The organism is Candidatus Enterococcus murrayae, assembly GCF_017315985.1.
GTDB lineage: Bacteria > Bacillota > Bacilli > Lactobacillales > Enterococcaceae > Enterococcus_A > Enterococcus_A murrayae.
This window is the reverse complement of the sequence record NZ_JAFLVR010000063.1, coordinates 1-47356: the sequence shown is the minus strand read 5'-3', so window position 1 is coordinate 47356 and position 47356 is coordinate 1. Positions and strand designations below refer to the sequence as shown.

General features: G+C 38.4%; 48 protein-coding genes. 33 read left to right on the top strand and 15 right to left on the bottom strand.

Annotation, left to right across the window (positions count from 1 at the left end):
- The first annotated feature begins 27 nt into the window (after window positions 1-27).
- The 15 genes from rnpM (at window position 28) to JZO85_RS19820 (ending at window position 14566) form a co-directional block, all read left to right on the top strand.
- Window positions 28-324 (top strand): RNase P modulator RnpM, encoded by a 297-nt coding sequence (rnpM, locus tag JZO85_RS19890; RefSeq protein WP_207110257.1) that lies wholly within the window; start codon window positions 28-30, stop codon window positions 322-324.
- Window positions 317-619 (top strand): L7Ae/L30e/S12e/Gadd45 family ribosomal protein, encoded by a 303-nt coding sequence (locus tag JZO85_RS19885; protein ID WP_207110256.1) that lies wholly within the window; start codon window positions 317-319, stop codon window positions 617-619. Before rnpM ends, JZO85_RS19885 begins: the two co-directional genes overlap by 8 nt.
- 12 nt (window positions 620-631) lie before the next feature.
- Window positions 632-3325 (top strand): translation initiation factor IF-2, encoded by a 2694-nt coding sequence (infB, locus tag JZO85_RS19880; RefSeq protein WP_207110255.1) that lies wholly within the window; start codon window positions 632-634, stop codon window positions 3323-3325.
- 76 nt (window positions 3326-3401) lie between these two features.
- Window positions 3402-3749, top strand: coding sequence for a 30S ribosome-binding factor RbfA (gene rbfA / locus JZO85_RS19875; protein WP_207110254.1), 348 nt, complete (start codon window positions 3402-3404; stop codon window positions 3747-3749).
- Window positions 3750-3871: 122 nt separating this feature from the next.
- A complete protein-coding gene (locus JZO85_RS19870) occupies window positions 3872-4162 on the top strand; it encodes a hypothetical protein (protein ID WP_010746074.1) in 291 nt (96 codons plus the stop codon).
- Window positions 4163-4166: 4 nt separating this feature from the next.
- On the top strand, window positions 4167-6248 hold the full coding sequence (locus JZO85_RS19865; RefSeq protein ID WP_207110253.1) for a cation:proton antiporter: 2082 nt from the start codon (window positions 4167-4169) through the stop codon (window positions 6246-6248).
- Between the two features lie 159 nt (window positions 6249-6407).
- Window positions 6408-7346, top strand: coding sequence for a tRNA pseudouridine(55) synthase TruB (gene truB, locus JZO85_RS19860; RefSeq protein WP_207110252.1), 939 nt, complete (start codon window positions 6408-6410; stop codon window positions 7344-7346).
- A gap of 31 nt (window positions 7347-7377) precedes the next feature.
- Window positions 7378-8325, top strand: a complete 948-nt coding sequence (gene ribF / locus JZO85_RS19855) for a riboflavin biosynthesis protein RibF (protein ID WP_207110251.1) — start codon at window positions 7378-7380, stop codon at window positions 8323-8325.
- 101 nt (window positions 8326-8426) lie between these two features.
- A complete protein-coding gene (locus JZO85_RS19850; protein WP_207110250.1) occupies window positions 8427-8825 on the top strand; it encodes a GNAT family N-acetyltransferase in 399 nt (132 codons plus the stop codon).
- Between the two features lie 63 nt (window positions 8826-8888).
- Window positions 8889-9611 carry an ATP-binding cassette domain-containing protein gene (locus JZO85_RS19845; RefSeq protein ID WP_207110249.1) on the top strand — a complete coding sequence of 241 codons (723 nt, stop codon included), beginning with the start codon at window positions 8889-8891 and terminating at the stop codon, window positions 9609-9611.
- Window positions 9604-10344: an ABC transporter permease gene (locus tag JZO85_RS19840; protein WP_207110248.1), complete on the top strand. Its 741-nt coding sequence runs from the start codon at window positions 9604-9606 to the stop codon at window positions 10342-10344. Before JZO85_RS19845 ends, JZO85_RS19840 begins: the two co-directional genes overlap by 8 nt.
- A 16-nt stretch (window positions 10345-10360) precedes the next feature.
- Window positions 10361-11188: a MerR family transcriptional regulator gene (locus tag JZO85_RS19835; protein WP_207110247.1), complete on the top strand. Its 828-nt coding sequence runs from the start codon at window positions 10361-10363 to the stop codon at window positions 11186-11188.
- Between the two features lie 153 nt (window positions 11189-11341).
- Window positions 11342-11530 carry a DUF6440 family protein gene (locus JZO85_RS19830; protein WP_207110246.1) on the top strand — a complete coding sequence of 63 codons (189 nt, stop codon included), beginning with the start codon at window positions 11342-11344 and terminating at the stop codon, window positions 11528-11530.
- A 184-nt stretch (window positions 11531-11714) separates the two neighbouring features.
- Window positions 11715-12611: a helix-turn-helix domain-containing protein gene (locus JZO85_RS19825; RefSeq protein WP_207110245.1), complete on the top strand. Its 897-nt coding sequence runs from the start codon at window positions 11715-11717 to the stop codon at window positions 12609-12611.
- A 788-nt stretch (window positions 12612-13399) separates the two neighbouring features.
- Window positions 13400-14566 carry a pyridoxal phosphate-dependent aminotransferase gene (locus JZO85_RS19820; protein WP_207110244.1) on the top strand — a complete coding sequence of 389 codons (1167 nt, stop codon included), beginning with the start codon at window positions 13400-13402 and terminating at the stop codon, window positions 14564-14566.
- A gap of 41 nt (window positions 14567-14607) precedes the next feature.
- Here the strand turns inward: JZO85_RS19820 and JZO85_RS19815 are convergent, their stop codons facing one another.
- Complete coding sequence (locus JZO85_RS19815) at window positions 14608-14808, bottom strand: DUF4649 family protein (RefSeq protein WP_207110243.1); 201 nt, start codon at window positions 14806-14808, stop codon at window positions 14608-14610.
- A gap of 246 nt (window positions 14809-15054) precedes the next feature.
- On the opposite strand from JZO85_RS19815, the gene JZO85_RS19810 reads away from it, so the two are divergent.
- On the top strand, window positions 15055-15927 hold the full coding sequence (locus tag JZO85_RS19810; RefSeq protein WP_207110242.1) for a phosphate ABC transporter substrate-binding protein PstS family protein: 873 nt from the start codon (window positions 15055-15057) through the stop codon (window positions 15925-15927).
- A gap of 80 nt (window positions 15928-16007) precedes the next feature.
- Here the strand turns inward: JZO85_RS19810 and JZO85_RS19805 are convergent, their stop codons facing one another.
- Window positions 16008-17744 (bottom strand): sensor histidine kinase, encoded by a 1737-nt coding sequence (locus JZO85_RS19805; protein ID WP_207110241.1) that lies wholly within the window; start codon window positions 17742-17744, stop codon window positions 16008-16010.
- Window positions 17741-18436 (bottom strand): response regulator transcription factor, encoded by a 696-nt coding sequence (locus JZO85_RS19800; protein ID WP_207110240.1) that lies wholly within the window; start codon window positions 18434-18436, stop codon window positions 17741-17743. Before JZO85_RS19800 ends, JZO85_RS19805 begins: the two co-directional genes overlap by 4 nt.
- 121 nt (window positions 18437-18557) lie before the next feature.
- Between JZO85_RS19800 and JZO85_RS19795 the strand changes: the two genes are divergently transcribed.
- From JZO85_RS19795 to ffh, 3 genes are read left to right on the top strand one after another with little or no spacing between them, the layout of a single operon-like run.
- Window positions 18558-19019, top strand: a complete 462-nt coding sequence (locus JZO85_RS19795) for a 2-thiouracil desulfurase family protein (RefSeq protein ID WP_207110258.1) — start codon at window positions 18558-18560, stop codon at window positions 19017-19019.
- Window positions 19019-19357: a putative DNA-binding protein gene (locus JZO85_RS19790; RefSeq protein ID WP_016180731.1), complete on the top strand. Its 339-nt coding sequence runs from the start codon at window positions 19019-19021 to the stop codon at window positions 19355-19357. Before JZO85_RS19795 ends, JZO85_RS19790 begins: the two co-directional genes overlap by 1 nt.
- A gap of 15 nt (window positions 19358-19372) precedes the next feature.
- On the top strand, window positions 19373-20788 hold the full coding sequence (gene ffh / locus JZO85_RS19785; RefSeq protein ID WP_207110239.1) for a signal recognition particle protein: 1416 nt from the start codon (window positions 19373-19375) through the stop codon (window positions 20786-20788).
- 176 nt (window positions 20789-20964) lie between these two features.
- On the opposite strand, the gene JZO85_RS19780 is transcribed toward ffh, so the two are convergent.
- From JZO85_RS19780 to JZO85_RS19765, 4 genes are all read right to left on the bottom strand, one after another.
- Window positions 20965-21579, bottom strand: coding sequence for a VanZ family protein (locus JZO85_RS19780; protein WP_242550459.1), 615 nt, complete (start codon window positions 21577-21579; stop codon window positions 20965-20967).
- Window positions 21580-21863: 284 nt separating this feature from the next.
- Window positions 21864-22811, bottom strand: a complete 948-nt coding sequence (locus JZO85_RS19775) for an ABC-2 family transporter permease (RefSeq protein WP_242550455.1) — start codon at window positions 22809-22811, stop codon at window positions 21864-21866.
- Window positions 22808-23692 (bottom strand): ATP-binding cassette domain-containing protein, encoded by an 885-nt coding sequence (locus JZO85_RS19770; RefSeq protein ID WP_207110237.1) that lies wholly within the window; start codon window positions 23690-23692, stop codon window positions 22808-22810. The genes JZO85_RS19775 and JZO85_RS19770 overlap by 4 nt, the downstream gene beginning before the upstream one ends.
- Window positions 23689-24075, bottom strand: coding sequence for a GntR family transcriptional regulator (locus tag JZO85_RS19765; RefSeq protein WP_207110236.1), 387 nt, complete (start codon window positions 24073-24075; stop codon window positions 23689-23691). The genes JZO85_RS19770 and JZO85_RS19765 overlap by 4 nt, the downstream gene beginning before the upstream one ends.
- A 141-nt stretch (window positions 24076-24216) precedes the next feature.
- On the opposite strand from JZO85_RS19765, the gene JZO85_RS19760 reads away from it, so the two are divergent.
- Both JZO85_RS19760 and JZO85_RS19755 read left to right on the top strand, forming a co-directional pair.
- Entirely contained in the window at window positions 24217-24798 is a 582-nt protein-coding gene (locus JZO85_RS19760; RefSeq protein WP_207110235.1) for a DNA-3-methyladenine glycosylase I, read from the top strand.
- A gap of 52 nt (window positions 24799-24850) precedes the next feature.
- Window positions 24851-25363, top strand: coding sequence for a dihydrofolate reductase family protein (locus JZO85_RS19755; RefSeq protein WP_207110234.1), 513 nt, complete (start codon window positions 24851-24853; stop codon window positions 25361-25363).
- 23 nt (window positions 25364-25386) lie between these two features.
- Here JZO85_RS19755 and JZO85_RS19750 read toward each other — a convergent pair whose 3' ends face one another.
- On the bottom strand, window positions 25387-26034 hold the full coding sequence (locus JZO85_RS19750; protein WP_207110233.1) for a GNAT family N-acetyltransferase: 648 nt from the start codon (window positions 26032-26034) through the stop codon (window positions 25387-25389).
- Window positions 26035-26257: 223 nt separating this feature from the next.
- On the bottom strand, window positions 26258-26812 hold the full coding sequence (locus JZO85_RS19745) for an NADPH-dependent FMN reductase (protein WP_207110232.1): 555 nt from the start codon (window positions 26810-26812) through the stop codon (window positions 26258-26260).
- Between the two features lie 191 nt (window positions 26813-27003).
- Here JZO85_RS19745 and rpsP point away from each other — a divergent pair, with 191 nt between their 5' ends.
- The 5 genes from rpsP (at window position 27004) to trmD (ending at window position 29741) form a co-directional block, all read left to right on the top strand.
- Window positions 27004-27279: a 30S ribosomal protein S16 gene (gene rpsP / locus JZO85_RS19740; protein WP_088932887.1), complete on the top strand. Its 276-nt coding sequence runs from the start codon at window positions 27004-27006 to the stop codon at window positions 27277-27279.
- Window positions 27280-27290: 11 nt separating this feature from the next.
- A complete protein-coding gene (locus tag JZO85_RS19735; RefSeq protein ID WP_207110231.1) occupies window positions 27291-27536 on the top strand; it encodes a KH domain-containing protein in 246 nt (81 codons plus the stop codon).
- Between the two features lie 78 nt (window positions 27537-27614).
- On the top strand, window positions 27615-28466 hold the full coding sequence (locus JZO85_RS19730; RefSeq protein WP_207110230.1) for a lipoprotein: 852 nt from the start codon (window positions 27615-27617) through the stop codon (window positions 28464-28466).
- Window positions 28467-28489: 23 nt separating this feature from the next.
- Complete coding sequence (gene rimM / locus JZO85_RS19725; RefSeq protein WP_207110229.1) at window positions 28490-29014, top strand: ribosome maturation factor RimM; 525 nt, start codon at window positions 28490-28492, stop codon at window positions 29012-29014.
- Complete coding sequence (gene trmD, locus JZO85_RS19720; RefSeq protein WP_207110228.1) at window positions 29004-29741, top strand: tRNA (guanosine(37)-N1)-methyltransferase TrmD; 738 nt, start codon at window positions 29004-29006, stop codon at window positions 29739-29741. Before rimM ends, trmD begins: the two co-directional genes overlap by 11 nt.
- A 318-nt stretch (window positions 29742-30059) precedes the next feature.
- Here trmD and rplS read toward each other — a convergent pair whose 3' ends face one another.
- A complete protein-coding gene (gene rplS / locus JZO85_RS19715; RefSeq protein ID WP_010746105.1) occupies window positions 30060-30407 on the bottom strand; it encodes a 50S ribosomal protein L19 in 348 nt (115 codons plus the stop codon).
- A 209-nt stretch (window positions 30408-30616) separates the two neighbouring features.
- Window positions 30617-31219, bottom strand: a complete 603-nt coding sequence (locus JZO85_RS19710; protein WP_207110227.1) for a DUF1349 domain-containing protein — start codon at window positions 31217-31219, stop codon at window positions 30617-30619.
- 332 nt (window positions 31220-31551) lie between these two features.
- On the opposite strand from JZO85_RS19710, the gene JZO85_RS19705 reads away from it, so the two are divergent.
- The gene (locus JZO85_RS19705) at window positions 31552-32097 is read left to right on the top strand and encodes an ECF transporter S component (RefSeq protein ID WP_207110226.1); all 546 of its coding nucleotides are present in this window, start codon (window positions 31552-31554) and stop codon (window positions 32095-32097) included.
- Between the two features lie 105 nt (window positions 32098-32202).
- Here JZO85_RS19705 and JZO85_RS19700 read toward each other — a convergent pair whose 3' ends face one another.
- Complete coding sequence (locus tag JZO85_RS19700; RefSeq protein ID WP_207110225.1) at window positions 32203-33738, bottom strand: helix-turn-helix domain-containing protein; 1536 nt, start codon at window positions 33736-33738, stop codon at window positions 32203-32205.
- A gap of 578 nt (window positions 33739-34316) precedes the next feature.
- Between JZO85_RS19700 and JZO85_RS19695 the strand changes: the two genes are divergently transcribed.
- The 6 genes from JZO85_RS19695 to JZO85_RS19670 all read left to right on the top strand — a co-directional run bounded on the left by JZO85_RS19695 (window position 34317) and on the right by JZO85_RS19670 (window position 42941).
- Window positions 34317-35849, top strand: coding sequence for a helix-turn-helix domain-containing protein (locus JZO85_RS19695; protein WP_207110224.1), 1533 nt, complete (start codon window positions 34317-34319; stop codon window positions 35847-35849).
- 18 nt (window positions 35850-35867) lie between these two features.
- A complete protein-coding gene (locus JZO85_RS19690; RefSeq protein WP_207110223.1) occupies window positions 35868-36413 on the top strand; it encodes a signal peptidase I in 546 nt (181 codons plus the stop codon).
- A gap of 53 nt (window positions 36414-36466) precedes the next feature.
- The gene (locus tag JZO85_RS19685) at window positions 36467-37426 is read left to right on the top strand and encodes a BsaA family SipW-dependent biofilm matrix protein (RefSeq protein WP_207110222.1); all 960 of its coding nucleotides are present in this window, start codon (window positions 36467-36469) and stop codon (window positions 37424-37426) included.
- Window positions 37427-37497: 71 nt separating this feature from the next.
- On the top strand, window positions 37498-38208 hold the full coding sequence (locus JZO85_RS19680) for a hypothetical protein (protein ID WP_207110221.1): 711 nt from the start codon (window positions 37498-37500) through the stop codon (window positions 38206-38208).
- Window positions 38209-38484: 276 nt separating this feature from the next.
- Complete coding sequence (locus tag JZO85_RS19675; RefSeq protein ID WP_207110220.1) at window positions 38485-38967, top strand: hypothetical protein; 483 nt, start codon at window positions 38485-38487, stop codon at window positions 38965-38967.
- 14 nt (window positions 38968-38981) lie between these two features.
- Window positions 38982-42941: an RCC1 domain-containing protein gene (locus JZO85_RS19670; RefSeq protein WP_207110219.1), complete on the top strand. Its 3960-nt coding sequence runs from the start codon at window positions 38982-38984 to the stop codon at window positions 42939-42941.
- A gap of 65 nt (window positions 42942-43006) precedes the next feature.
- Here JZO85_RS19670 and JZO85_RS19665 read toward each other — a convergent pair whose 3' ends face one another.
- From JZO85_RS19665 to JZO85_RS19655, 3 genes are all read right to left on the bottom strand, one after another.
- On the bottom strand, window positions 43007-44755 hold the full coding sequence (locus JZO85_RS19665; RefSeq protein ID WP_207110218.1) for an NADH-dependent [FeFe] hydrogenase, group A6: 1749 nt from the start codon (window positions 44753-44755) through the stop codon (window positions 43007-43009).
- 12 nt (window positions 44756-44767) lie between these two features.
- A complete protein-coding gene (locus JZO85_RS19660) occupies window positions 44768-46645 on the bottom strand; it encodes an NADH-quinone oxidoreductase subunit NuoF (RefSeq protein WP_207110217.1) in 1878 nt (625 codons plus the stop codon).
- 113 nt (window positions 46646-46758) lie between these two features.
- Entirely contained in the window at window positions 46759-47259 is a 501-nt protein-coding gene (locus JZO85_RS19655) for an NADH-quinone oxidoreductase subunit NuoE family protein (protein WP_207110216.1), read from the bottom strand.
- Between the last annotated feature and the right edge of the window lie 97 nt (window positions 47260-47356).

Genomic DNA, 47356 nt, shown 5'->3' with positions numbered 1-47356 from the left:
AATAATATTTTACGAGGAGGACTGCAAATGAAAAAGAGAAAAGTTCCTTTGCGCAAATCGGTTGTTTCCGGTGAAATGTTCCCTAAAAAAGAGTTAATTCGCATTGCTAAATCAAAAGAAGGCGAAGTTTCAATTGACCCTTCAGGAAAGAAGCCAGGACGCGGTGCATATGTTGCGTTGGAGCCGGCGGAAGTTGAAGAAGCGTGGAAAAAACGTATTTTAGACCGTACGTTGGACATTGAATTAACGGATGATTTTTATCAAGAACTACTTGATTATGTGAAGCACCAAAAAGCCAGAAAAGAGCTCTTTGGCAATGAATAAACAGAAGGCCTTGAACATGTTGGGCCTTGCAATGCGTGCAGGCAAACTGATCACAGGGGAAGAAATGACGATTAACGAGATTCGCAGGAATAAAGTGAAACTTGTAATTGTTACTACTGATGCGAGTGAAAATACACAGAAAAAAGTATCAGATAAAAGTAAGTACTATCAGACGACATATTTTATCGAATTTACTCAAGGAGAGATTTTAGGCGCAATTGGCAAACCTCGGAAAGTTATCGGGGTATTAGACCAAGGCTTCGCCAACAAAATTATGACGTTAATAAAAGGTTAGGAAGGTGATTGCATGGGAAATAAACGAGTGTACGAATTTGCCAAAGAAGTGAATCAATCGAGTAAGGATGTTGTAGAGAAAGCACATGCTTTAGGGATTGATGTAAAAAATCATATGGGTTCATTATCAGGAGACGATGAATCAAAATTGAAACAAGCTTTTTCTAGCAAGCCGCAAATGAATACTCAAGCAAAACCATCAGCTAACCAGCACGAAAAACCAAAATTCCATGGAAAGAGCTCGAAGAACAACCCAAATTTCCAGAATAGAAAAGGAAATAAAGACTTGACACAAAACAATAGACAGAACAACTCAGCGAACGCAAACCGTTCAAATCAAGGACAACGTCCAACACAAGGAAATACTAGTAATACACAACGCCCAGCACAAGGCGGAGCAAATAATGCGCAACGCCAAAACCAGGGTCAACGCCCGGCACAAGGCGGAGCAAATAATGCACAGCGCCAAAATCAAGGACAACGCCCGGCACAAGGTGCTGCAAATAATGCACAACGCCAGAACCAGGGACAACGCCCAGCACAAGGCGGAGCAAATAATACACAACGCCAAAATCAGGGTCAACGCCCGGCACAAGGTGCTGCAAATAATGCGCAACGCCAGAACCAGGGTCAACGCCCAGCACAAGGCGGAACAAATAATACGCAACGCCAAAACCAGGGTCAACGCCCGGCACAAGGTGCTGCAAATAGCGCACAGCGTCCAGCACAAAGCGGTACGAACAATGCGCAACGCTCGAACCAAAGCGGCTCAACAAATCAAAGTGGTAACCAAAGTCGCAATAAAAATAATTATGGTAATCAAAACCGCAACAATAGTTACGGTGGTAACCAAAATCGCAATAAAAATCGTTTTAACAAAAAAGGTAAAAAAGGGAAGCAACAACAGAGCAATAAACCAGCAGTGCCACCACGTAAGTTCCGTGAGTTGCCAGAAATTTTGGAATATACAGAAGGCATGAATGTGGCAGATATTGCAAAGAAAATCTATCGTGAACCAGCTGAAATCATCAAAAAGCTGTTTATGATGGGGGTTATGGTCAATCAAAACCAACCATTAGATAAAGATACGATTGAGCTATTGGCAACTGATTATGGTATTGAACCGCAAGAGAAAGTTACAATTGACATTGCTGATATTGATCGGTTCTTCGATGGCGAAGACGTAAACGAAGAAAAGTTGGTGTCTCGTCCTCCAGTAGTAACGATCATGGGTCACGTAGACCATGGTAAAACAACTTTATTAGACACCTTGCGTCATTCGCGTGTGACGAGTGGTGAAGCAGGCGGAATTACACAGCATATTGGTGCATATCAAATTGATATTGATGGCAAGCCAATTACGTTCTTAGATACACCCGGACATGCGGCTTTCACAAGTATGCGTGCGCGTGGCGCAAGTATCACGGATATCACAATCTTAGTCGTAGCGGCTGATGATGGTGTAATGCCTCAAACAATTGAAGCAATCAATCATGCGAAAGCGGCGAAAGTACCAATTATCGTAGCGGTTAATAAAATCGACAAACCAGGTGCTAACCCGCAACATGTAATGCAAGAGTTAAGTGAATATGAATTAATCCCTGAAGCATGGGGCGGAGACACAATCTTTGTAGAGATTTCAGCCAAATTCAATCAAAATATTGATGAATTATTAGAAATGATTCTATTGGTAGCTGAAGTGGAGGATTTGAAAGCAGATCCGACTCAACGCGCGATTGGTACTGTAATCGAAGCTCGTTTAGACAAAGGGAAAGGTCCAGTTGCTACATTGCTAGTTCAACAAGGAACAATGAATGTAGGAGACCCAATTGTTGTTGGGAACACATATGGTCGTGTTCGTGTAATGACGAATGATATTGGTCGTCGTGATAAAACAGCTGGTCCAGCAACTCCAGTAGAAATCACAGGATTAAATGATGTACCTCAAGCGGGTGATCGTTTTGCGACATTCGAAGACGAAAAGACCGCTCGTGCTGCTGGTGAAGAGCGCGCGAAACGCGCAGTGCTTGAGCATCGTAGTGCCAGTGCCCGTGTAACATTAGACAACTTATTTGAATCTCTTAAAGAGGGCGAATTAAAGGAAGTTAATGTCATTATCAAGGCAGACGTGCAAGGTTCTGCTGAAGCATTAGCTGCATCATTGAAAAAAATCGATGTTGAAGGCGTTCGTGTGAAGATCGTCCATTCAGCTGTAGGTGCTATCAATGAAAGTGATGTTACTCTAGCCGCAGCAAGTAATGCGATCATTATTGGCTTTAATGTTCGACCTACACCACAAGCAAAACAACAGGCTGCAAACGAAGAAGTTGATATTCGTTTACATCGTATTATTTATAAAGCTATCGAAGAAATCGAAACAGCAATGAAAGGTATGCTTGATCCTGAGTACGAAGAAAAAATCACAGGTCAAATGACTGTACGTGAAACATATAAAGTTTCTAAAGTTGGTACAATCGCTGGATGTTATGTTAATGAAGGCTCTATCCAACGTGATAGCGGAGTACGGATCATTCGTGATGGCATCGTTATTCTTGAAGGAAAGCTTGCCAGCTTGAAACGCTTTAAAGATGATGTAAAAGAAGTTAAAATGGGCTACGAATGTGGAGCAATGATCGAAAACTTTAATGATATCAAAGTTGACGATGTAATCGAAGGCTTCATTATGCAAGAAATCAAACAAAAATAATTGTTGGTTCCGCTATGACTTATATAGTGCGTAGCGGGACTAACAAATGAATGATATGAACAAGGAGGCAGTCGTTATGCCAAATTATCGCGATCGTCGTCTCGCTCAAGAGATTTTAAAAGAAGTCAATGACATCTTGCGAAGAAAAGTTCGTGATCCGCGGGTACAGGACGTAAACATCACTGATGTTCATGTTACAGGCGACTTGCAGCAAGCGACGATTTATTACAGCTTATTATCTGATAAAGCTTCAGAAAAAGAAAAAGCACAAGAAGGATTGAACAAGGCAAGTGGCTTAGTTCGTCGTGAGTTAGGACAGGCCTTATCAATCTACAAAACTCCGGAATTGTTTTTTGAATTAGATGAATCAGTTGAATATGGTTCTAAGATTGATCAAATGATCCGGGACTTAAATAAAGAATAAATTTGTTAGAACCTGATTTTTTTTCGGGTTCTTTTTTGCATTATTGGACAAATCCTGTTAAAGTGTATGCAGTTTGTAATTAATCCTTTTGCTGGATATTTTTCAAGGAGGCAAAGTCTAAAATGACTACGGAATTTGAGGAACGGATGAAGGCTCTCCATAAAGAGTTTGAGAACTTGAGCCCAGAAGAGCGTAAAGCCGTTAAACAAAAAATAAAGAGAATCAATGTCTTAACTTCTCGTAAATTAGAACGAATGAAACATGATTTGCTGCGCATGGAAACAAAGCGTGCCCAGCTTTCGTTAGATGGTGAATCAAAAGAACTATCTGAATTGGAAGATCGGATTATCAGTAAAAAAAGAGAGTTCTTAAAATTATTATTTAAAGCAAAAGAGAATTGTTCCAAGAGGTGAGTGAATGGGCTTAATTGAGATTATTATCATTTTAGCCATTGCCATTACCTTATCGAATGTTTTAGCAAAAGTTTTCCCATCATTTCCAATATTTATGATCCAAATCATTCTCGGAATTGTTCTTGGTTTTACTGAAGTTGGAAGTTCGATCCATTTTGAGCCAGAAGTATTTCTTGTAATGATTATTGCGCCCTTATTATTTCGTGAGGGTGAGACCGCAGATATACCATCGATTCTGAAGCATTTTGGTTTAATCTTGCTTCTAGCCTTTGGTGGTGTGATTTTTACGCTATTTGGCCTGGGTTTTGTTTTGCATAGTATTTTACCAGCGATTCCAATTGCAGCTTGTTTAGCGTTTGGTGCTTCTTTAGGGCCAACGGATGCTGTAGCAGTCAGTTCATTGGCAAAACGGTTAAATATTCCTGAATCAGTGATGCACGTCTTAGAAGGTGAAGGACTCATCAATGATGCAACTGGTGTCACGGCCTTCCAGTTTGCTGTAGCTGCTCTATTGACAGGACAATTTTCTGCCGCGGATGCCTCAATTTCCTTATTGGAATCAAGTATTGTAGGCGTATTGGTTGGTCTAGTAATTATATGGATCAAAAATGAGATCATAAAGATTATTGAACGAATTTCTGCCCAAGATGTATCTGCTTATTTGCTGATCGAGCTGATATTGCCGTTTGTGGCGTATTTTATTGCTGAATTGTTTCATGCTTCAGGGATTATTGCAGCGGTGGTAACTGGTGTTTTACAAGCTACTGGCTTTCGTCGAGTGAATTTGTTTGAAGCACAGCTTTCCAATGTAACTGAAAGCTCTTGGAGCACGATTAGCTTTATGCTGAATGCATTGGTGTTCATCTTTTTAGGAATTGAGCTATCTCAAGTCTTTTCACCTGTTTGGAATAGTCGAAATTATTCTAATACTCATCTATTAGGCATTGTATTATTACTCACGGCTCTTTTATTTGTTTTACGTTTTATGTTTGTCAGTGGTTTTTACATTGTTACCCAAGGATGGAAGCGAAGTCATGAGCAGCTGAGAGATCGACTATTGTTGACCTTCGGCGGTGTTAAAGGAACCGTCAGTATTGCAACCATTTTTATCTTACCAACAACGATTAACGGACTGGAGTTTCCTGAACGATCCCTGTTGCTGTTTATCACAGCCTGTGTAACCTTTTTGACACTGATTATCGGGATGATCCTCTTGCCGATACTATCTGAAGGAGAGGTTGTTCCACCAACTGATCCGAAGCTAATGTTGATTCTGCGTGAAGTAATTAGTGAGCTTTATGAAGATTTGGATAATAAAAAACTTAGCGAAAAAGAGCGGTTTGCGCTGCTTGCTGTTATTGCGAATTATCAAGGGCGTGTCCAGCTGATCTTCAATAATTCTATGCCAGAAAGTGCACAACAGGAATTTCAAGAAATTCAAGCATTAATAATCTCGGTTGAACGTGATGGATTAGATGAAAGCTTTAGACGTCATCAAATTGACTCAGGTGCTTATCGTTTGTATTCGCGTTTTATTTCAAATGTATCTGAATCCGTGACGAAACAAATGTTGTCGTTACTTAGTTTTTGGTTGATTTTTGTTCGCCGTATTATCCGTGTTATTATGCATCCAAAAATGTTTTGGCAACGCCGGCAGAAGCGCAAAGAGACTGTAGACAATGAAGATATTTCGTCACTTAGAAAGATATTTATTCGTAACAGTGAAGCGATACTAGATAGTTTGGAAAATCTGCGTGATGTTTATGATGAAGATTTGATTGATTTCTTTATTGATGAACGAAAAAATTTGATGCACCAGGTTAGTGGACACGGGCTATTTGGAACGTATTTGATTCAGCAAGATCCAATCTATGCCAAAGAATTGATTCGTGGATTTTATTTGGAAAGAAAAATCATAGATAAGTATGAAGTGAATGAAGAAGTTTCTAACTTCGCGGCCAATAATTATCGCCATCAAGTGAATCAATTAGAATCGTATGCAATGCGACAGCCATCAGATCCAAGTATTTCCTTTGTGATTAGTCGGCAACGTCAAAAGAAAAAAGCGAAAGAAAAGAATTACTAAAATCGCCATTTACAATTGGCGGTTTTTTTTACGCTCTTTTTTTGGTTCCAAGAATTTTTATAAAAAGTATCATTGAGTCCTCAGCGTTGACTTGCCATTTCTCAGAAGAGCTATGCTATAATGGGAACGTTGATTATAAAATGAAATGAGGAAACAGCGATGGACGGTATTTTACCGTTATGGAAAGAGCGCGGTATGACGAGTCATGACTGTGTATTCAAATTAAGAAAAATTTTACAAACTAAAAAAGTTGGTCATGGTGGAACGCTAGACCCTGATGTGGATGGTGTATTGCCGATCTGTATTGGAAAAGGCACTAAAGTGATCGAATACTTACAGGACAGCGGAAAAATTTACGAGGGTGAAATCACGTTAGGTTTTTCTACAACAACAGAGGACCGTAGCGGCGAAGTTGTAGAGCATAAGGCGGTAGATTCACCATTAACAATAGAAGAAATTGATCAGATGATGGCGGCATTTATTGGGACTATCAAACAAGTGCCTCCAATGTATTCAGCTGTCAAAGTAAATGGTAAACGTCTATATGAGTATGCGCGAGCGGGTCAAACGGTTGACCGACCAGAGCGTGAAGCAGTGATTGAAAGCTTTCAGCGAACAACTGCTCCTGTTTATAGCAAAGAGAATAGAACACAGAGTTGGCGTTTTCAAGTTACCTGTGGAAAAGGGACTTATGTTCGAACTTTGGCAGTGGATCTAGGAGAGAAACTCGGATATCCTGCTCATATGTCGGATTTGACGCGCCTAGCAAGCGGCGGATTTTCGGTTGGTCAAGCTGTTACTTTAGCTCAGATCAGTGAGCTGATGGAAAAAAATCAGATTGATCAGGCGTTACAGCCAATTGAAGAAGCGATGAAGGAATTTCCACGGATCGATTTAACAGATAGTGATTGGCAAAAAGTCAAGAATGGACAGCTTTTGCCATTGAAGACTTTTGGGATCAAGAAAATGCCGGGAGAATTGATTGCTTTCTTCTACAAAAATCAATTAGTTAGTCTCTATGGATTACATCCCGAAAAAAATTGGCTCTTGAAGCCTAGTAAAGTCATTCGAAATGAACTCAGTTGCGAAGGAAAATAAGTTCATTAATAGGAATCAGGAGGTATAGCAGATGGAAATTATAAAATTACGTCATCCTTATAAACCAGAAGAAATTCCTGTAGGAGATTGTGTTTTAGTTTTAGGCTTTTTTGATGGTGTTCATCGCGGACACCAAGAAGTTATCAATACTGGTAAAAAGATAGCGCAAGAAAAAAATTTGAAATTGGCCGTTATGACTTTTAATCAGCATCCTGCAGTAGTATTTCAACAAGTACAAAGTAAGCCAATTAAATATCTTTCAACCTTGAGACAAAAGGAAGAACGAATGGCAGAATTGGGTGTTGAACTTTTATATGAAGTTGCCTTCACATCGTCATTTGCTGCACTGAATCCGCAAGATTTTGTTGATCAGTATATCGTCGGCCTGCATGCCAAGGTTGCGGTCTCAGGTTTCGATTATAATTTTGGAAAGGATCAGGCAGCAGATGCTAAATATCTTCCTAAATATGGGAAGGATCGTTTTGAAGTGGTAATCGTTGCTAAAAAGACGGAAGAATTTGAAACTGAAAAAATCAGTTCTTCACGAATCCGCCGTTTATTATCAGAGGGCCGATTAGAGGAAGCAAACCATTTGTTGGGGTATATTTATGAGATTAGCGGTACCGTTATTCATGGTGAGGCTCGTGGAAGAAGTTTAGGCTATCCCACTGCAAATATTCAGGTACCTGATGACATGAAGTTACCAAAAGAAGGGGTATATGTTAATCAAATCAAGGTTGGTGATGAGTGGTATCCAGCAATGGGGTCGATTGGACATAATGATACGTTTGGCTCAAATCGGATGCTGACAGTTGAGATCAATATTCTAGATTTCAATCAACAGATTTATGGTGAGAAGGTCAGTGTACGTTGGTATCATATGTTGCGTGGACAAGTAGCATTTGAATCGGTGGAGGGCTTAATTAAACAGCTTGAAGCGGATGAGCAGGCTACGAGAGCTTATTTTGATCATTTGTAGGACATTCAGAAATGGATGTCTTTTTTTAGCTTTGTTTTAAACCATCGACAAAGCAGAGAGCCCAGCTCTTTGTTATCATAAAATTAAAAGGAGTTTTTAGCATGGAAGACAGTTGGTATATTCGGCCTTATGAAAAAACAGATGAAGAGACACTATTTGCAATGATGGAAAAAGAAGCCGATTGGAGCGGGTATTGCTTTGGTGAGGGAAGAAGAAAGTATGAGCTCGCCTTGGAAACATCCCTAACATATTTGCTTTTTGAGGACAAAAAAATATGTGGATATGCTCGTTGTCGAGAAGACGATGGCTTTGGTATTTATATTTATGATCTTTTGGTGGATGCAAATTGTCGCGGGAAAAATTATGGTCGCTATTTGATGGAACAAGTCTGTAAGGATTTTCCTAAGCAGATTGTTTATGTAATGAGTGATGTTGATCCTTATTATGAAAAGCAAGGGTATCAAAAAGAAGGAACAATTTTTATTGTGCAGCCGCAATAATTTTTATCGTTGACTCTCCCTTAACAGGAGACAGTATTCTGTTAATGAAAGGGGAGAAACAAAGTGAAGACAGCTATCGAAGCAAAACAATTAACAAAAGAAATTGGCGGAAATAAGATCGTCAATCAACTATCCTTCACCGTTAATAAAGGTGAAGTTTTTGGTCTGTTGGGACCAAATGGTGCGGGGAAAACAACGACAATTGAAACACTTTTAGGTGTCAAACGACCTGATCAAGGTTCTGCTGAGATCCTTGGAATGAATCCACGGAAACAGCGACGAGAGATTTTTGAACGTGTCGGAGTCCAGCTGCAATCATCTAGTTATCAGAATAATATTCGTGTGGGAGAATTGTGTCGAGAACTGTCTAGTTTATACCAACAGCCTCGAGACTATCGAGAATTATTGAGTTTATTCAAGTTAGAAAGGTTTGAAACACAGTTTGTTGAGAAACTTTCCGGTGGTGAGAAGCAAAAGCTTTCTATTGTACTAGCATTGATTCCAGATCCGGAAATCATTTTTTTGGACGAATTGACGACTGGATTGGATACTGAGGCACGTAGAAATGTTTGGCAAACATTGCTCGAATTGAAGGAGACAAAAATAACAATCTTTTTAACAACTCATTTCATGGAAGAAGCAGAAATTCTTTGCGATCGCCTCCTTCTCATTAAGCGCGGAAATCTTGTAGTTGAAGGAACAGTTCCAGAACTGCTGGCAGAGAGTTCACAGAATAATTTGGAGGATGCTTATCTTTGGTATGTTGGAGGGGCTGAGAATGAATAAAGTACTTAATTTAGCAAAAGTTGAAGGGAAATTAGCGATTCGTTCTATTGATGGTATTCTTTTTGGGATCGGAATGCCGCTGGGTGTTCTATTATTGACTACTATGATTGCTGGAAATAAACAAGCTGGCAGTGCGGCTTACACATTTTTAGACAGCAGTTTCAGTTCTCTGCTTGTCGTTGGAATCTGTGCAACAGCATTCATGGGTATTCCGCTGACAATTTGTGATTATCGCGATAAAAAAATACTCAAACACTTTTTCGTGACACCAGCTTCACCTGGACATTTGATCGCTACTCAGGTATTGGTTGCTATGGTCACAGCAATAATTTCTGCAGGGCTGGTAGTATTCGTTTCGGTAGTATTTCTTGATTATCGGATGCAGGGAAGCTGGGGCTTATTGATTGCGAGTTATTTTTTGGTTATGATTGCAATGTATAGTTTAGGTCTATTGATCGCCAGTCTATGTAAGAATATCAAGATTGCCAATTTAGTTTGTAGTTTGGTCTATTTTCCAATGCTCTTTCTATCGGGGGCCGTGATTCCGTTTGAACTTTTTCCTGAAGGAATGCAAAAAGTTGCCGGCATTCTTCCATTGACGCAGGGTGTTCAATTATTAAAAAGTGTTAGTCTAAACCAGCCAGTAGGGAATCCGCAATTTGTGCTAGTTCTTTTGAGCGTAATCACGCTTTTAGGATTCGGCCTAGCTGCGAAGCTATTTCGTTGGGAATAGAAAAGAGGAGGATTTAATGGAACAGGAGTGTGAAAAAATCGAAGAAAAACTTTATCGGATCGGTATGTTTTCTAAGATGAATCAAGTAACAATCAAAACGTTACGTTATTATGATGAAGTGGGGCTGCTGCGCCCCCGCTTCATCGATCCTGACAATGGCTATCGCTATTACAGTTCAAGTCAATTGGAGCCGTTGCATCGTCTCTTAGCTCTTCGAGGTATTGGCTATAGTATTGAAGAAATCAAACAGGTGCAAGACGGTGTGAGCGAGCAACGCATCCTGCAGCGGAAGAAACAACAATTAATGAAAGAAATTTCTGAACGCATGTCGATGCTATCGCAAATTGAAGGATACTTGCAACAGGAGGAAGAAAATTATCACATGGTAGTTAAGAAATTGCCAGGTGCAATCGTAGCCTCGATGCGAAAAACGGTTCCAAATTTTGATGCACTATTCTCAACGATTCCAGAGATGGGAGCGCTGATGGAAAGAGCAGGATGTGTTTGTGCTGTGCCGGAATACTGTTTCAATATTTATCATGACAATGAATACAAGGAAGAAAATATCGATATTGAAGTTTGCGAAGCTGTGACTGAATTAAAAGAGAATATTGGGGATCTCAAATTCAAACATATCGCCGAAGTTCCAGAGGCGGTTTGTACGATGCATAAGGGGCCTTATAAGGGAATTCCTAAAGCTTACGCAGCAGCAATTAGATTTGTTGAAAACAATGGTTACGAGATCATTGATTCCGCTCGTGAAAACTATATTGATGGAATTTGGAATAAAGAGCATCAAGATGATTGGTTAACAGAAATTCAAATTCCAGTTAAAAAAATATAAGATCAAAAGAAATCTTTGGGAAAAAGATTTCTTTTTTTGTGATTAATTGAAGAATAATGACAAAAAGTAATTGTTTGGTTGATTTGGTTGTGATACGCTAGACGCAGTATTAATGAAAACGCTCTATCATTATAATAGAAAGAAGGAAAGAAAATGGCAAAAGAACGTTTCGTTCGAGTATATTCTCAAGGAAAATTGGACGCAATCATGATATTTGTGGATCGTGAAACAGGTGTGAATTACGTGTTCAACAAGGTTGGCTATGCTGGAGGTTTAACACCATTATTGGACAAGGACGGCAAACCAGTGATTACATCAATCGAGGAATTGGATAAAAAATAAAGAGCATTAGCCAACAAGTGCGCACGACACTCTTATGCTAAACTTTTAGTATGTAGACAAAGGATATCAGTTCGACAATAATCAAGAAATAGGATGCTTAGAACAATGATAGGCTTTCTCTAAAAGTCGATCTGATACCAAGTCTACATGGAGTTTTTTGAATTTTGAACAGGGAGTGAAAAAAATGCATGCTTGGGAAGCTATTCAAAAATCGGTAGACTATGTTGAAGAGCACATTAAAGAAGAATTAGCGATTGAAGAATTGGCGCAGGTATCCTATCTGTCGCTTTATTATTTTCAAAAATTATTTAGCCGCTTGGTTGGGAAAACGGTGAATGAGTACATTAAGGCTAGACGAGTGGCGAACGCGAAGCCATTATTGCGCTCGACTGATCAAAGAATCGCCGATATCGCTTTTGAATATGGCTTTAATAGTCATGAGACCTTCACTAAGGCCTTTAAGGAAATTTATGGAGTTACTCCTGAAGCCTATCGGAAAAGTAAACTACTGTTAACAGATTTTTTAAAACCAGACTTATCGATTTACTACACGTTGGTAGATGAGGGCGTGCCTCTGATGGTGGACGATATGGTGTTAGAAGTCAATCAGCTCACGATCAAGGAAACAGAATACTATACAGGTGTGTCGAAGCAAATTGATTCTAGTGAGATGAATGGAGTTGGTGTTAATACTCTAATTGACTTATGGGATGAATTTCATGAAAAGAAAGAGACCATTCCCAATTTGTTAAAAGATGGGGTAGCAATTGATTATTTTACAACCGCTGAGACACCTGGAAAAGTCCTCTACTTTGTAGGAGGCTCATCTGATGATAGTCAGGTGGAGGGCTTCAAACAAATTAAGCTAGATCCAGGAGCGTTCTATGTCTGCACCTTTGAAGCAGAGAATTTCACTTATTTAGTAGAAGACGCTCTGTATAAAGCGAATAATTATTTCTTTGAAACGTGGCTTAAAAGACATGGAGTCGAAATGGAGAATATGGCCCCTTTTTTGATTCAAAAATATGTGAATGTAACTGATGACCCTAAAATAGAAATATGGATCAAGCCGATCAAATAATTGTAAACTATAAGTGAAAAACTTCGGATCAATGAGCTGATCCGAAGTTTTTTGTTAATCCCTTTATTCATCTTTATCAATAGAGATGTCCGCCTCTTTATGCAGTGCATAGCCCCAAAAAATCCCCGTCAGTTGTGTGATCAGAAAAAGCGCGATCAACGGGATAGCAGCCGTAAAGGGGGATGAAGAATGATACAGATTTATCAAAGGACTTTTAATAATGATTAAAAAGCAACTTAACACTATATTAAGGATGTTTCCAATGATTAGTAAGGAAATCTGTCGTGTCATCTTGGCATAAAAACCGATAATTACCGTAAGAATTAAAAAAAGAAAAATTCCTATGATTGAATCGAAGAGGTAGTCAATCGCTAAAGAAAGATGGACATAGGGAATCAGATAAAAAATAAAAGGTAATTGCAGGATTCGTTTCTTACTCAGCGCAGTGACCTCCTTAAAATTTTTCTATGGTTATTTTATGACTGATAAATGGTCAAATCAATACAAAAGTAAAAAATATGTTGGATAATGAAAGTTCTTTTATACTGCTATCAACAAAACATTAACTGTTTAGAACTAAATTTTTTCTTATTGACGCCAATTTTACTAATTTAAAAAAGAAAAAGTAAAAGCCGATTTTTTATGGATTTTAGGATAAAAGAGGAAAACAAATGTAAAACATTAGAGATATTCTGAAAAAAATGCGATAGCAAAGCAAATATGAACAGAATATTTTTTCTTTACTATCTGAGAGATTGTGATAATATGATTAGAAATGGAGGGGTTATATGAATAAATTGCAAGATCGTTTTAACAAAAATGTGTATGAAATCGCCGTCTCACTGATTCGTCAATTTGACGAAAAGGTCTCTGGGATTCCTAATATGCTGAAGCTGACATTAGGCGAGCCGGATTTTAATACCCCTGAGCACGTCAAGGAAGCAGGTCAGCAGGCGATAAAAGATAATTTCAGTCATTATACTGGTATGTCTGGTTTGATGGATGTTCGAGAAGCAGCGAGCCGTTTTTTATCTGAAAAATATACAGTGAACTATGAACCGACAAACGAGGTTTTGGTAACTGTAGGCGCAACTGAAGCATTGTCAGCCAGCTTGTTGTCTATCTTAGAAGCTGGGGACAAGGTATTGCTTCCAGCACCAACTTATCCAGGATACGAACCATTGATTCTACTTGCAGGTGCTGAGCCTGTTTACATCGATACACGGGAAACTGGCTTTGTTTTAACACCAGAGCAAATCGATCAGGCGATGGCAGAGCATGGGGAGAAGGTCAAGGCAATCATTATCACCTCGCCTTCAAATCCAACGGGTGTGGCGTACAATGAGAAAGAGGTTTCCGCGTTAAGCCAGACACTGAAAAAGTATCCGATTTTTGTGATCAGCGACGAAATTTATAGTGAACTGAATTATGAGACAAAGCACGTTTCATTTGGAAAATATTTACGTGAACAGACCATTTTAATTAATGGACTGTCTAAATCTCATGCGATGACTGGCTGGCGTATTGGCTTTATTTTTGCACCAGCGGAATTGACTCAGCAGATTATCAAGGTTCACCAATATTTGGTAACAGCGGCCTCAACTATTTCACAAAAGGCTGCGGTTCGAGCGTTGGTACAAGGGATTTCTGATGCTGAAATAATGCGAGAAGAGTATCGTGAACGGCGCGATTTTGTTTATCAAGCGATGACCAAATTGGGATTTGAAGTGGCTCGTCCGTCAGGCGCATTTTATATCTTTGCTAAAATTCCAGCAGATCAAATACAGGATTCAATGGCCTTTTGTATTGAGTTAGCTGAAAAAAATCAATTAGCAATTATTCCAGGGATTGCCTTTGGTCCTGAAGGTGAAGGGTATGTTCGAATAAGTTATGCGGCTTCGATGGAAAATTTAGTTGAAGCCATGAATCGTCTAGCAGCATATATAAAAAAATAAATAGAAACGATCAAATCCTTTTCGATTTGATCGTTTCTATTTTACTTATTTAAATAGTTGAACAGACCGCTGATCGTTTTGTCAGTTAAGCTGATTTCTTTACCATCGACAATAGCTTTTACTACATGATAATAATCAGGCAGATCTGGGACTTCCTTTAATTGCGCTGCTATAAAATCGTTAGCACTAGCATACTCTTTTTCTTTTTCAGAATTGTTCAATTCATAGGTAATCTCTAGCATCTCTATTCGCTTCTCTCACTTAAAATTTTCATTGCATAGGTATTATACAATAAAACTAATAAAAAGTAAGTTATTTCGTCTTTACCAAACATTTACAGTTCTTTACCGATCATTTACATGCATTCAACAAGATATTTACGTTCCATTGTTAAAGTAACGATGTACTAAAAATAAGAGATGTGACATGAAGCATTGAGTCGATTTCTTAAAAAGGAATGCATTATCTATTATAAGGAGTGTACATGAATGAAGAAAATTATTTTAGCATTAGCATTTTCAGGGATTATACTAGCGGGCTGCAGCGATGGGGGCGCAACAAAGGACTCCAGCTCAGCTAAAGAGGATACAGCAAAAATTACTGCCGTTGGTTCAACAGCCTTACAGCCGTTAGTCGATGCTGCTCAAGAAAGCTATACACAAGAGCATCCCAACGTTCAGATCTCTGTTCAAGGCGGCGGTAGTGGAACAGGGTTGAGTCAAGTTGAGAGCGGCTCGGTAGAAATCGGTAATTCAGATGTTTTCGCTGAAGAAAAGGATGGCGTGGATGCTGACAAATTAGTTGATCACAAAGTTGCAGTAGTCGGTTTTGTTCCAGTCGTTAATAAGGATGTTGGCGTGAAAGATGTTACTAAACAGCAATTAATCGATATCTTTACAGGAAAGATTAAAAATTGGAATGAGCTTGATGGAAAAGACGAAGCCATTCAAGTTGTAAACCGTGCTTCAGGTAGTGGAACTCGTGCAACTTTTGAGAAATGGGGACTAGACGGAAAAGAACCAATTCAGTCACAGGAACAGGATTCATCAGGTACGGTGAAAAAAATCGTGGCGCAAACTCCAGGAGCGATCAGCTACCTTGCTTTATCTTATGTGGATGACAGTCTGCAAGCATTGCAATTAGATGGTGTAACAGCTAACGACAAAAATATTACTACGAATAAATGGCCAATCTGGTCCTATGAACATATGTATACGAACGGTAAGCCAGAAAAAGCGCTAGCAGACTTCTTGAAATATATGACAAGTGATGAAATACAATCAGGACCGGTAAAAGAATTGGGCTACTTGCCAATTACTTCAATGAAGGTAGAACGATCTGTTGACGGTACAGTGAAATAACCATTTTTGCAAAAGTGAGCAAAATGACGTAACAGCTTCCCCAAAAATAAAAAAGGATCGCGGAAAAATCTCCGCGGTCCTTATTTGTTTGGTAATTTAAGAGTAAAAGTCGAGCCGAGTTTCGGATGACTTTCCACTATAACTGTTCCTCCAAGAATCTCGCTGTACTCCTTGACGATAGCAAGTCCTAGTCCAGTACCGCCCGAGTGTCGAGCACGAGCCTTGTCTACGCGATAGAAGCGTTCGAAGATACGTTTTTGATCGTCTTTTGACATCCCGATTCCGTGATCAGTGACAGTGAATTCTAATTGGTCATTTAGTCGATAGCTTAATTCAATCAAACTATTCTCAGGAGAATATTGAATCGCATTCTCTAAAAGATTTTTAACGATTGGTTGGAAAAAGGTCAAACGGGTTTGATAGAAACAATTCTCCGCACCATCGATTGTAACTGTGATTTGTTTACTCTTTAGTAAATGCTCATACAACTCTATTTGCTGATGGAGAAAATAGTTCAGTTCGATCGTTTGCCGGTCCTCAGCTAAATCATTACTATCCTTTGAAAGTTCAATAATGTCTTGAATCAATCGCTGCAACCGTTTGGCATCATTTTGCATGATAGTCAAAAATTCTTCAGTCAAGTCAGGATCATCTTTAGCACCATCTAACAAAGTTTCAGTAAATCCTAATAAGGACGTTACCGGTGTTTTTAATTCATGAGAGACATTTCCAACAAAATCACGTTGAATTTTTTCTAATCGGCGAACGTGGGTCAGATCATAGACAGTCCCCATAATTTGATCACCTTTGATTTCATTCTCGAGATAACGTAAACGAATATCCAAATTCATCGAACTAGGGAGTTTTGTTGAAATTTCTTGATGTACCTGATTTTTATCCACCAATACTTGTTGAATTAATTGAATAAACTTGTTATCCTCAATAACCTGCCAATAGTAGTGTTGACTGGCACCGCCAATTTGCAATAATTCTTCCATTGCCGGATTGATCATAGTAAATCGTCCTTCGGTATCGATAATGAAGACGCCGATTGTCAACTCGTGAAAAAGCGTTGAAAATTGTTCTTCTGTCGATGTGTAAGCAGCATAGGTTTCATTCAACTGTTCGCTGATTTGATTGACTGCGACATAGAGCTCTTGCCATTGCGGCGAATTTTGCATGACATAGTTACTTTTTTCAGGCTCTTTCAACATTCGTTGTAAGACGGGAAGGACTGTTTCAATTGGGCGATTTCGTTGATAGATCAAATAACAGATAATTAAATAAATGAAGACATAAAATAAAAATAAGATAATAAAAATCGTTCGTTGAAAGTTTCGTGTTTTTGGTTGAAAAGCCGAGGTCCTTTTTGCCACGCGTAAGATACCTACTGTAGCATCTTTCGTTCGGATCGGTTGTGCCGTATAAAGCAACTCGGCTTTTAGCGTTGTGCTATGGCGAACAGACGAGCCAACATCGTTGCTGTTTAAAACAATTTTTACCTCCGGGCGATTCTCCCGACTACCTGAAAGATTCGGTTCTGTACTATCAAAAATAATTTTGCCTTTCGCATCTAACAGTGTGATCCGATCATTCGCCTCTTTAGAAAAACTCTCAATTACCTCTCGATTACTGGTTGAATCCAGCTGATTCAAATCTAGTCGATGGATTATAAGCTCGCCATTACTGGTCAAGAATTCTTCCTGCTGTTCCAATAATTCCTTAGTGTAGAAATGGTTTGCTAATTTCCAACTGCCTAAAAAGAGCAGGCAGATAAAGAGAAAGGGAATAAGGTAGTCTAAGTGTTTACGTTTCATTGGGCGGGCACCTGAAATTTATAGCCAAAGCCTCGAACAGTCTGTAAATATTGTGGATGCTTTGGATCAACTTCAATTTTTTCTCGTAAATGTGAAACGTGCACATCTACGATTCGACTTTGACCAGAAAAATCGTATTGCCAAATGCGATCAAGCAGGGTATCACGATCGATTACACGTTCTTTACGTTTCATGAAGTAAACGAGTAATTCAAATTCTTTCGGTGTCAATTCGATTTTTTCTCCTCGAACGGTCACTTGATAATTAGAAAGATCTGCCTTGATTTCACCTGCGGTCAGAAATTCGTGTTCAATAACTTCCTGACGTGGTTCCACTCTTCGGAAGATTGCCTTCATTCTGGCTAATACTTCCCGAGGTGAAAATGGTTTAGTTAAGTAATCATCAGCACCAATCTCTAACCCTAAAATACGATCGATAGCATCGTCCTTAGCTGTGAGCATTAGAATAGGTGTGTCGACTTTTTCTTGCCGTAATTTTTTGGCGATTTCTAAACCGTCCATCGATGGCAGCATTACATCTAAAATAATGAAATCAAATTTTTCATTCAAGGCCAGCTCATAGCCTTCTTTACCATCTTCAGCAGTAGTGACAGCGTAACCTTCTTTTTCTAAATTAAAACTTAGCAACTTTACGATCGAAAGCTCATCGTCAACGACTAATACACGTTTCATAAGGGTCTCCTTTTTTAAGAACTTTTCATTTGTGAAAGACTATTTCCATACCTGAATAAATGGTATAATGGGAAAGCAGTTTTGTCACCTATTTTCTATTAATTTGATGGGAGAAATAATGATGCTGGGAATTAGTGCTTGTCTAGGCGGTGTGTTTTGTCGCTATGATGGCGGATCGAATGAGATCACGGCGCTGAAAAAGTTAGTTGAAGCGGGTCAAGCAATCATGATTTGTCCAGAAGTCTTAGGTGGTTTGTCAACACCTCGGCATCCTGCAGAGATACAAGGCGGCGATGGCTTTGATGTGTGGCAGGGACAGGCACGGGTTTTGGATAATGAGGGAAATGATTTAACTGAAGCTTTTAAACAAGGTGCGATCAAAGCATACGAAGAATTACAGAAATTGCAGATCACAGGCTTGATTCTAAAAGAAAAAAGTCCATCCTGCGGCAGCAGCTTGGTCTATGATGGCAGCTTCTCAGGTATGCGAATTAAAGGAGTAGGGGTAGCAACAGCCTATTTTATTCAGCAAGGTCTACTTGTTTATTCTGAGGAAAATTGGCTAGAAATGAGGATGACGTAATGGAAATCGAAAAGACAAATCGTATGAATGCGTTGTTTGAATTTTATGCAACGCTGTTAACGGAAAAGCAAATGAACTATATGGAGCTGTACTATGCTGATGATTTTTCTTTAGGGGAAATTGCCGAGGAATATCAGGTGAGTCGTCAGGCAGTTTATGATAATATCAAAAGAACAGAAAAAATCTTGGAAGATTATGAGCGTAAGCTGCATCTGTTCTCTGATTATATTGTGCGAGAAGAGCAGCTGGATAAATTGGCACTTTATGTGACCGAGCATTATCCTAAAGATGAGTTTTTAGCCGAAACAATTACTGGCTTACAAGATTTAGATGAATAGAAAGGAAAATAAGCAATGGCATTTGAAAGTTTAACGCAGCGCCTGCAAGCTGCGATGGGAAAATTACGGAAAAAGGGAAAAGTTACTGAATCAGATATTACCGAAATGATGCGAGAGATTCGTCTGGCATTGTTAGAAGCCGATGTTAACTTGCAAGTTGTGAAGCAGTTTACCAAAGAAGTGCGTACGCGTGCATTGGGTGTGGAAGTTTTAGAAAGCTTGACGCCCGCACAACAAATTGTAAAAATTGTTGATGAAGAATTAACCAAAACGTTAGGATCAGAAGCGGTAGGTATCGAAAAATCACCAAAAATCCCAACGGTTATCATGATGGCTGGTTTGCAAGGGGCAGGTAAGACAACCTTTGCTGGGAAGCTTGCGAATCAATTAATCAAAAATGAAAAAGCTCGTCCATTAATGATCGCAGGTGACGTATATCGTCCGGCAGCTATTGATCAATTAAAAGTTTTAGGTCAACAACTGAATGTTCCAGTCTTTGATATGGGGACGGATGTTAGTCCGGTAGAGATTGTCCGCCAAGGGATGGAACAAGCCCGCGAAAATAAAAACGACTATGTCTTGATTGATACGGCTGGTCGCTTGCATATTGATGAAGCTTTGATGGATGAGTTAAAACAAATCAAAGAAATTGCGCAACCAAATGAAATTCTTTTAGTCGTTGACGCGATGACTGGTCAGGATGCTGTCAATGTTGCACAAAGTTTCAACGAACAGCTGGGAATTACTGGGGTGGTCATCACTAAATTAGATGGTGATACTCGTGGTGGTGCGGCGCTATCGATTCGTGCTGTAACAGGTGCACCAATCAAATTTATCGGTTCAGGTGAGAAGTTAACGGACCTTGAAGTTTTCCATCCAGATCGAATGTCCAGCCGAATCCTAGGTATGGGAGATATGCTGACTCTGATCGAGAAGGCTCAGCAAGATTACGATGAGAAAAAGGCTGAAGAGCTTGCTCGTAAGATGAAGGAAAACAGCTTTGACTTCAATGACTTCATTGAGCAATTGGATCAAGTAATGGGCATGGGGCCAATCGAAGACCTACTGAAAATGATTCCTGGTATGAGTCAAATGCCTGGTATTGAAAATGTCAAGGTTGATCCAAAGGACGTCGAGCGTAAGAAAGCAATGGTTTTTTCAATGACGCCAGCTGAACGAGAAAACCCAGATTTGTTAAATCCAAGTCGTCGTCGTCGTATTGCGGCAGGTTCTGGAAACTCTGTGGTTGAAGTTAATCGTATGATTAAGCAATTTAAAGAATCCCGCAAAATGATGCAGCAAATGAGCAAAGGCAGCATGCCTGCCGGAATGGATCAAATGTTTGGTTCTGGTATCAAAGGGAAAATGGGCAAGATGGCTATGAATCGTATGGTCAAGAAGAGTAAGAAAAAGAAGAAGAAACGGAAATAAGAGAATAGCAATAGCGTCTGTCTCAAAAACTGAGACGGACGCTATTTTTGTCAGTTGCATTTTTGCCGTTTGTTTAAACGAGAGATGAATCGGTCATTTTATACTAAATCACTGATATGTGTAGAATGCATTATTATACGAACGATGATTGCTCTCTTTAAAAAAAGGGCTCCTTATTAAGATACTAGCCGTAGGAAGTATCGCCAGTGATAAAGGAAGAAAACACCAGTGAGACTTAAAAATAGATAGATTTGTGGTTCTTGTCTAGGAAAAACTTGAATTTCTTTAGGAGCTCTGTGAATGATTTTCTTACTGAGCTTCCAAAGGAAAAAACCAATAAACGCACCAAGCGTATTCATAAGCAAATCATCAATATCAGTTGCTCGCCGATTAAAAAGCTGAAGAAACTCAATCATCAATGAAAATTCACAGCCTAGCAACACTACAAAGCCTAACCTACGACACTGCTTCCAGATCAACGGCAATAAAAATCCTAATGGAGTGAACATGATAATATTAAGAACATTCAGCATTCCAACACCAGTTTGGAAGGAGGAAAGATTAATTTCTTCAGGGCGAGTCAAATCTGGGTAGCTGAGAATATCTTCAAGGGTTCCAACGCCAGTAACATTTATAACTAAATAAAGATAGAGTAAAAAGACCCAGCGCCAAACCATCGAAGAAATAAAAATGGTTTCTTCTTTTCTTTTTAATATGAAGGCTTGATAGATCAAACAAGGTAAAAAGATACAAGCGATAAGATAAAGTCGGAATAGAATATCTAGGATCATCAAAGAATTACCCCAATTTTTGGTTTAGTTTATTGAATGCACCCGAAAGAACTTTGAAAAATTTTCGGGAAAAGATTAAGATTGCGCAGACACAACCGACTATTAAAGTGATAACAACGTTTGTCAGGATAGGATCGCTGATAGACACGTCAACCTGTTCATAATTCTTCTTGCTAAAAAAGTAAAGCCAAGGATCAAAGAAACTAGTATTAAGAATAAATGAGGTAAAAATTGTCATTATCCCCCAAATCGGCCAACGGGATTCTTTGTGCAGTAGATAGGCATTATCGTTTTCCAGCGAGATGGTCTGATATTTTTTGAATATCCAAAATATAAGCAGTGAACTGAGTAAAATAAATAGTACATTCATCCACCAATGTCCCCCCCATTTTCCCTACTGAGTAAACAAACAAAGTTTCAGAGAATTGTTTATGCGAGATTTGTTTTGCTGCATAGATGATATTTCCCATACTGTAAACACTATTTGGAAAAGAAAGCATCATCCACCAATATACTGCCCAAGTTAAAGGACCGAAAACAGTATTTCCAACCATTGCTCCAATAAAGGCGCTGCTGGAAAACATGAAGAATAGCAAACAAAAGTTGCTAACGACGGAAGTTATTAGTTGTCCTAGAGTTGCATTCATATATGGCGCAGGAATTATTGTATGAATCAAAATGGCATAAAGTGATTGTCCAACTAGGAGCGAAATCAGAAGTGGTAACGCGATATATAAAATTTTTTTCTTAAACAAATCTTTTCTTGAAATTCCTAATGAGAATAAAAATTGATTGAATCCAGTTTTTTGATCAATAAAAAAGAGCAAAAAACCAGTTAAGGGAATAAAGAATAATAGAAATGCTTCAGACCTATAAGAGAAATTTGAAGCATAAGGAAACTTGTTTGAATAGTTGGATGCTTTTGAAAGTATTTCAAAAGTGACTCCTTCCTGTGTATAGAAAGAACCAGGTGAGCCAATACCATAAAATGTAAGTTTTCTTTGACGATAATCCCTATAAGAAGTAAATGGCATTTCTTTCATTTTTTCGTTATCCCATGAGGTCAGACTTTCTTTGTGCACTTCATAGAATTCCTTATCATTCGGATCACTATAAGCATTTTCCCACTGATTATTTTGGATTATAACATTGAAGAGGCATGATCCAATTATTAGAATACATGCAGCAATCAAAACTTTCTTATAGCGTTCTAAATAAATTGATCGGATCATTTCAAATGCCCCTTTCTGGATGACTTCAAATTTGCCTCGAAAATATCTTCCAAGGTTAAAGGTAGTTCTTCATAAACAAGCGGTTCAAATCCTTTAATTGCCGTTTCAAGTTCTTCTGAAAAGTGCTCAAAAACGACAGTAACGACACGCCCTTGAAAATCGAGCATTTTAGAATTTTCTTTTACTATAGCTGGAACCTTTTTTGTTTTGAATACAAGCTGAAGCTTTTTGGCCTTTTCACGCATTTCTTCTAAACGATAATCTTTGATGATTGTTTGATTTTTTAAAAGCAGGACACGATCTACCAAACTCTCTAATTCGGCTAAATTATGTGAGGCGATCATAGCGGTTCTTGAATATTCGACAAGATGTTCCATTAGTAAACCGATCACTTCCTTTTTAATAATGACATCTAATCCATCGAAAGGCTCATCCAATAATAAATATTGTGCATTCGAACAGATTGCTAGAATGATTTGAAATAGAGCTTGTTCTCCCTTTGATAATTGTCGATAATTTTGAATTAATGAAAAATTATGCTTTTTCACTAATTCAACAAACAGTGATTGATCAAACTTTGAATAAGCTAATTGATAAAATTTGCCGATTTTTTGAATAGAATATGTCCGTAAAAAATTTTCTTTTTCATCAATAAAAAAGATTTCTTGTTTAACAGCTGGATGTTCAAATACCGATTCTTGATCAATTAGAATATCGCCCTCATCAGGCAAATAGTGCCCAGCAAGTATTCGGAATAAGGTAGTTTTCCCTGAACCGTTTCGACCAACAAGACCAACAATTTCATTATCATTTAATGTGAACTCAATATCTTTCAGGACAGAGAGCTGATCGATTGTTTTTGCTAAATTTTTGACAATCAAGATGACTGACCTCCTAATTTTTTTTCTGCCTCTTGTATCCATTGCAGTAATTCTTCTTGCGTGACTTGTAAATGATGTGCTTCAATAACTAATTCATTTAGCGTATTTTTCAGTTCTTGAACACGAATTTCGTCTCGAGGTAATTCCTCAATTGCACGAACAAAGGTACCTTTCCCTTTGACAGTGACTAAAACTTTCTCTGCTTCAAGTACTTTATAGGCCTTACTTATGGTATTTGGGTTCATCAATAACTGCTTGGCCATCTCTCTGACTGATGGGATTTTGTCTCCCGGCTGCAGAATCCCATGTAAAATATCCTCTTTGATTCCTAATACTAGCTGCTCGTAGTAAGCTCGACTACTATTTTTATCGATTCGAACCATATCGTCACCACCTTATTAGGTTGTTCGTGTGTACTAGTATACATAGTACACTTAGTTTAAGCAATGACTTTTTTTCGATTTCTGATATACTGGAGGGGAGCGTATGTTCGTTTTTTGAAACTGAGATTAGGAGTGATGAAGATGTATCGTTGTCAATGGTCAGGGAGTAATGAGAATATGCAAGTCTATCATGATACGGTGTGGGGTGTTCCGGAATATGATGATCAACGCCTGTTTAGAAAGCTAGTTTTAGATATGAATCAAGCAGGATTAAGTTGGCAAACTATTTTGAATAAGATGGATAATTTTGATCAGGCGTATGAACAATTTGAGATTGAGAAGGTTGCCAGTTTTGATGAAGCAAAAATAGAAGAGTTAATGCTGGATGCTGGAATCATTCGCAATCGTCGCAAAATCGAAGCTGCAATCATCAATGCACAGAAAATTCTAGAGATGCAGGCAGCGGGGTTAAGTTTTTCTGATTATTTATGGGGCTTCACCAATCATCAAGTCATTGATAATAAAATAGGCGCCATTTCAGAGGTGCCTGCTAAAACTGAACTATCAGACAAAATTGCTAAAGATTTAAAGAAACGTGGGTTTAAGTTTGTTGGTAGTACAACGATCTATGCTTTTTTACAAGCTGTTGGAATCGTTAACGATCATGAAATGGCGTGCTTTCGTCACGAAGAAGTGAAAACGTACTTTAAGCAATCTTCTTGAATACTTTTCTACACTTGATAAAATTAAGCAATAAAGGAAAGAGGTGGACTCAGTGGCAAGAGCCGTTTTTTATGGAGCAATCAGCTTAGATGGTTATTTGGCGGATAAAGAGGATCGATTAGAATGGTTATATCGTCAAGAAGGTGGAGAACTTGTTCCTTATGATGAGTTTTATCAAATGATTGATTATACGATGATGGGCAGACGAACCTATGAAGCCGTTAAGCGGGATGCAGAGCTTGAAGACATTTATCCAGAAAAAGAAAACTATGTATTCAGCCGTTCGGGTATTGAGGTTGATGAGAACCTTCATGTTGTTGCGAAAGATCCAGTTGAGTTTATTAAAGAGCTTCCTGCAAATAAAACTGTTTGGGTAGTCGGCGGAGGAGCCCTTTTGAAGCCAGTGATTGAAGCAGGGCTGATTGAAGAATGGTGGATACAAATTGTACCAATTTTATTAGGAGAGGGCGTTCCTTTATTTTTACCTCAAGCCAATCAACAAAAATTACAGCTGTTAGAAACAGAACAGTTTGGGCAGTTTGCTCAGTTGCATTTAAAAAAATAAAAAAGCCAGATTTCTGGCTTTTTTTAATACTCATTAATATCTATTTCGCTAGCTGCGGCTTCAAATTTTGCTTGACAGGGTAGTAACTGTTTTTTCTTATTCGGAAAAGTTTGATCAAAATCTTCTAAACCTTCAAGATTCGGGTACATTCCTTCAGAAAAATAGATTTTACCATGAATCTTATCAAGAGCTCCAGCCTTCAATGGCAAAGCCATAATTCCTGTATAAAATTTCCCATCAGGCATAGAAATATTATATTTTTTGGTACCGACAAATCCATAAGAATGATAGTGATAAGTAAAGCCGCCAATCACGATTGCTTCATAGTCTAGACGTTTCGCCTCAGCAATAGAATGCTGGATCAACATTCGTCCATAGCCTTGTCGATGATAGTTGGGGTGAATGCTAACGGGACCAAAGGAAATAATAGGATATTCGGTTCCATTGTAATCGATAATCTTTGCTTTACTGTAAAAGATACTACCGATGATTTTTCCATCCAATTCGATGACGAATGTTAATTCTGGAATAAAATCAGGGTGTTTGCGGAGAGTGTGTGCGAGGTAATGTTCTTCAGCACCAGGCACATATAAATTCCAGAAAGCCTCTCTTGTAATTTCCTCAACTTGGCGATAATCTTGTTCTTCTTCAAGTCTAATAGTAATGGACAAATAATCCCTCCCAGATAGTTTATTAACAAGTATATCACAGTTTTTTTCTTAAAAGAGGGGCTGATCCAACAAGAAACATTCGTTAGAACCACCAATTTCTTATCAAATAAAAAAGGCAGACGAACATTTACTATCGAAATCAATAGCTATATGTTCGTTTGCTCTCGTTTTGTTAAGTATTTTTCAAAAGACTTTTGAATCAGTTAATTCAAAGCTTATTAGACTATTTCACTAATTTGTTGAAGAATTCAACGTATTTATCAGTAATCATCTTAAAGAAGTCCACTGTGCCGTCGGCAATGTGTCCATCATTGTCGATTAAGTTCATGATGCCGCCAATATAAGCTTCAGGTTGTTGTAAAGTTGGAACGTCTAAGAATACTAATGATTGACGCAAAGCATGGTTTGCACCAAAGCCACCAGGGCCGCCAGGTGATACGGTTACTACTAAACCTGGTTTTCCACCCCAAACACTGCTTCCCATAGGACGAGAACCAACGTCTAATGCATTTTTCAATGCAGCTGGAACAGAACGATTATACTCAGGCGTTACGAAGAATAAGCCGTCGACTTCGCTAACGTCCTTACGAAAACGAGACCAAGCTTCAGGAACGGAGCCCTCAACTTCAAGGTCTTCATTGTAAAATGGAAGATCTCCGATTTCGATAAATTTTGCTTCGAATCCTTCAGGTAATAATTCTGCAAATTTTTTTGCAACGATTTTGTTGTAAGAGTCTTTTCTTAAGCTTCCCACTAAGATACCAATTGTCTTTGTCATAATAATTCCTCCTAATCTGAAATAACATTACGTTTGTTATTCGATGTATTAATCTTACAAAAAATAAGTAAAAGGTGCAAAAGATATGCTTACGAAGAAAAATCAAGCTGTAAAGAAAAAACTCTTTACAGCTAACTCAAAGCGTGTTAGACTACATCTTGTGATTAATTATATGGAGGTGTAGTTATACAATGGCAGTTAAAATTCGCTTGAAACGTATGGGTTCTAAAAAGAAACCTTTCTACCGTATCGTTGTTGCTGATTCTCGTTCTCCTCGTGATGGACGTTTTATCGAAACTGTGGGTACTTACAATCCTTTGAAAGACCCTGCAGAAGTCGTATTAAAAGAAGAAGATGTTTTAAACTGGTTACAAAAAGGTGCACAACCTTCTGATACAGTTCGTAACATTCTTTCTAAAGAAGGCATCATGCAAAAACACCACGACGCTAAATTCGCTAAGAAATAAGGTGATCAATTATGCAAGATTTAACTAACCTTGTGTTGACCATTGTCCACCCTTTGGTGACAAAACCTGAAGAAGTGAAATTAGAGATCGAAGAGTCTAACGATTTCTTAGAGTACAACTTAACTGTTGCACCTGAAGATATCGGTAGAATTATCGGAAAACAAGGCCGAGTGGCAAAGGCGATCCGTACGATCGTTTATAGTGTTCGGACAAATGGACCGAAAAAAGTTCGTCTTAACATCGTGGATGGTAAATAAAGTAAAGCACTCGAGTCAGTTTGATTCGGGTGTTTTTTCGTTAAAAATACGGTAAACTATGGTTGGAGGTGTTTCATCATGAAAAAATATTTGTTGCTGTTTAGTGCATTGTTTGTTTTGACGGCCTGCAATACGGGAAATAATGATTCAAAAGATAGCACCACGAAGTCGACCGCAGCAGCTACTGAGAAAACCGGCTCGAAAACAAGCGTGTCTGCTTCAGATAAAAGCTCAACCAAGTCGAATTCAGATAAGCAATCGCCAAATACTTCAGATTCGAAGACACAAGCGAGTTCCACAAAGACAGATTCGACTCACGGCAACCATGCTATGTCAGCAATGGATGAATTGAAAGCCAACTATCCAAATGACAAGTTTCCTGATCCTGCAACTATCAGCGGAGGGAAACAAATTGGTATCACTGCTTCTGAGGAGCAAGGGGTATTGAAGGTCAATTATTATGTTGTGAATGAAGATACACCTTATAATGATCCAGTGCTAACTAATCAAACGCCCGTGGCTCAATTTCAACGCCAAGTGTTTGACTCAAAGGAAACAGCTCAAAATAAAGTCGGACAAACTTATGATCCAAATGGTCAGCAAGTTGATCTAGGACACAGTATTACTGGTTATCGCAGTGCTGGGGCTGGCTCTAGCTTCATCATGTGGAAAGAAGGCAATTGGAGTTTAGCTGTACAGGCTAACAATCTTGAACAAGAAGATCCTATTCCATTAGCAAAACAAGCTGTTGAGTATCTGGAAACAGCTTTCTTACCAGCACCTAGAGACGCAGGACAAATTTCTTTACGTGTAGCGACAGGTGATCTTCAATCAAATAGCGTAGTTTGGCAAGAAAACAAAACCGTCTATACCATTATGAATGGTGATTCGATGAGCAGCTTAAAAATGGCTGTTTCAATGGCAAAATAGAAGAAATAGAAAGAGGAAAATTCGTGACTAATTACTATAAAGTTGGAAAGATCGTCAATACTCACGGGATTCGTGGTGAAGTACGCGTGATTTCTACTACTGATTTTACGGAAGAACGCTATCGAGTTGGAGAAGGACTTTTCTTGTTTCGGGATAAACAAGATGTTCTTCCTTTGACGATTGCGAGTTATCGCAGACATAAAAACTTTGATTTGTTGAGTTTTGAAGGTTATGAAAATATTAATTTAGTCGAACCTTTTCGCGATGGTATTCTAAAGATTTCTGAAAAGCAATTAGGTGAGTTAGATGAGCATGAATATTATTACCATGAAATCATCGGTTTAACAGTTGTTGATGAGGAAGAGAAGGAAATCGGCAAGATCACTGAAATTCTATCTCCTGGAGCTAATGATGTTTGGGTCGTGAAGCGTAAAGGGAAAAAAGACGCGTTAATACCTTACATTGAATCTGTAGTGAAGGCGATCGACTTGACTGAGGACGTTGTTCACGTGGAAATTCCGGAAGGGTTGTTGGACGATGCGGATTGATGTATTAACAATTTTTCCTAATATGATTGAAGGGCCATTAGGTGAGTCAATCATCGGAAAAGCCGTTGAGAAGGATATCCTGGAGATTAACGTTCATGATTTCCGTGAATATTCGGACAACAAACATAAACAAGTAGATGATTATCCATATGGCGGCGGTGCAGGCATGCTGCTAAAAGTCCAACCGATTTATGATAATTTGAAAGCAATCGAAGCAGAAACCGATATTCAGAAGAAGCGTGTGATTCTGCTCGATCCAGCTGGAAAACCTTTCAACCAAAAAATGGCGGAGGAATTTTCGCAAGAAGAGCAGCTAGTGTTCATTTGTGGGCATTACGAAGGCTACGATGAGCGGATTCGCTCCTTAGTGACTGATGAAGTGTCCTTAGGAGATTATGTGTTAACTGGTGGTGAGCTTGGCGCAATGGTCATGATCGATGCAACAGTGCGCTTATTGCCGGATGTCTTAGGCAACCAAACTTCAGCAAAAACAGATTCCCATTCGACCGGTTTGTTAGAACATCCGCAATACACACGTCCAGCAGAATTTGAAGGCATGAGTGTTCCGGAAGTTTTGATGAACGGAAATCATCGTTTGATTGAGGAATGGCAATTGAAAGAATCTTTGCGTCGTACGTATTTACGCCGACCAGATATGCTGGATAATATAAAATTAACACCAGAAATGGAAAAATTCTTAAAAGAGATCAAACAAGAAGAACAATAATTTTTTAGAAGCCCTTGGTTTTAAGGGCTTTTTTGTATGCATACTGTTAAATTCAGTTTGCCAGGATTGTAATAGCTTTATTGCGCAGAAGCAGTTTGACCAAGTAAGAAAAGTCGTTCAGCCATGGGGATACGGAGTAGAGAGGATAATTAGTGTGTATTAGTTATTCAGAGAAAAAGCCTTTTGCCAATAATTCTAAGACAGAGTTTCTTACTAGTCGCTCAACATTTGATTTATTTAGTTAGACTATATTTTAGATCTCTTATTTTTACAAAAAAAACCCTTGATTTCTCAAGGGTTCGAAAGACATCTTTAGAATTAACGACGAATTTCTTTGATACGAGCTGCTTTTCCGTGTAATGCACGTAGATAGTAAAGTTTTGCACGACGCACTTTACCGTAACGAACAACTTCGATTTTTGCAACACGTGGAGTGTGAAGTGGGAAAGTACGTTCCACACCAACACCATTAGAGATTTTACGTACAGTATAAGTTTCGCTGATGCCAGCTCCACGGCGTTTGATTACAACACCTTCGAATAACTGGATACGTTCACGAGTTCCTTCGACAACTTTCGCGTGAACACGAACAGTGTCCCCAGGGCGGAATGCTGGGATGTCAGTACGTAATTGTTCTTGAGTTAGTTCTTGAATCAATGGATTCATCTTTATCATTCTCCTTATTCCAAATATTCTTAAGACAGCTGTCCCAGCGGAATATCGTATAATAGATGAGTTTTACACTCACCTGAACATTTTAACAGAGGAATAACTATCTGTAAAGATAAAATTCTTGTCAGATAGACTCTATTTCAATTTTTAACGTAAGTTGCTAGATGCATTATCTGAAAGGTCATTTTGGCTATCATTCTTATTTACATATCCGGTTGCTGACCGTCATGAGCAGGCCATTGACAATCTGTCAGCTGCATATCAGTAAAGACGGCCTTAAAAGAAGAGGCTTCGGGGGAACAAGCGTAGACACCAAATTGAACTTTAGCATCTCCATTCAACATGTGGCAAATCCTCATTTGCTGGAACTTTTTGCCATCGAGTGAACACTCGATGCAGTAATCATCTTCACGTCTGCTAAGTCGATACCACATGGATTTGATGGACGCGTCAATTTCAGTTGTTGCCCAGTCGGAGTAACCGTGATTTGTCACAACACTGCCTAAATGCTGAAAGTTTTCATTCTCATATTCAATCGAACCCTTCAACCAATTTTCGCTATCTAAATACATTACGATGCCGCACTGATCAAATCGATGATGACTTTCGGCAAATTCTGTTTTTACTATAAAGCTGAAATACTGTTCATCTGTCTCCATTTGAAAAACCGGGGCATTGTCATTTTGAAAATGATAATAAGTATTTTGCCAAAGATCTGTGTGGGGTTTAGTAATAACCTCCAAGCTATTTTTTGATAGCTGATAGCTTTCTGGTAAACGTGTCCATTCGAAATCCAATAAATTCATACCATTATCTCCTTAAAAATTTTATTAATAAGATCGTAGCAAAAATATCGCTGGTTAGCTATGGAAATTTTTTTATGAAGTACAGAGGTTCTTTCAAGTGCGGTAAATGTTTTTGAACATTGAAAACAATACTATATGCAAAATAATAATAAAAGACGTTTTAAAATGGTTTTCTATCCAAACCTTAAATCTGTTACAATAAATATATTAAGAAAAAGGCTAATTATCTTTGATTTACTCATCCTCATATTACAGGCAATAAATCGATATTAGAAGGGAAGTGAAGAGATGACTACTTGTGATTTTTTACACAATTAGTTTTTCTCGAAGATATGGATCGAAAAGCATTATGGATTACTCAAACGGGTGTATTATTGGCATTATTGATCGTTGTCCAAGCAGTAACATCAGGTCTGGGAAATACCTTAGTAACAGGATCTTTGGTTAATTTGATCTTGATTGTTGCCGTAACTACAGGCGGCTTAGCAAGCGGCCTAACAATCGCATTGCTCTCTCCGATTTTTGCTTTTATGTTCGGTATCGGCCCAGCCTTTCCGCAAATAGTATTTTGTATTGCGATAGGGAACGCCGCCTTAATGATTATTTGGCATTTGTTAGCTGGCTTCAACAAGAGGCAGAATATTGTGAATTTCGTCATGGCAACAATTGTTGGCGCCGTGATTAAGTTCGGTGTACTCTATTTGTCAGTTGTTCAATTTGTTATTCCGATTTTGTTGAAAATGCCTGCGCCAAAGGCAGCGATGGTTTCAGGTGCTTTTTCTTTTCCACAATTGATCACGGCTTTGATTGGCGGCGGATTATCGATTTTAGTGGTTCCTGTACTATCGAAAGCATTAAATCGACAAAGGATGAGTTAGTAGAAGGAAGGCAAGCAGTTAGAGTTATTTTGGTTAAAAAAAATCTATAGATTCTCCGCGTCTCAAAAAAACTATTTGTTTTTTTGAGACGCGGAGATTTTTTTGCTAAATTTGGGGATATTTGAATTTCTTTTTAGCGATTTGTGCGAGTGCCGTAGCTATTTTGTCATAATCGGAGGAAACGATTTTCTGATGACAATGGATGATCGGCTGATGTAAACGTAAATTAGAAACGGCATCTGCTGAAATAGGGACTTCACTAATAATAATATCTACACGCTGATCAAGTTTGTTCGCTACCTTTAAGTTGAAATAGGAAGAAAAGTATTGGCAAATAGTATTCTGCAAATTCTGATTTGAAATAAGTGAGATAAATGCAACTGTAATCGGAGCCGTATGCTTCTCGAACTCAAGATGTTTATCATAGATCAGACAGTATTGAGGTAAGAGATATTTATGGTAATCTCTAGACCAATCAAATTCAGCTGTCTTCATCTCTGATTCAACCAGATATTGAATGTGTTGGATTTTATGCTTCTTTCGGAGATCATTGGTTTCATGAGAATAATAGGGAAGAAGAGTTTCGAGATAGTTCAAAGCATCGCCGATAAAAGCAATCCGATAGTGCAGACATAAGACAGAATATAAAATTTTTTCTCGCTCTTCATAAGTTAATGGAACAGACAGGTGATAATTGACTCGATCAATAATATAGAAGGCCTTGTGAGAAAACTTCTGTTCATTAAGTGTTTGGTTCAAAAGAAAAAAGTCAGGAATCGTCTCGACAGAGGAATAGCCTCCAAGTGCTACTAGGCTGCTGCAAATCAGTTGTGTATTTTCAATCCTCTTTGCCTCAGACTTTTGAGGTAAATACTTACCAATTGCCGTAGAAAAGGACTCAAAAGCTGCTTGATTCGATCCACAACATGCTTCGTACAAAGGAACTCTGATTTCATGCAGATCAATCTCGAAACCTTGCCGTTCTCTTAAGAGATGAACTGCCAAGTAGTAATGAGTCAAAACATTTTTGTCTAAGGATATTGATTTAAAAACCTCATTGGGGCATTCATCTAAAAGTAAAGAGATATCTAAAAAGCTAAAAGAAGAGAACGGCCAATAGCCAATGCCATAGATGGAGACGTATAAGACTGTATAGAAAAATCTAAGGTTGATTTCATTTCCAGCAATGTAAACATTACGTCTCGAATATATCTCTAATCCAACTTTTTTTAGTGAGTCATTAAGTTCGATGATAATTCTACGTACTTGTGTATAAGATACATGGAGACTATCTGCAACATCTTGAAGTGTTTCAAACTTTGTCATCAATAATGAATTCAGAAGTTGGAACTTTGATGATCTTAAAATATAGAAGTTTAGGATCGTCTGAATATTAAAAGATTGAGAAATCTGCAGTTCAAATATTTGATTTGTTGGAGAATAGTTCAAATGGATCCGATCGGAAAAATCTGATAATCGAATATCGTCTAAAATAGAATGAAAAAGTGAATTCGCTGTTTGGTGATTAATATCCACTACCTGTAGTAACTCATCTAAGGTACAAATATGGTGCTCTGAATCAAAGATTGTTTGAATGAAAAAAATTTTATTTCTATCTAGTTTATTAACGAGAAAGTTCATTTATACCTCCTATAAAACGTTATTTATTTGAAGAATACCATAGATGATTTTTCTTTAATAGAGAAATAGTCGGAAATAATTCAGTTTTATATCGACTTAAATTGAATGGTCATTCAACAAAGTTATTAAAATGTTATTTATAAATAAATGTTTGCGATTTATAGTTTTAAATAATAAATGTTCATTTTTTAGTGGATTCTATGAAATGAAGAACAAATCAAGGCTAAATATTCTTATATACTAAATTTAGAAGGTAATCAAAAAAATTTAACTCAAAATAGCCTATTTGCTTTTTGATAAGGATAAATCAATTGACTTAAACCTAGTTTTTTCGTCCAGACACTGTCGTTAGTGGTCTGGACTTTTTTGTCCCTTTATACAATGAATAATCCTCTTATTGATATAAAAGGTAAAATGAATTTTTTGAGTTAAAAATAAATTAGAAATAGACCGAAGTTCATTTATTTTCCTAATATTAAGAAAAACATGTAAAAATTATAGTCTCTCTATTCTGTATTATGAAGATATAAATCAGTTGAAAGGAAAATAATGGTTTTGGTCTGGAAGGAGTGAGCATAGTGATTCTGGATTTAATGGACACTCGCTACTTAAGACGGTATTTAATACTCAATCATCTTCACATGAATCAAAATCAGTCAATTGAATTAATGGAGCTGGTAAAACTCTTAAATGTTTCATATCCCACAGTGAAAAAAATTGTGTCGGATATTAAGCTGGACATCCAAGAACTCAACTACGAAGAATACGTTGAACTGATCGATCTCTTTGAACAGAACAAAGTTATGTGGTACGTAAAGAAGAATTTTTCAGCCACAGTTTTTCGCCTTCATTATTTAGAACAATCCTATCGTTTTCAACTATTTTCTCTTTTCATAGAGCCTAAGGAATGGACACTTTCTGAAATCATCAAAAAATTAAATATCTCCTATGCAGTGGTAAAAAAAGAACTTTCTTATTTAAAAAAGGTGATTTATTCACATGCGAATACACTTACATTGAAAAATGATCGTAAGCCTATTCTTTTGGGAGAGGAGATTACTATTCGCTGCATGTATACAGGCGTATTTCAACAAGTATACGGCGCATACAAGTGGCCATTTTTATTTATCAGTACACATGAAGTAGTAGAAATTTTGAGTGTGCTGGAAGGGCTGATTTATCGGAAATTTTGTCCAAGATTTTTAACTATACATTATGGATTAGCTATCTCCTTATTACGGGCAAAAAGAAGATCGGTGCCTGACAATGAGTACTATTGGAAACCATACACTATTGAAGAAAAGCAAGCTTATGACGCTTTTACTCTCATGTTAAGGAAAAAAGGAGCAATGATTAACGCTGACTGGTTAAAGGTGGAGGCTGATTTCATTATCAGCGGAATCATTGCAATGAGTATCGGCCATGATGATGGAAGGTTGCCGGCTTTTTTTACAGAGTCTTCAAAGTTGAAGGAGTTAAATTTTTTACGAAGAGTAGATGCGAAATTGGAAACAATTGAAAAATATGGACTAAGGAAAATGACTGATGAAGAACGGGAAACGACGTTTGCTCGGTTAGTCGGTGTCTTTTATCAAATAGCTATTTATAAGAAGACTTTACAGCAAAGAATCATTGATCTCTATGTTCATCATCCATTTGAGTTTCCTAGTAATAAAGAGCGAGAGAGAACTTTTTATCAAGTCTTCATGAGTAATTCTAGTGTTAATTTGAGTTCAGAAGCAGCTGAATATATCGAGTACTTATGCGTGGCCTATTATAAAATTCTTTTCTTCGAACTGAATCGGCAGCTATTTCATCCAAAAATTCGAATTTATGTCATCAGTAATCGAACACCTGAAATGTTAGTAAGCACGAAGCTGCAAATGATAGGAAATTATTTCAATATTGAAATAGAAAAATGCTTTTGTGAAGAGATAGATTTGATTGTTACAGACATGGCTTTGTCTAGCAATTTTAAGTCTTTTCTATCAAGACGGATACCCGTTATTCATATGAGTGAAGGGTATTGTGCGAGAGACAATGAACTTCTGCAAGAAATGCTGGTGAAGATCGCTGACAGTAAATATCGAAAAATAAAAAATCGAAAATAAAAATGAGGATGTTTTGAAATGAGGAAAAGAATACTTTGGATTCTAAACAGTCTTTTCTGGGTACTTTTGCTGCTGATAGTTGCATCCGCAGCATGGTTTAGATTTGATGATAAAACCGATAAGTCGATTTTTGGCTATCGCTTTTACACAGTTAAAACCAACTCCATGAAGACAGATAAATCAATTAAAAAAAGGTTCGAAGGTGAGACCTTTGAAAAAGGAGATTTACTGATTGTTAAAATCATAACTCCTTCTAAAGTTGAAGTAGACGATGTAGTCACCTTCGTGCCAAGCGGAATAGAGGATGGTTCAATCTATCTGACGCACCGAGTTGTCAGTATGAACAAGGAGAAAAAGACGCTTGTAACAAGAGGGGATGCAAACAATATGGATGATCCAGAAATATCTGCTCAGCAAATAATTGGAATCGTTAATTTCGCTATCCCTTTTATTGGAACGCTCCTAGCGATTATACAAGGCAGTCCTTATTTGTCTATAGGAATTGCGATTGCCGTCATTCTACTATTTAGTCTCATCTCAAAGTATTTTTTTAGCAAGGCTTGACAAAAAGTGTGCATCACTTTTTGATAGCAAAATAAATTTTAAGGGGGATTCTTATGAATTCGAGAAAGAAAAAAGCAGTAGGGTTATCACTTATTATGGTGATTGTCTTGGTATTGATTGGGACCTTTGCCTGGTTTACATCTACAGATAATGTGACCAACAAATTCAAGACAGGGGCGTTACCGGATGGCTCAGTTAAAATCGTCGAGGACTTCGAAGAGCCAGATGGTTGGACACCAGGAGAAGAAGTGAAGAAGGAAGTTGGTGTCCTTAGTAATAGTGATACTGATGTCGTTGTACGTTTGTCATTTAAAGAAGCATTGCAAAAAATGGAAGCAGACGGAAACAAATTAAAGCAATATGCTTTTGATACAGAGCAGAATGATACTGATTTGGTTCCAGTACCATCAATTGATTTTTCCAATAATGGCTATGATGATCCTGCAAATTTAGGGCTAACAGTTTCTGGGCTCCCTGCAGATGTAACAATCGTCGGAAAGCAAGTGTTCACTAATAAGTATGAATTTGCTTTATATCGTGATGTAAGCGGCACACTGTACAAAATGGATGGAGATTTTTCTTATGATTTACAGACAAAAACAGTGACCGTTTCAAATGTGAAATATCTCTACTATAAACTTGGCATATCAAGTGATAAAGATTGGGCAGTCGCTTCACATCCAGCAGATATTACTAAGTCAGCTTTGGATACGAAAATTTTATTGGGGTATTCTGGTGATGTGGACAGTGGAACAGTTACTACTGGAAAATGGGCTTATGATGCTAACGGTGGTTGGTTCTACTACATTGGTACATTGGCTCCTGGTCAAACGTCTCCATTGATTTTAACATCTGTTACATTGGATGGCAGTGCTGACAATACGTATCAATTGATGGATTACTCGTTAGACGTAAGAATTGAAGCACTACAGGCAACGGAAGAAGCTATCGATGGTGGCGGATTCCCAGGAATTCCAACTAATATTGCTAATGCGATTAAGGCGACGTTATAAAAAAACAGCAAGTGCAAGTTCATTTTGCAAAAATGTTCATTTAATAAGCTGTATTGAATGGGAGTGAGGCGGTGAAACGACTAAGCAAAATAATTTTCTTACTATTGGTCATGATCTTGTCTATGATCTCTTTTCAAAACGTCTCAGCTGCTGCAAAAAATTTACCAGATGGATTTTTAGTTGGTGATGAAGATGGAATAAATATCACAAAAGATGGCGGCTACTTCTTTAACTTAGACGATTTAAAGCCAGGAGATATGGTTAAGCGAAAATTGATCATTAAGAATCTCCGAGACGAAGCGTATGACCTGAAATTAGTTATTAGACCAAAATCAAAAACGGGAAAAATTGATTTGATTGAAAACATATCTATGCAGATTCTTTTTGAGGATCAAGAAGTCTACCAAGGAAACTTAGGTACGAATAATGATGGAAGCAAAGAAGTTTCCTTTGGATCTATTGCTGCAAGATCGGAAAAGGCGGCAGTCATTGATTTAGTGGTGAATGACGTAAAAAAATGGAATCAATTATATTATTCTGGACCAAGCGAAGCCGAGGTTGAATGGCAGTTTATAGCGATCAGTTCAGAAAAAGGAAAAGATCAAAAAGAATCTGTCCCACCCAAAAGTGCTGGAAATAAGCAATCCTTTGAGTCAGGTGGTAAAGGATTGTTTCCCCGTGCTGGAGAAATTTTAAAGAGTAGGTTCATTTGGATAGGACTTATCTTCGTTGCTATCGTTTGTTTGATAGCGGTTAAAAGAAATCGATCAAAAAATATTTAACATTGTCGCAGTGCATATGACTTGAGCACACAAATGAAGCTGGTGCGCTTCAAGTTTTGTTGAAGGCACCAGTTCATTTTATTGAAACGAGGTGATGCTGTTTTGAAGGATCAGCTTCAGAATATTTTTCGTAGGCTTCGATCAAAGATTTCAAAGAGGAGGACACTAACAAGAAGAACGCTTATTGTTTTTACTGTTAGTCTTCTTTCACTTTCAACATTCGCTTGGTTTATAACGAATGACTCTGTACAAAATCATTTCAAATCGGGAAATCCATTGTTCAATGTCGCTTTAGTGGATGATTTCGTACAGTTGGATGAAGTTTCTACTGATACGGAGATCAATAAAGTTGTTGCGGCGAAAAATACAGAAAGCTTGGATGCATTTGTACGTTTGATGGTTTTTCCAGCAGCTATAAGAGATGGAGAGCCTTTCGAAGTCCAGCTAGATAATCAAGTGCAATTGATTGGTCTAGATACAACTAAATGGAAGGATGGGAAAGACGGATATTATTATTATCTGGATAAGCTTGCCCCAGGCGAAACATCTACTAACTTATTCGAAAAAGTGAAACTCGTCATTCCTGATGATCAAAAAGAAAATTATAAAGATGTGAGTTTTGATATCGTTGCAAAAACAGAAGCAATCCATACGAAGAAGTTTGATTATCGTCTTTCTTGGTGGGGCAGTGATGATCCACAGACCGCAGAGCCGCTAAGAACAGTCGATGAAATATTAGCAGAAAAACGTGAGGAATAGGAGGGAGTAATTCATTGAACAAAAGAATAGTGAAGTTCTTATTATTAGCCGTTTTACTCCTTTCTATTGAGGGGAATTCTGGCATTTATGCAGAATCAACTTCTTTAGCTGAAAGGAGTCCCATTGATTCAACAATTGCAACCACTTCAACAGAAGAGAACTCCGAAATAATTAGTAGAAAAGCTAAGGAGGCTAGCAGTTCTGCAAGTTCTTCAGTTGAAAAATCAGCCGCAACATCTGAGAAAAAAAGTTCGGAAACAGTTAATGAAAAAACAATAGAATCAAGTCATTCATTCGATGAAAAAAGCTCAGAAAGTGATGACGAAAACGAAATCATTCCATTGATCAAACAGCAGCCGTTTTCTTATGATCTTGCCGCTTCTGATGCTCCCGCAAGAAATGTCTCTCAGCAGTCAGCAGTTAAATTTGTATCGACTGCAAATTTTCAATTGGGAGGTTCGGCAATTGATAGTCATGGGGCCCTTTGGACTTGGGGATACAATCATTATGGAGTTCAAGGATTAGGCTTACCGGAGACCGACTATTTAGGTGGAATGAGACGTGTCAACTTTTTCATTGATAACAATATTAAACTGGATAGTATTACAGCTGGATATGTAAACCAATATGCAATCACTACCGATGGAGAACTTTATGCGTGGGGTGATGGTAGGAATGGAAAAGTGGGCATAGGTTCTACCACAAACCAATGGATTCCCCAAAAAGTGAATTTACCTGAGAAAGTTTCGTTTGTTGCTACTGGGCAAGCGCATTTGACTGCTGTATATGCAGTAACAGAATCCGGCAAAGTCTATGCATGGGGATATGGCTCTAGAACGCTTATTCCATGGTTGGGAGAAACGAATACAACACCAAAAGAGATTGACGATCTTACCAATTTAAGTCAGTCTGAAGGAATAAAAAAAATTGCCGTAGGGTATCAACACGTGATGGTTCTGACAAATGAAGGTAATCTTTATGTATGGGGACTGAATGCTGAAGGACAACTAGGCCTAGGAAATACAACGACACGAAATCGACCTACCAAAGTAACTTTTTTTGATGACAAAGAAATTCTAGATATTGATGCAAGATTTTATCATTCGATGGTTCAGACAAATGATAATAAAATCTATGAGTTTGGTAAGCTGTATGGAAAAGGAATGAACGGGCCTAGAGATTTTTCCACGCCCAGATTATTGGAAATAGATACTTCATCGGCTTCATATTCTCCTGTAATACAAAAAATTTACGCCAATGATTATAACGGCTATTTCATTGATCAAAATGGACGTACATGGGTCTGGGGAGGAAATTTGTACTATAACTTTCTGACGGACGGTCCACTATATGGAACGACACCAACAGCATATCCATATGATTTTAGAGATCCATTAAAAGGAAAACTGGACAAATATCTGGAAAAGGCCACACAGCTTCCCAAAACGCTGGGAGATGGCGATACAGAATTCTACGCATACCCCAGCTCTAAAGCACTGAAGGCACCGGTGTTCCATGATATCCCATTTTCACAAATTGACCGTTTGACTGCAACGATCGACAATTATCGTGATACAGGTATGTGGTCGAATGTTGCCGATGGAGACGCAAAGCATCCAACAATATACGATAAAAAATATTACAAAACTGTTGGAGAGATGGGAAATATTACCAGTACAAATCCGTCAAGAGCACAAATGAGAGCGGCGCACAGAAATGTTTGCTTTATAGATAATCAAGATAGGAAACTAGTTTATGTAATTCGACGAACAAATAATAGTCCTGTTCGATATAGCGGCAATTACTACGTTGCAAGTAGTGAGTATAGCGGAGAGTGGTTCGTGGACAATCGTTCAACTACTAATCTGCCACAACATGTCACTGAAACGACGAGTGTTCCAGAAGTTCAAGAAGATGAAAAAAGTTGGATTGAGATCGCTACAGGCGGAGAGCCGAATGATTTTACGGGGACTCAGAATGCAGAGTTTCCCTATACTGTTGAAATGAGTTTTTTTGAATCGTCAGTGACAATTTTGGATTCCACAGGAAATATTTATAAACAGTCTTATAATGGTTCTGGGAACATAGCTTGGGGATGGGATTATGATAAATCCTATGACCTTCCGATTACTGCGACTGGAGCTGCGGATCGATTTGGCTTGTATGATTATTATAACTATGAAATCATGTTTATGCGCGGTTCGCCAAGGGTAATCCCTGGAAATATTGAGATTGAAGCGCCAAGAAAAAAACATTACAAATCACAACAAGTAAAAGAGAAGGTAAAAATTGAGATTGGATTGGGCAGCGCCTATCATAGTGCGCAGTTAAATTTGACTGTGGAGCCTGAATTAAAGGAAACGAAGTATTTAATCATGCCTTATGATACAGATGATCCCAATATAGAAATCAGCAGTCCTTCAGAGGAAGAATTCAATACAGCATATAATCAGGCTGCTTCTTTAGGATATACTGCACTTGATTTAGCCGAAAAAAATAGCTGGAAGGGAATCAAGCAAGGAGTAGATCAACCAGAAGTCAAATTGGAAGATGAAAGTATCGAAGTAACGGACAATTGTATTATTTGGGTTTTAGTCAAAACCAATTACTATGGCGCAGAACCAGCCGTAGTAAGTCGTAAAATATTTGACAATTATTATACTGAAATGACTATTGAACATAACGGAATTGACCATGCGGATACAAGTAATATTCTATACAAACCCACGAGCAAAAATGTGTCTAAGGTGACAAATGATGGGATTGAAAAATTGGTTGGGTTTCCTTTAGATAAGAATGGAAAAGTTATTGGTACAAAAACTAAACCGCCAACTTTTGGCTATGATAAAGCAAAAGTAGCCAAGCTGAGTGATGAGCAATGGAATAGCTTATTTGATTCAGAAGAAGTCAAAGATAATCAAGTCGAACAACAGCGGGCGGCTGTTCTTACAAAAACAAAAAGTGATTTTGAAGCTTCTGGAATGACTTGGTTGCAAGCAATTGAGAGCAAAGTGAAAGCATGGATTGATAGCTGGATCGAAGAATGGGTAGAGGAGGAGTGGCTACCTCTGTTTAAAGAAGCATGGCAATTTTACACGCCACAATCATCAGAAAAGACTTATACACTTAACGGCGTAGCTGCTGCTAATAACGATAACCTTGAAGCTGATGAGGGTGAGTTAGCGGTAAGCGAAAAGTATCTTCATTCTTTCCACTATGAGAAAAATGCGCAAGCTTTCGCTAAAGTTCATTATTTAGGTGTCGATAGTGAAGGAGAAAAACTTAACTCTTTTACTATGGAAACAGAGGAGGTTTTAAAAAAGGTTACGTATAGACGAATGGTTCCAGAGCTATTGATAGATGATATTGAATATCTGCCCATCGAGTACAAGATGACTAACGGCGTACCAGTAACAACTTTTCCAATCAATGTGAGTAACATGACAGAAATTGGTGACAATAATGAGGTAACTTTTAAAGCTGCTGAAGCTGTTGATGATATTACGGTAAATGTTCTTTACAAATCTTATACATCAATCATATTACATGCACGACAAGTGATTCAAAATTCTACTTCGTCAATCAAGAGACCAAGCAGTGGTTTCTTATCTTTAAATAATGTAAAGTTGCCGAATTACGATCAGAAGTTTTCGACTAAAAACGTTGTGGTCAATAGTGGCGATATTAATAAAATTGTTTCTTATAATGAGTATTTACTTTCGTTACAAAAAGGCTTCAAGGGAATCAAGGTCGATTGGATCACACCCCAATACTATAAATATCTTGGGTTTGTCTTAACTGAAGTAGAAAATGAACAAAATATCTCAAAGCTTGATAGCTCCCAAAATATTCACCTAAATTGTACTGGAAAAGAGGTCTATTGGCTAACGGTTTATCTAGAACCAGATACAACAATTCAGAACTATGCTTGGGATCAGAAAACAAATCAATTTGGGAAAGTAAAAATTCCATAGATGAATGAATACTCTATGCCAACTCAATTATTGATGAGGCATAGAGTATTCATTTAGCACTTTTTTTATACTTTAATCTTCGTACGATCACGATAGCTGGTATGAAGTATATGATGCGCTTTTAAACTTCCTGGTTTTTCTAAGAACTCTTGGTAGATTTTTTGGACGATTGGGCTTTCATTGGATTTCCGCAATCCTTTGCCTTTATCTTCTGAATATAGAGCAGCCGCACGTTTGGTCTTCAAGTCAACGAAGTTACGAACAGAAGCTGGTTGGACGGGTTGTCCACCACCGTTGATGCAGCCGCCTGGGCAGCCCATGATTTCTACGAAGTGATAGAATTTCTCACCTGATTCGATTTGCTTGAGTAGCTTCTTGGCGTTACCGATTCCTGATGCTACAGCTATATTGATCGTTGCGCCGCTCATTTCGTAGGTTGCTTCTTTGATGCCCTTCATTCCGCGAACCTCTGTGAATTCCACTTGCTCCAATGAATGACCGGCTAAAGTTTCAGCAGCTGTTCTCAAGGCGGCCTCCATAACTCCTCCTGTCGCACCGAAAATATAGCCTGCACCAGTTGCTTCTCCTAGAGGATTATCAAAGGCCTCATCATCCAACTCCACGAAACGAACCCCGGCTTTGTCGATCATCCTAGCTAATTCACGAGTAGTCAACGCAACATCACAGTCGGAGTAGCCAGCTGCGGCTTCATCTTCACGAGTAACCTCAAATTTTTTCGCAGTACACGGCATGATGCCTACTACAAAAATATCTTTTGGATCGATCCCTTCTTTTTCGGCATACCAGGTTTTTGCCAAGGCGCCAAACATTTGCTGCGGTGATTTACAGGTTGACAGGTTAGGAATCAGTTCGGGATGATAGTGTTCACAGTATTTTACCCAGCCAGGCGAACAAGAAGTGAACATCGGGAACGGTCCATTATTCCCAACACGTTCTAAAAACTCATTGGCTTCTTCCATAATTGTAAAGTCAGCAGCGACGTTTGTATCGAAAACTTTATCGAAACCAATCTGACGTAAGGCAGCGACCATTTTTCCTTCTACATTTGTTCCGATCGGCATGTTAAAGGCTTCGCCTAAAGTGACCCGAATAGAAGGGGCAGTCTGGACGATCACATGCTTCGTCGGATCTTCTAGAGCATCCCAAACTTCTTGAGTCTGATCTTTTTCATGTATCGCTCCTGTTGGACAAACGACGATACATTGTCCACAGGAAATACATGGCACATCACCTAGATTTTGTTCATAGGCACTGCCAATATGGGTGTTAAAACCACGTTCGTTCGGCCCGATAACACTTACTGCCTGCCATTTTGAACAAGCGGCGACACAACGACGGCAGAGAATACACTTATTATTATTACGGACCATGTGTACAGCACTATCGTCGAATTCATATTCGCAGTTTTCGCCATTGAAATAATCTTCATCGGCCACATTAAATTCCTTACAGAGTTTTTGCAGTTCGCAATTTCCGCTTCGAATACATGAAAGACATTTTCGTTCATGAGTTGAAAGAATCAACTCTAAAGTTACTCTGCGGGAATTGAACACTTTTTTTGAGTTAGTGGTAATTTCCATTCCTTCGCTGATTGGGTAGACACAGGCAGTTACCAAACTGCGGGCTCCTTTGACCTCTACTACACACATTCGACAGGCGCCGATTTCATTGATTTCTTTTAAAAAGCACAGAGTAGGGATTTCAATATTGTTGATTCGCGCTGCTTCGAGAATCGTCGTTCCTTCTGGAGCAGTACAAATTTTTCCGTTGATGGTTATCATTACTTCTTTCACTTGCTCCACCTCCTATATGACCGTGATCGCATCATAGCGACAAGTATCAATACATAAGCCACATTTCGTACAGATCGACTGATCGATTTCGTGAGGTTGTTTCACTTCACCACTAATCGCACTTACTGGACATCCTTTAGCACAAGCCCGGCAACCTGTACACTTCTCTGGCAGAATACGGTACTGGATCAAGTTTTTACATACACCAGACGGACAGCGTCGTTCTTCAACATGAGCTAAGTATTCTTCTTTGAAATAACGGAAAGTGGAGAGTACCGGATTGGGAGCAGTTTGTCCAAGTCCGCATAAGGAATTTTCTTGAATATGGTGGCACAGCTCTTCCATCTTATCCAAGTCCTCTAGCGTTGCTTTACCCATTGTGATTTTGTCTAGGATTTCCAACAAACGTTTCGTCCCAACTCGGCAAGGTACACATTTCCCACAGCTTTCTTCTACAGTAAATTCTAAGAAAAACTTTGCGATATCCACCATACAATTGTCTTCATCCATGACAATCAGACCGCCAGACCCCATCATCGAACCGATTTGCTTCAAATTTTCATAATCGATCGGTATATCGTAATGTTCTTGTGGAATACATCCGCCAGACGGACCGCCAGTTTGAGCCGCTTTAAATTTTTTGCCATCAGGGATACCGCCGCCGATGTCCTCAACGATTTCTCGTAAGGTCGTACCCATCGGTATTTCAACTAATCCGGTATTTTGAATTTTCCCTCCTAAGGCGAAAACCTTCGTTCCTTTGGATTTTTCCGATCCGAAGCTAGCAAACCATTCTGGCCCATTTAAAATGATTTGAGGAATGTTGGCCAATGTTTCCACATTATTCACGATCGTCGGTTTTCCAAATAAACCTTTGACTGCAGGAAAAGGTGGGCGCGGGCGCGGCTCGCCGCGATGTCCTTCAATACTTTCTAATAATGCCGTTTCTTCGCCACATACGAAAGCGCCAGCCCCTAAACGCAAATCTAAATCAAAAGAAAAATTGCTGCCAAAGATATGTTTTCCTAGAAGCCCTTCCTCGCGTGCCTGCTTAATTGCAATCCGTAAGCGATTTACGGCAATCGGATATTCTGCACGAACATAAATGTATCCTTGGTTAGCCCCAATTGTGTAGCCCGCGATAGCCATCGCTTCTATGACGGCGTGCGGATCCCCTTCCAAAACTGAACGGTCCATGAAGGCTCCTGGATCGCCCTCATCGGCATTACAGATAACGTACTTTTGATCTGCTTGGCTAGCCTTAGCAAATGACCACTTCATAAATGTAGGGAAGCCAGCACCGCCGCGACCGCGTAGACCAGAGGTTTCTAAGATGTTCAACACATCTTCGCGAGAAAAACTGTTTACTACTTTTGCTAAGGCCTGATATCCGTCAAAAGCAATGTATTCCCCAATTTGTTCTGGATTGATGCGGCCGCAATTTCGCAAAGCTACACGTTTTTGCTTGTGATAGAAGGGTGTATCCATCAATTTATTAATAATTTCTTTAGTTTCAATATCGTGGTATAACAATTTCTCGACTAGTTTTCCTTTAATCAAATGATCAGAAACGATTTTTTTCGCATGTTTTGCTTGAACTTGGTGATAAAAGACAGCTTCTGGATAAATAATGACGATTGGACCCTGCGCACAAAGTCCAAAGCATCCAGTTTTTACGATATTTACTTTGTCCGTCAAATCATTTTTAGCTAATTCTGTTTTTAAAGCCTCAACAAACTCACTGCTCTTAGATGAAATACAACCTGTTCCAGCACACACTAGTATTTCCTTTTCATATTGATAATCATTACGATCTTCATCATCTAAGCGTATCGTGATTGTCTGGTGATAAGTGTCTCGAAGTTCCTTTAGTTCATTCCAATCTTTCATATTATTTACTCCTGACTCTTAAGAATTCTATTCAACAACAACAATGTCCTAAGAAACTTTCACGACTATTTTGCAGGTATCGGATTATTGGAAGATAGTGGAGCGAAATTTTGCTAGTTTCTATTTAGATAGGTGACTAATATTTTATCTGCTTTTTTCTTAGATAGGCGGCCGTAGACTTCTTCATTGACAGTTAATACAGGTGCCAGACCGCAGGCTCCGATACATCTACAGGATTCTAAAGTGAATTTGCGATTAGCAGTCGTTTCACCTGATTCAATATTCAGCTCGGTAGAAAATGATTCTAAAATATCTCCGGCTCCTTTGACATAACAAGCTGTTCCCATACACACACTGATTGTGTAATCTCCTTTAGGCACAAAAGTGAATTGCGCATAGAAGGTAGCTGTGCTGTACAGTTCTTCTAAGGAAAGCGCAAGTTCTTTTGAAAGCCTTTTCATAATCTGGATTGGCAAATATCCATAAATCCTTTGAGCTTCCTGCAAGGCTGGCATTTGTGCACCACGTTGTCCCCTTAACTCTTCCACACAAGCTTGAAATTCTTGACGCTGACTTTCTGTTTCAATAAATTCAAATGCTGCATCGGTACTCATAATTTTAACTCCTCCTTTCTAATACTAAATCGAATTTTTAGAATGATTATAATTATTCCATTAGCAAAAAAAATATTATATATAGAATAAGTATATC

Excerpts from the sequence above, each read along its gene's own strand:
- ffh (WP_207110239.1), top strand. The coding sequence starts at position 19,373 with ATGGCATTTGAAAGTTTAACGCAGCGCCTGCAAGCTGCGATGGGAAAA.
- JZO85_RS19780 (WP_242550459.1), bottom strand. The coding sequence starts at position 21,579 with ATGATCCTAGATATTCTATTCCGACTTTATCTTATCGCTTGTATCTTT.
- JZO85_RS19735 (WP_207110231.1), top strand. The coding sequence starts at position 27,291 with ATGCAAGATTTAACTAACCTTGTGTTGACCATTGTCCACCCTTTGGTG.
- JZO85_RS19710 (WP_207110227.1), bottom strand. The coding sequence starts at position 31,219 with ATGAATTTATTGGATTTCGAATGGACACGTTTACCAGAAAGCTATCAG.
- JZO85_RS19700 (WP_207110225.1), bottom strand. The coding sequence starts at position 33,738 with ATGAACTTTCTCGTTAATAAACTAGATAGAAATAAAATTTTTTTCATT.
- rbfA (WP_207110254.1), top strand. The coding sequence starts at position 3,402 with ATGCCAAATTATCGCGATCGTCGTCTCGCTCAAGAGATTTTAAAAGAA.
- rnpM (WP_207110257.1), top strand. The coding sequence starts at position 28 with ATGAAAAAGAGAAAAGTTCCTTTGCGCAAATCGGTTGTTTCCGGTGAA.
- truB (WP_207110252.1), top strand. The coding sequence starts at position 6,408 with ATGGACGGTATTTTACCGTTATGGAAAGAGCGCGGTATGACGAGTCAT.
- JZO85_RS19745 (WP_207110232.1), bottom strand. The coding sequence starts at position 26,812 with ATGACAAAGACAATTGGTATCTTAGTGGGAAGCTTAAGAAAAGACTCT.
- trmD (WP_207110228.1), top strand. The coding sequence starts at position 29,004 with ATGCGGATTGATGTATTAACAATTTTTCCTAATATGATTGAAGGGCCA.
- JZO85_RS19830 (WP_207110246.1), top strand. The coding sequence starts at position 11,342 with ATGGCAAAAGAACGTTTCGTTCGAGTATATTCTCAAGGAAAATTGGAC.
- JZO85_RS19820 (WP_207110244.1), top strand. The coding sequence starts at position 13,400 with ATGAATAAATTGCAAGATCGTTTTAACAAAAATGTGTATGAAATCGCC.
- JZO85_RS19760 (WP_207110235.1), top strand. The coding sequence starts at position 24,217 with ATGTATCGTTGTCAATGGTCAGGGAGTAATGAGAATATGCAAGTCTAT.
- rplS (WP_010746105.1), bottom strand. The coding sequence starts at position 30,407 with ATGAATCCATTGATTCAAGAACTAACTCAAGAACAATTACGTACTGAC.
- JZO85_RS19835 (WP_207110247.1), top strand. The coding sequence starts at position 10,361 with ATGGAACAGGAGTGTGAAAAAATCGAAGAAAAACTTTATCGGATCGGT.
- JZO85_RS19685 (WP_207110222.1), top strand. The coding sequence starts at position 36,467 with ATGAATTCGAGAAAGAAAAAAGCAGTAGGGTTATCACTTATTATGGTG.
- JZO85_RS19705 (WP_207110226.1), top strand. The coding sequence starts at position 31,552 with ATGGATCGAAAAGCATTATGGATTACTCAAACGGGTGTATTATTGGCA.
- JZO85_RS19885 (WP_207110256.1), top strand. The coding sequence starts at position 317 with ATGAATAAACAGAAGGCCTTGAACATGTTGGGCCTTGCAATGCGTGCA.
- infB (WP_207110255.1), top strand. The coding sequence starts at position 632 with ATGGGAAATAAACGAGTGTACGAATTTGCCAAAGAAGTGAATCAATCG.
- rpsP (WP_088932887.1), top strand. The coding sequence starts at position 27,004 with ATGGCAGTTAAAATTCGCTTGAAACGTATGGGTTCTAAAAAGAAACCT.
- JZO85_RS19690 (WP_207110223.1), top strand. The coding sequence starts at position 35,868 with ATGAGGAAAAGAATACTTTGGATTCTAAACAGTCTTTTCTGGGTACTT.
- JZO85_RS19870 (WP_010746074.1), top strand. The coding sequence starts at position 3,872 with ATGACTACGGAATTTGAGGAACGGATGAAGGCTCTCCATAAAGAGTTT.
- JZO85_RS19850 (WP_207110250.1), top strand. The coding sequence starts at position 8,427 with ATGGAAGACAGTTGGTATATTCGGCCTTATGAAAAAACAGATGAAGAG.
- JZO85_RS19805 (WP_207110241.1), bottom strand. The coding sequence starts at position 17,744 with ATGAAACGTAAACACTTAGACTACCTTATTCCCTTTCTCTTTATCTGC.
- JZO85_RS19775 (WP_242550455.1), bottom strand. The coding sequence starts at position 22,811 with ATGATCCGATCAATTTATTTAGAACGCTATAAGAAAGTTTTGATTGCT.
- JZO85_RS19795 (WP_207110258.1), top strand. The coding sequence starts at position 18,558 with ATGCTGGGAATTAGTGCTTGTCTAGGCGGTGTGTTTTGTCGCTATGAT.
- JZO85_RS19660 (WP_207110217.1), bottom strand. The coding sequence starts at position 46,645 with ATGAAAGATTGGAATGAACTAAAGGAACTTCGAGACACTTATCACCAG.
- JZO85_RS19765 (WP_207110236.1), bottom strand. The coding sequence starts at position 24,075 with ATGGTTCGAATCGATAAAAATAGTAGTCGAGCTTACTACGAGCAGCTA.
- JZO85_RS19865 (WP_207110253.1), top strand. The coding sequence starts at position 4,167 with ATGGGCTTAATTGAGATTATTATCATTTTAGCCATTGCCATTACCTTA.
- JZO85_RS19730 (WP_207110230.1), top strand. The coding sequence starts at position 27,615 with ATGAAAAAATATTTGTTGCTGTTTAGTGCATTGTTTGTTTTGACGGCC.
- JZO85_RS19840 (WP_207110248.1), top strand. The coding sequence starts at position 9,604 with ATGAATAAAGTACTTAATTTAGCAAAAGTTGAAGGGAAATTAGCGATT.
- JZO85_RS19655 (WP_207110216.1), bottom strand. The coding sequence starts at position 47,259 with ATGAGTACCGATGCAGCATTTGAATTTATTGAAACAGAAAGTCAGCGT.
- ribF (WP_207110251.1), top strand. The coding sequence starts at position 7,378 with ATGGAAATTATAAAATTACGTCATCCTTATAAACCAGAAGAAATTCCT.
- JZO85_RS19825 (WP_207110245.1), top strand. The coding sequence starts at position 11,715 with ATGCATGCTTGGGAAGCTATTCAAAAATCGGTAGACTATGTTGAAGAG.
- JZO85_RS19790 (WP_016180731.1), top strand. The coding sequence starts at position 19,019 with ATGGAAATCGAAAAGACAAATCGTATGAATGCGTTGTTTGAATTTTAT.
- JZO85_RS19800 (WP_207110240.1), bottom strand. The coding sequence starts at position 18,436 with ATGAAACGTGTATTAGTCGTTGACGATGAGCTTTCGATCGTAAAGTTG.
- JZO85_RS19815 (WP_207110243.1), bottom strand. The coding sequence starts at position 14,808 with ATGCTAGAGATTACCTATGAATTGAACAATTCTGAAAAAGAAAAAGAG.
- JZO85_RS19810 (WP_207110242.1), top strand. The coding sequence starts at position 15,055 with ATGAAGAAAATTATTTTAGCATTAGCATTTTCAGGGATTATACTAGCG.